We start from the raw sequence: 57,671 nt of genomic DNA on the forward strand, positions 1-57,671 counted from the left end.
GTATATAAAGTAATTTTTGAACCCAGCCGGAATCCTCATCCTACAACCCATCATTATGTTCGACCATTGGAGAGTGCAGTTTTGCATGGACAAGCTGCATTTAAATTGGCTGAACAATTAAAAATAAAAGGCTTTGTACCTGATGTGATTTGTGGCCATTCTGGTTGGGGGCCAACTTTGTATATCAAAGATGCGTTTCCAGATACACCGTTGATTTGTTATTTTGAATGGTTTTATCATGCTCTGGGTTCAGATGCAGATTTTGATCCTACAGACCCTTTAAATGTTGATGATATAGCCCGGATTAGGACAAAAAATGCACCTATATTAATTGATTTATACACCTGCGATCGCGGTTTATCACCGACTAATTGGCAAAGAGCGCAATTTCCCTCAGAATTTCATCAAAAAATCTCTGTTCTGCATGATGGAGTAGATACAGACTACTTTAAACCGCAGCCAGGAGCTAAATTAGTATTGCCTAATCTGGACTTGTCTGGTGTAGATGAAATTGTCACTTATGTAGCACGGGGAATGGAACCTTACCGTGGTTTTCCCCAGTTTATCGAAACTCTTGCTTATGTGCAGGAGCGGCGACCAAATTGTCATGTAGTGATTGTCGGGTCAGAAAGAGTTTGCTACGGTAAATCTTTACCAAACAATCTTACTTACAAAGACTTGATGTTGAAAAAAGTCCCGCTTGATTTATCACGGGTTCACTTTACTGGTTCTTTGCCTTATGGCCAGTATTTGCAAGTCATTCAAGCATCATCGGTACATGTTTATTTAACCAGACCGTTTGTACTTTCTTGGTCGATGATTGAAGCTATGGCTACGGGCTGCTTAGTGCTTGGTTCTGACACAGCGCCTGTGACTGAAGTCATTGAAGATGGGAAAAATGGTCTACTAGTCGATTTCTTCTCCCCCCGAAAGATTGCAGACCGCATTGATGAAGTCTTCAATCATCCGACACGCATGACAGAAATTCGCGCCAATGCTCGGAAAACAGCGTTAGAGCGCTACTCTTTAGCCAATTTACTACCGCAGCACCTCCAACTCATCAAAGATATTGCCTCTTAGCCCCAGATCCCCGACTTCTTGAAGAAGTCGGGGATCTCGCAACCCCGAAATTCCCGGTTATTGCATTAGAATCTGACGGCTTAAAATACTCATTACCTCACCTGGGTTGGCAGTAGGTAGCAGTGGACTCCAGTCCCCGGTGTTGGCGTAACCGATTACTTGCAAATAGTGAATTGTACTAGTAACGGCTTTGGCAGAACCAATTAGTAGATGCTTAATCGGTTCTCTCTGAGGAAATGGCTTAACAGTTGATTGATTGCAGGTGGGTGTATCTAAGTCTTCGCTAGGCAGGTACTGTTCTAATTGTGACTGGGCGGACTTTTGTAATTGTGCCATCATTGTATTTGTACTCCGATATTGGGGTTTAGATAAGGGCGATCGCACACTTCTTCGCGGGACGAGGCGATCGCCTTTATCATGTTTTTATATTAAAGTATAATTTTATACTTGTCAACTATAAAGGCGAAAATTATTATTAATAATTAACCAGTTTTAGCAGAAATCAACTAAGCGTAATTAGAGTAATATGAACCATACAAATTTACAAAATTACCCTTATTTTTTGCGACTATGGCATTAATTTTGATGGGCTAATACATTCACAAACTATTTAATGATGCAGCTAATAAAGAAGAGTCATGCTTATAATTTATCTACCAAATAGATTGTAGAAGACGTAATTAATCGCGTCTTCAAATATCAATACTCCTTAAGAGAACTCCAAAAAATATCCAATTTTTCTTACTCCCCCTGCCTCTCTTCTTCCCCTGCTCCCCCTGCTTGCCTCAACAGATCAGTTTGTTAACCGAACAGTATTGCCCCTTTTCCTCTTCATTGACCGCATATCTACGCAAGGTTGCAAAATGATAAGCCCGATAGTCAGCGCAAAAACTAGTGTATATACTTAAAAATAGATATTTTATATTTATTTGGGCGGATTGTGAGAAACCCTAAACTAATTGCTTTATTTTTAAGCTTATCTCTAGCAATAACACCGCAATTGGCATCTGCACAAACTACTATTGAACAGCTATTTCAACAAGGCAATGCAGCCCAAGATGCGGGGAAATACCCACAAGCTGAAGCAATTTGGCTTAGAGTCTTGCAAATAAACCCTAAAGATGCTAATGCTTACTACAATCTGGGTCGGGCGCTATATGACCAGAAGAAATTGGATCAAGCAGTAGCCACATTGCAAAAAGCGATCCAACTCAACCCCAAATATGTAGATGCTTACATTGGTCTGGGGATTGTACTATCTGATACCAATTCACTAAAAGTATGATACAGATAAATTAGGAATAAATATGAACGGGTAAAAATGGTTGGAGTCACCAAAGTCGAAATAAAAGAATCAGTCCAACAGTTGCATGAACTGCTCGTCAAACAGAAAACAGCATCAAGCCGTGAACGAGTTCAAGCTTTGTATTTACTGAAAATGGGGCAAGTAAGAACGGTACAGGATGCAGCTTTTGTCGTAGGCAGAGAAAGAGTGACAGTGCAAAGATGGTTAAAAACATATACAGAGTCGGGAATAAACGGTCTATTGTCAACAAAAAAAAGTCCAGGGCGACCGCCAATTATTGATGGTTCGACCAAAGAACAACTTTTAAAAGAACTTGAACAGCCATTTGGATTTAAAAGCTATGAAGAAATCCGAACATGGTTGAAAGCGGTTCAAGGTGTGAGAGCGTCGTATAAAGTAGTACATGATACAGTACGCTATCGAATGAAAGCGAAGTTAAAAGTACCAAGAGCAGTAGGGATAAAACACAATGAAGAAGCAGAATTAGAATTTAAAAAAAACTGCCACAATACCTAGAAGTTATAAAAAAACACGTCATAGAGCCAAAAGATAAACATAAAGAAATTAGATACTGGTGTGGTGATGAAAGCCGTGTAGGATTAAAAACAGAATTAGGAAGACTGATCACGCTTTGTGGCATTAAACCTATTGGCATCATGCAATGGAAACGAGAAAATTTCTATTTATATGGTTTAGTAGAGCCGTTAACTGGTGAGTATTATATTTGGGAATTCTCTCATCTCAACACAGCTTGCTTCAATATCTTTTTAGAACAGTTTGCAGCTACGTATCCGGAAGATATACACATACTTCAATTAGACAATGGTGCTTTTCATTTAAGCCAGACTCTTAAAATTCCAGAAAATATTATTTTATTATTTCAACCTCCACATACTCCCCAAGTCAATCCCATTGAACGTTTATGGGAAGAAGTAAAAAGGAATTTAAGTTGGGAATGCTTTGCTAATTTGGACGAGTTAAGAACAGTTATTTGGCAACGTCTTGAGGAATTAAACACATCAATTGTTGCGAATATTACAGGTTGGGGTTTTATTCTGGATGCTTTATTTGTATCAGGCTTTTCGTGAAATGGTATGACCAGGGGAAACTAGAACAAGCGATCGCAAATTACGAAAAAGCGATCCAACTCAACCCCAAATATGCTAATGCTTACTACAATCTGGGCATTGCGCTGTTTGACCAGAAGAAACTGGATGAAGCAGTAGCCGCATACCAAAAAGCGATCCAACTCAACCCCAAAGATGCCATTGCTTACAACAATCTGGGCAATGCGCTGTCTGACCAGAAGAAACTGGATGAAGCAGTAGCCGCATACCAAAAAGCGATCCAACTCAACCCCAAATATGCCATTGCTTACTACAATCTGGGCATTGCGCTGTTTGACCAGAAGAAACTGGATGAAGCAGTAGCCGCATACCAAAAAGCGATCCAACTCAACCCCAAAGATGCAGATGCTTACGTTGGTCTGGGGAATGCGCTGTTTGACCAGAAGAAACTGGATCAAGCAGTAGCCGCATACCAAAAAGCGATCCAACTCAACCCCAAAGGTGACTATGCTTACAACAATCTGGGCAATGCGCTGGGAGAGCAAGGGAAACTAGAACAAGCGATCGCCAACTACCAAAAAGCCATCCAACTCAACCCCAACAATGCTTATGCTTACAACAATCTGGGGAATGCGCTACGTGACCAGAAGAAACTAGAACCAGCGATCGCCAACTACCAAAAAGCTCTTAGCCTACCAGATGATAAAACTGGAACTCCCACAACTGCTCATACGTTGGCTCATAATAATTTAGGATTTGCTTTACAACAGCAAGGGAAGCTAACAGAAGCGATCGCAGAGTTTAAATTAGCAATTGCCTTAGACAAAAATTATGTAACAGCCCAAAACAATCTCAAAGAAGCAGAACGATTGTTAGCATTGCGACGCAATCCACCCTTACCAATAGTAGACGATCGCCAATGGTTGCCTAGTGCCAAAGATGAACCATTAGTTGGGGTCTTGCGTTCTGTGGTGCGGATTGTTGCCGAAATTCCTACTGGCAATAATATTGGTGCTGGTTGGGTAGTCAAACGTGAGGGAAACACAGCTTGGATTCTCACTAATCGTCATGTAATTACAGATACTCAAGGCATAAACCGTCCTAGTGAAAAAATTGAGTTGGAATTTTACAGTCAACCACCTCCTGGTAAATTTCCCCCTCGATACAAAGCCAAAATTGTTCAAATCACCAATGTCAACGATCCCTTAGATTTAGCTTTACTCGAAGTCACAGGTATCCCAGAAGATATCCAGGCATTAACAATGTCTTCTGGAAGTGTGCGGCGTACTGCTGAAGTAATTGTTGTCGGTCATCCCAGCAATGGCGCTGACTGGACTACCGAATCCGGCAGAGTTAGCAATGTCATATCCCAAGAAAACAAACTGCAAATTACAGCCACCCTTGCAGAAGGCAACTCTGGGGGGCCAGTAATAGATACCGAGAAAAATCAAGTTGTCGGTCTTATGGTGCAGATTACTGACTCTAATCCACAACGAGAAGATGCTGCCAAAACTACGTCTCAACCTTCAACCCCAGCTACAGGTGGCTTTGGTTTTGCTTACAGCATGAATGCAGTGACTAAAAAACTTCGTCAATGGGGAATACCCTAACATCTTTGTCTGAAACTTTATAAATGACCAATAACAATTACAACTATGAAATATCAACTTCTATTCACAAGTTTGTTTGTTTTTAGCCTTAGCACTCTTCCAGTTCAAGCTTGTCCCATTGGCAACCCCCAATCAACTAACTATATCCGCCGTGATAATAACCGCTGTGAAGGTATTGAACCAAGAGATGTAGTAGGCGGTATTAACCCTCTTTTATCACTCTCGACAAAGTATAATTAGGAGCGATCGCAAAAACACCAGACAGAGAGTATGGTTGAGCCTCGCCGAAGCGCACCCACAGTAAAATTTGTGGACGAATACTGCCATTTGTATCAAAACCTCTTTCCAGAAGTTAGAAGCTTTGAAGCTTTTAAGTACCTACACATGGGATGTGTTTCTGATATAAAACGTAAAACTTTACCGGAAATAGCGAAAATTGTAGGGCTAGATAATCATCAAGCATTACACCATTTTTTAACAGAATCACCCTGGGATGTACAAGAATTAAGGAGGCAAAGGTTAGAATTAATATTATATATACTTCAAGGTCGCCCAATCATACTAATAATTGATGAGACAGGGGATAAGAAAAAAGGAAATACGACTGATTATGTGAAACGACAGTACATTGGAAATTTAGGTAAAACAGATAACGGTATTGTGGCGGTTACAGCATATGCAGTCTTATCTGGAATGACGTTTCCTCTAATATTTGAAGTATATAAACCGAGGGAAAGACTACAACCAGGAGAGAAATATTTAACCAAACCCGAAATCGCCGGGATAATGATAAGAAAATTGCGGTCGATGGGGTTTAGATTCAATCTGGTGCTGGCGGATAGTTTATATGGTGAAAGTAGTAAAAGTTTTTTAAGCGTACTAAATGAATTAAATCTTAATTTTATTGTAGCGATTCGCTCAAACCATAGAGCATGGGGAATTACAGACTCAAAAGTAAAATACTCAGATTGGCAAAGATTCAAGCGTGTTTTCTCGGATTTAAGTTCAGAGAATAGATATATTAGAGAGATAATATGTGGCAAAAAATCGGAAGTAAGGTATTGGCAAATAACAACGGATATTGAAGTTCTTCCAAAAAACACGACTTGGTATGTCATGAGTAAATATCCAGAGATTACTCCAAGAGATGTGGGCAATTTTTATGGTTTAAGAACTTGGGTAGAATATGGTTTAAAACAAAGTAAAAATGAATTAGGATGGGCAGATTTTCGCCTAACTCATTATTCACAAATAGAGAAGTGGTGGGAAATTGTTTTTAGTGCCTATCTGTTGGTTAGTCTTCATTCCGAACAACTGCTAAAATTACCACCACAATCTGAATCTAGATTTTCATCACATCCTGGGTGGAATCAAGGCAATGGTTGGAATAGTATTCTGAATAACCTCCGTTTGATACTTCAGCCATTTACATTATTTAACTTAATTAAACCTTGGTTAGCGGTCTTTACAGTCCCTAAGCTATCTGAGGGATTTTTTCAACTTCAAATGATTGTTAATAATCTGACTTGCTCAATTTTTCAAAACTTCAATATCTCTTATTTCTATTTTTCCTCTGCCTAGAGTGACAAAAGAGGGTTAACTTGATTTCTATTGTCACTCGTGGCATTATCAACTATCCCAACTTGCTGACTTTGCAAATTCCCCGGTTAGGTAACACTGCCCCAGAGGTCAAAATACAATCTTTGAGCAAAAATTATCTTTTAGATAACCTGGCTTTGCAAACAAGTCAAAGTCGTTTTATCTTTCCCTTAAAACCTAGTATTTTAAATAAAGCCGCAGTTCCCCCTAGTAGTCTACGCGCGATCGCTTCGGTTAATTCAGTTTATCTACCCGTGACTATTGGGCAACCCTCTGGGCAATATGAGTTTGTGTTTTATACTTCTCGTCGGGCAAAATTTCCCGTTTTTGAAGTTTTGCATAATGGCAAAGTTATCTACAAAAATTCTCGGAGGAATGCCCAAAATGGTGAAGTAGTATTTACTTGGAATGGACGCAAAGCCCCTGCTGGTCGCTATCAAGTTCATCTGATAGCCGAACAAGAACGCATTGGCAGACCACCCGATAAATTTGAACGGCGTTATGATTTTGAACACAACCCCAACTGGCTAATATAGATAATGGCACTTAGGCAAAAAACTAGTAACTTATTGCGAGTCATCAAAAATTTAATCATTGTACTGGTGCGTTATATTCATGCAGTTATAGGGTTTATTCGCCACAATTTTGGCCAGTTGAGCAAATACTTAGCTGGCAAAAAATTAATTGTTTTTGTTATATTTTTATTAATAGGTCTTAGTTATATAAGTGTGGTTGCTCTTTTGCCTGGTACACATATCTTTGAAGGTAATCTCGTAGTAGAAGAAATGAGTTTTACCTATAATGGTCAGCAACCAAAACTATTTTTGCAATCAATTCGACAGATCAAAAGTCTAGAAACTGAAGGTATTCAGACGTTAACTTTAACAGGCAAGTTTGAAAGTCAAGCCTTTCCCCAACTTAATAAAATTAAATCCCTGAAAATAAACCTAATTGATAAACAAAGTAAATTAATTATTACTCCGGCAAATCTCCAAACAGCTAGTGAAATAGACTTAAATGAATTAAGACTGCAACAAAATACCAAGGTTAAGGGCTTGCATTATGACTTTTATCGTCAGAGACTTGCCTTTTCTCTCATACCTCAATCCACACCAAAATTAGTTAATCAAACAAATATTTTAAAATTTTATTTAGGAGAACAACCACTTAAAATTAGTTTAGAAGGTCATAAATTATCAGATATAAAATTACCAGAACTTCAAGACTCTCAAACACCGCTGGAATTTACTTTCAATCCCGACAATAAAGAATTTAATTTAAACATTAGTCAAGATAATACTATTTATCTCACTGCTTCCAACCTACCAGAATATAGTGATGAACAATGGTTTCAAAGCAAAATTGTCACTAAGGATGTTATCTTTCAACGCTTAGAAAGAAGTGGTGATATCAGAGATGATTTAGCTATTTCTACCATTATCGAAGGCAAAGTTCGCATGGCAGAACAAGAACGAGAAATTACGCAAAATCAATTTCTCATGGCAGAAAAACCTAATATGCCTTTGAATATAGAATTAATTCGCCATATTCAGATTGTTCCTAAAAAGGGTTTAGAAGTTCGCTTTGCTGGCAAAACACAAGAAATTAAAATTGGGCTAGATAAAGATTTCCCTGTATCCAGTATTAAAGGCAGCCGTTTAGATAGCTTTTTACCGCGTGATGCGGTTATTGCGCTGTTTTCTTTTGCAGCTGGTACAATTACTTCTTTGTTATCTTATGTAATTGAAAATGCTGCAAAACCAGATTCCAAATGAATAGGTTGACCGAAGAGGCAGGGGAGCAGGGAGCAGGGAGCAGGGGGAAAGGAGAAAGATTAAAGATTAGGTACACATCTTTAAATTCAAGGCATTTTCTTACCTCACCTTTGCACCCTGCACCCTGCCCCAATTCCTTTTCTTTCCTCTGCCTCTTGTTAACACACAATTTTGATGTTGATTTTGTAGTAAGGACTTTAGTCCTTTTTACGAGACGCTATGCGTAGCTTGCTTCGACTTAGGAGTATGTTCAACCCAACCTACAAAAAAATGGCGAAGGTATTGCTACAAACCTTTAATTATTTACGCCGTTCTACTTACGGTAATTCTTATTGATGATGCCTACTCAACTTACAATCCAAAGCATATACACCGATGGCGCTTGTACAGGCAATCCTGGGCCTGGCGGTTGGGGTGTCGTCGTCTACTTCAACGATGGCTCAATTCACGAAATGGGCGATGCTGCCTCCCACACCACTAATAATAAAATGGAAATGCAAGCAGCGATCGCCGCTTTACAATTCCTCAATGCATCTAAACAAACTCAACCAATCACTCTACATACCGATAGCGAATACTTAATTAATTGCGTTACCAAATGGGTAAAAGGCTGGAAAAAGAAAGGCTGGAAAAAAGCAGATGGCAAGCCAGTTCAAAATCAAGACCTTTTAGAAATTCTCGATCAGCTTAATACCCAGCAAGTCAATTGGCAACACGTCCGAGGACATTCTGGTAACATAGGTAACGAACGTTGTGATGTGATTGCTAGCTCCTTTGCTAGCGGTCAAATTCCTTATCTGCAACAACTATCAACTGTAAATCATTACAAATCTTTAGCTGATGCCGAAGAATTAAATGTAGCAAAAACATCTGAACATCACGCTAACTCGATAATACTTAATAAAAGTATACAAGAAAACAGTCCTTCTGCATCATACGTAACTGTTATGGAAACATCTACCGCACATACTGCGGCTATAACTGAGGAACAAGCGCCTGAAATGAGAGTTGAAAAACTCCGCACTTTGGTTGAAACTCTGCGTATTGCTGATGAAATAGCTGAAAATGGCTATTTAATCACCAGTTCCGAGCTAGCAGACTTGATGGATGTCCACGCCAGCGCTGTTACTAGTCGAGGAGATCAGTGGCGTTGGCGTAACTGGATCGTGTCCAGAGTTAGACGTGAAGGTAATCAAATTCTCTGGGAATTAGAACGAGGTGATCGCTTGGACACTGAAAATGAAGATTAATAGTTATATTCGCTAAATCTATGCAAAAATCTTAAAACCCTCTTTCCCCCTGGTTACTGAGCGTACTTGTGCTGAGTGCCCTTAGACTTCGCTCAGGAACCATAGTCGAAGTAGCCGAAGTATGCTCCCTGCTTTCTAGTTGTATTTCCTTCCCCGCCACTCCCTCGGTGTACGGAACGCAGATAAGAAAATTCGCAGTACTGCTATGGGGTCAGCCAAGGGGGAAAACCAAAATAACCAGCTTCCTTTAGCGCTGGTGCGATCGTAAGAAGGAGCGATCGCCAACAGCATGGCAAAGCGAATCACTAGCAAGAATATATTCAGCCCCAGTAACAAAAGCAGAGGAGGCAGCACTTCGGCTACTTCGGCTACGCTCAGCACAAGTACGCTCAGTGACCAAGCAGGCAGGGGAAGAAGAGATAAATAACCGAGTATAATCAGAAGGGGTAGGCCTTGAACTGCTGAGAGTAGCCATAAATCTCCCCACACTTGAGCAGATGAAGAAGCGTCTTTAAGATCTAAACTGCGCCCCCATTCCTTCCAAGTTTCTCTAGCTCCCTCATACATCCGCACCTTCAGTACTTTTGCACCATCTAAAAAGCCTACCTTAAACCCTTGGGCTGCAATATACCGTGCTAAGGTGACATCATCACAAAAAGAACCCCTGGCGCTGGTGTAACCACCCACAGCAGCTAAAACAGCACGACGGCACAAAAAACACTGCCCATTTGCCATTACCCTCTCTGGCTGTTCAGCTTTAATCCCAGCGGGGTCAAATCGATAGAGCAAAGTCATTAATAATGCAGGTTGTAACCAAGATTCTCCAGGATACTTGAGAATAAACTGAGGTGAGAGGGAAACCAAATCATACCCTTGCATTTGGGCGGTATTGACCAAACTTGCAACTAATCCTGGATGCGGTTGGGTGTCAGCATCCATACCCAAAAACCACTGACTTTTTTCTGAACTATGTAAAAAGCCACTATGCAATGCCCAAGGACGACCCACCCAGCCATCGGGTAAAGGGTCATCTGTGATTAGGCGAAAGCGGGGATCTTTTTGTTGTGCAGCTTTTACCAAGTCGGGAGTACTATCTTGGGAGTTACTATCTACAACGATAATTTCCCGAACTTCGTAACTTTGCTTACTTAAACCAGCTAATAAAGGACTAATGCGAAGAGCCTCATTGAGCGTAGGTACAACGACACTAACACTACCCAAAAGTTCTGGTGTTGGCTGTTGGGGTTGAATAGGTAGATGCCGTCTTGGTCCTTTAATTAGACGTGAGAGTAGAATTGCCGTTGCTGGTAATTGAATAAGTAGCAGTAGAAGTGACAAGGCACTTTCTACAGTTGAAGCATTGTCCACGGTCAAAATACTTTGCAATTAACTGGATACTGGGGAGTGAAGCAGCAGGGGAGCAGCACTTCGGCTTCGCTCAGTGGACAGGGTGCAGGGGAAAAGAGGATTTTGCATAGATGCCCGCGATAATAACTATCAAGCGGACATAATATAATTCCTGTTTCCTACGCTTTATTTCAAAGCAACTTTAACACTTGCTACTGAGACTTCTTGTGCTACTGGTTCGATATTAACTTGGTCAGAAGTGGTTGAAGCCTTCAACCAAAATCCTACAGCCGGAGCTACACCTAACAACAAGCCAAGCAACACAGGAATGGAAAATCCAGCTGCCAAACTCATTACTGTAGCAAAACCAAAGTTGCTTAAATACACTACTAAGGGTACATTAAGCTGCGATCGCTCTAATTTAATTGGGTTATTTTTCCATAACAATGCTGCCACAGTCATAAAAATTGAGCCTGTACCCAACCAACCTGCAAAATTTTGGTAAGGCATTCCAAAGAAAGCACCCGGTTGTTGCCAATACCAAAACGGTAATGAAGTTTGGCTCATGGCAGGGTCAAGCACAAAATCCCAAGAAGTGAGCAATAAAGCACCAAAACCAATAGCAGCTAGATGACGCAACAAGCTAGGTTTTTGATCTACTTTTAAACCAGTACGCGCCAGCAGGTAAGCAACACATCCCACATAAAACCATGACAAGGGAATTGTAAATGGTACTAAACCAGCAATCTTATAGCCCAAACCACTTAAATAACTGTAGTGACCAAAAGGGAAGCCTGTACTGGTTCCTAGCAATTCACTGGTTAAGGATATTACTACTGCGGGCAGCATAAACGCCAAAATGCGACCCAAACCCAATATCCGCAAACCATACAAAAAAACAGCGGCTGTACCCAAAATCATATAGGCTACACCACCGCCAGCCAGACTCCACTGCATAGCAGTCTGTCCAACCTCAGATAAATGCAAAATTACCTCAGCATTAGGTACAACTAGTAATATTCCTACTAACCCAAATACCATTGATACAATATGACCAGTTAGGAATACACGTTCAGCAATAACAATTTGTCTCATAAGGATTCCTTAATCAAGATGTGATACGTGGCTACTCTGCTGCTAATAGTTTACAAATGTTTATGAAAATTTTTAATAGTTTGTGACGTAATTATCTACGAAGTAGGTTGACTTTCTTGGCAAAAGCATAGCAACTTATTGATTGAATCTAGAGAAAACAGGATGGTAAATTTATAGCCTAAGCCATTGCAATAAATAAGAATCACAATCTGAGTAATCCCTCAAGCAAAGCTTTTATTGGTGCTAAATTCTGTTGAGCAGTAGATTTAACCGTTAACGGCAATACCAATTCATGTCAATTTTGAAAAGACTTCCCTGGGTTTCCTTAGCCTTAGTGCTACTTAGCTATAGTACTCTAGGTTGGGTGTTATCTGAAGCACAAACCTCTTTATCTGTGTGGCTAGTAGTTCTGCTTTCTGTCTTACTTTTGGTAGGAAGCTTAACTGCTCCTTTGTCCTTAATTACTCAGTACTCTACTATTTTATTTAGCTCCAACATCCGATCTTTTGCCGTTGCCGTTTTCGGGGCATTCTTGTTTTTTTTGATGCTGGCTTGGTTCCGCGTATTTTTAGATACTTTGTTGATCATTTCTGCGGCTATATTAGCAAGAATTGACTTTCAAGGAGCTAAGTTTAGTGAAGGGCAAGCCTTTTTGATGACTTCTATCACTTCATTGACAGGCGTTGCTTTAGGTGCAGGTATGCAAACATTATCTTCGCAAAGAATATGGTGGTAGTTAAGGGTGGGTATTTATCCACCCTCAACACTCTAGCTAGCTACTGTCTCAACTGTGGTAGCAACTGGGTAAACACTAATTTTTTTGCGGGTTTTGCCCTTTCTCTCAAACGTAACTACGCCGTCAATTAAGGCAAATAAAGTGTCATCACTACCAATACCGACATTGTTGCCTGGGTGAAATTTCGTACCACGCTGACGCACAAGGATGTTTCCTGCACGCACAACTTCGCTACCATAGCGTTTCACACCCAAGCGTTGGGCGTTAGAATCGCGCCCGTTGCGTGTACTACCTGTTCCTTTCTTGTGAGCCATAATTTCCTCTTGTATTTTTGCGTCTATTATTCAGCAGTCTCTTCCACAGGAAAATCTTCAACGGTAGGAGGTTCTATACTTGCAGTTTCTTCGGCAGCTAGTATTGTACCGTTGAGGTTGATGGAATTAATCATCAGTCTAGTAATTTCTTGACGATGCCCCCGTTTTTTACGGGTTTTCTTTTTCGGCTTCATCTTGTATACCAGGACTTTGCGACCTCTAAGGTTTCGCACCACTGTCCCTTCTACAGTCGCCCCTGAGACTAACGGCTGTCCAATAGTGACTTCACCGTCATGCTGTACTAGTAATACTGATTCAATTGTAACTTTTTCATCTGCTTCAGCAGCAAGCAGTTCAATATCATAAAAGCGGCCTGGCTCAACTCGTATTTGTTTGCCGCCAGTTTCAATAATTGCGTAGGTCATGGAATTGTCCTTGAAGTTGCCGTACAGGTAGCTAGCTTTAATCTCGTATCAAGAGATGCTATTTATCTTGTTTTAATAAATCGCTATTGCTAGCTTTTGTAATATGTCTACCTGATCCGAGCAGGAATGAGACAGACAATCTAAAATTGTATGTGATTATTTAGTATTAAGTCAAGTTAAAAATTTTAGATATTGTGAAATCTTAATAGTCGTTTGTGTAGTTAATGGTGACACAGAACACAACGAGTCTGAGTAATGGATAATTATTACTCAGATTTTTTCTGTGTATAGCTTCATAAGCTGCCAGTTTACAGCGATGCGATCGCCTCCAATAAACAATTAACATAAAATCAGACACTCACAACAAAAGGATAATATGACTGCTCAAGTTGTAGACACTACTTCAGAATTAATTGCCAAGCTGCAAACCTTAGCACCAGAACAGCAACAGCAAGTGCTAGATTTTGTGGAATTTTTAGCACAAAAATATGCTCAACCCGAACAACCACCTCAAAAACGTATCCCAGACTTAAACAAAGGAGAAATTTGGATGAGTGATGATTTTAATGACCCTTTACCGGACGAATTTTGGTTAGGTGAAGGGAAAGTATGAAATTACTGTTAGACACCCACGAACTTATTTGGTGGTCATCAAGTTCAGAAAAACTATCACTCAATGTTTATAACTTAATTGTTGATCCTAGCAATACTCTGATGTTTAGTATTGCTAGTATTTGGGAAATGCAAATTAAACTACAGTCTGGCAAGCTCAATTTAAATTCAGCATTGTCAAACTTGATAGAAAGACAACAGCAGGTTAATAAATTACAAATATTACCCATTGAATTGTCTCATATCTATGCTCTTGAAAGTTTACCAAGCCATCACCGCGATCCATTTGACCGAATTTTAATCGCTCAGTCAATAGTTGAAAACATACCTTTATTAAGTATAGATATGATATTTGATTCATATCCCGTTCAAAAGATTTGGGAGTAAAGCTAACTTAATAGTGGTGAAGTATAAAAGCTAGTCATAACTTTAATTTTTATACATATTTTTAGTTTAGCGATATGAAAAGACTAGAAGTTGAACAAAGAACTATTTTGATTGGTTTAGCTGGTAGCCACGGTTATGGGTTAAATCGTCCTGATTCTGATTTAGATTTTCGGGGAGTCTTTATCGCACCTAAAAGATATTATTTGGGATTTGACCGCGTAGAACAAAAAGATGCAGGTTGGGATGAACTTGGTATATTTCCTTTTATTGATGGTAATAAAGATACAGTTATATATGAACTCAAGAAAATCATTCAGTTATTATCAGGAGCTAATCCCAATGTTTTAGAATTGCTATGGTTAAATAACTATCCTGTTTTAACCTCTGTTGGTCAATATTTAATTAAACACAAAAAACTATTTTTGAGTAAGAAAGTTAAGCATACTTACTCTGGCTATGCATTTGCCCAAATTAAAAAGATGGAAACTCATCGGAAGTGGTTGTTAAATCCACCGCAAAAAAAGCCAATACCATCTGATTTTGGTATAGAAGATGAAGCAGTTTTAATTAAAGATGAGTTAAATGCTTTTTTGGAGTATCTTTATAACTTAATTAGAGGACGGATTGAATTTTTAGAAGAAGCAGAACAATTATATAAATTGCTAACGGCAGATATTGATTTTAAAGGAGTTTTAAAGCAATATACTTTACCTGATGCAACTTTGGAATACACCCAAAAGTTAACCAATAGCCGTAAAGATTTTATTCGCTTATTAAAAAAAAGCCAAAACTATCAAGTGGCTTTGAGAGAATGGAAAGCTTACTTGTCATGGCAGGAGAATAGGAATCCAGCTAGGGCAGAAATGGAAAGAAAATCGGGTTTTGACCTGAAACACGGGATGCACTGCATTAGATTACTCCGCAGTGGATTGGAAATATTACAGCAAGGGCAAGTAATTGTAGATAGAAGAATAGCTGGTGATGTTGATGATTTAAAAGCCATCCTTAAAGGTGAGTATTCTTATGAGGAAGTGATGAAGATGGCGGAGGATTTAGTTGCCCAAATGGAACTGGTTTACGAAGAATCAATTCTGCCTCCCAGACCTGATTTAGAACAAATTAATGAATTATGTATGGAATTAGTAGAAATGCAGGGGTGGGGTTAGTTGTCAGTTGTTAGTTGTGTGGTTAATAAAAACTGACTAGTTTAGAGAGTTTGAAGTAAATCGGCAAAGCCATACAGGCTAATTAGGAGCAATAATAATGCCGTGAATTGGGTAACTCGTGTTTGGGGTGAGGGAGCGATCGCCTCTCGTACTAAAATAGAAATAGATGCTCCAACTACAAGGCTCAAGCCTAGTACCAAATACGGTCTATCCGGTGAAATTGTTGCAATTGCTAACATGGCGATCGCTAGCATCAGCATTAATAATTCTACAAACCTGGGTGGATTGTATTGGCTAGCTAAAATAAAGCTGTTTATCCAGAAGTTCCACAATCTCATATTGGGTACTGAGTTTATTGTCAGTTGTCAGCGATGCACTGAGCTTGTCGAAGTGTTGTCAGTTGTCAGCAATGCACTGAGTGGCTGGTGAGTTTAGCCTGAGCGCAGCCGAAGGGCGCAGTCGAACCATGCCGAAGTGTTGTTTTGTTCTACTGACTACTGACTAAATACCTCACTTTAATTAACGAATACCTGTTTTTATTTGACCTGCACCATTTTTTTGTGCAGCGTCATCTTCTGTGAGTTCCACACCAAAAACACGAGCAAAAGCTTTTTCCACTTTGTAGCCAGAGTCAATAGATTCTAAAGGATCTTTCCGCAGTCTGTGACGCAAAGATAAAGTAATTACGCGCCGAATATCATCAACTGTGACTTCGGTACGTCCTTCATAAGCTGTTAAGGCTTTAGCTGCACGGTTAGTAACAATATCGCCCCGTAAGCCATCTACATCTAGTTCTGAGCAGACTTCAGAAATTTTTACCCGCAGGTCATAATCAAGTTTTACTTCTGGCAATAGCTTTTGGGCGTTGACAATTTTCTGTTGTAGTGATTCTTGCTCAGGTTTATATTTATCTAAGAAAATAGGAGGATTTTGGTCAAAGTCCGCCCGTTGTTCCACAATTTGTACTCTTAAAGCTGGTTCTTTAACCGTGTGAATTTCTGCGTGCATCCCAAAACGGTCAAGTAACTGAGGGCGTAATTCACCTTCTTCTGGGTTTCCAGAACCCACAAGCACAAACCGGGCTGGGTGACGGATAGAAATACCTTCCCGTTCTACGGTGTTCCAGCCACTAGCCGCGGAGTCGAGTAATACGTCTACAAGGTGGTCATCGAGCAAGTTGACTTCATCTACATACAAGATGCCTCTGTTAGCTTTGGCTAACAATCCCGGTTCAAAGGCTTTCACCCCCTCAGATAAAGCTTTTTCAATGTCGATAGTGCCGCAAACCCGGTCTTCTGTGGCTCCCAATGGTAGGTCTACCATTTGAACTTTTTTCAATTCCACGGGTATTTCTAACCCTTGGTCTACCTGTTGACGGACTTCATCGCTCATAACGTCGGGGTCGTTGGGGTCACTGTTGAAGGGATCATTGGCAACTACAGTGATTTCTGGCAATAAGTCAGCCAGTGCCCGAATAGTTGTAGATTTACCAGTACCGCGATCGCCCATAATCATTACACCACCGATTTTGGGATCAATCACGTTCAATAGCAGCGCCAGTTTCATTTCTTCCTGACCTACGATTGCCGTAAATGGAAATACCACGCGACGCGCACTTGCCGTGGATTGAGCAGTTGGAGTCACTAAGCTACCTTAACAATATTTTTTTATTACAATTATTTTATTGTGCCACAGTTGGGGAGCATACCTATTTAAGTTCAAAGATATTAGTTTTAGTAGGCAGGGGAAGCAGGGGAGGCAGAGGAAGCAGGGGAAGCAAGGCAAGTAAAAGAACGAGTAAAACAAGCCAACAACGCGTTCAATTCTTTATGAATGATTACGACGCACTAAGTATAAATCCTGATTCACTTCCTTAAGTATGGGAGTGATAGCATATTGTTATCGGCGCTCCAAATTACACCTGTAGATGAACAAAGCATTAGATGAAACGCTTTCACTTGAAGTTGCTGAAAGCATAAAAAGCAAGCCTAATCAGCCGTTTGTTAATGCTTATAAAGCAGCATTAGCAAAAGAGAAAGCAAAGTACGTCCAGGGTTTTTTAGTTGTTGCCGAGAAACCATACCAACCTATTGAACACAGTTGGATTGAATTAGAGGATGCCTCTGGTAACGAACGAGTTATACGTATCATCGATCCTACATTCCCACACCTGCACAAACAACCCCAATCACTTTGGTATTTTGCAGCCCAAAGCTTGAGTATCAAGCAACTCAAAGCAGTAATAGAAGAATCAAAAGAAGATTATCCAGAAGACGACCCGCTACCAATTTATGGTGGTACACCATACGAATATTATGGCGATGTCATGTTGGGTGGTCAGGAATATTTAGCAGCTTATCAAGCAGCAGAAGCCAAGTGCCGAGAACTTAAAGAATTTAACGCTAACAAAAACTAATGGTTCATCTAATTTTCTTATCCCAAATTAAGACGATTTGCCGTCACTACCAAAATATTCTCGATAACCACAAATTTTGTTTCCATCTACATCAAAGGAAACTGCCACGCGGTTTTTGTAAGACTGTCCAAATAAAACTCCTTGATCTTTGAACTCAAACACTACTGTTGTTGCATTATAAGTAAAACTATCTAAATTTAAGCTGATTCCGTCTGGAAAAGACTTTGATACATATGCAAAAAACTCTTTAGCTTGCTCTTTTCCTACATTCCAACCCTGGAATTTTCCTGTGGGAAACCAAAAGATAAAATTTTCTGTGAGTATTTCTAAAAATGCTTCCCAATCACCTGTTGCTAAACCATGCTTAAAATACTCAAATGCTTGTTGAGCAACTTTTAAAGTATTTTCCGAATTTTGTTTCATTCTGTTAATGACTTACTACAGATAAAGAATATTATCGGTTACAAAAATTATGTATAAATAACGGAAAAATATAGAAAATCAAGTGGCTTGCCGTAGGAAAATACCACAAAGTACGCAGGAAACACAGACAAATAAAAAATAGGACGCAGACACAAGAAAAGTAGGGCAAAGGGAGAAGACCGTACTTTTCTTCTGCCCCATGCCCAATACTTCGGCTTGCTTCGACTACGCTCAGCAACCGACGCTCAGTACAAGTGCCTAATGTCCTTTTAGTTAAGTCTGAATTTGTTCTTCTTGTTCTATCTCAGCTTGAATTTTTGCTAGTTCTTCGGGAGTAAGTTCTTCAAGGCGTTTTTGGAAAAAGGCTTGTTCATACTGTTCCCGCTGTTGATGGTAAGTCATGTTTTTGCCTACAGCGCGGAAAATATAGGTAGCTAACCAGCCAATCAGTCCGCTGACTAGCAAGACTTGGCTCCATACACCAGCCTGTTGAAAGTCTAAACCGACTAGCTGTAATCCTATATATGCCAAGCCGCCAGCAATAAAAACACCCAAGCCAATTCCAATAGCGTCAATGCGTCGCATGAGAGTTATGACCTACCAATCTCATTAAACTTCAATTTGTCGCCGCTTAGGTCGAAAATTCAAAAACGGCGATAGAACTAACAAACCTGGAAAGAAAAAGAACACCAGAAAGTACATAAAGGTGCGTTCAATGGCGCTAACTACATACCAACGCTGCTTGAGGTACAGCAAGATAGCAACAGGCACTACTAACAGGTAAGCTCCAGCCAAAGCCAGATACAACGGGGCGACAATCATAGATTTTTTCTCTAAGTAGACAAGACCATTTGGTGCATCTATATTCCCATCATAGGCTGAATGCCTCAGTTGAGGAAAGGATAGCTGTTGTGCTTTTACAATATCAGGTTCAGGAATTTTTAGTTTAAGTCTTGATTAAAACTCCGATGATGCTACAATATCAAAGCCAGTGGCAAATATACTTTTTTGTCAGGTAAAATTGAGAATAATTATCTAGATTGATTGCGAAGAAACAAGGGAAAATTCCCACTCTGTAATACGATCGCTCATGATAGACAAAATTTTTTCAATTTAGTTGCACAAAAGATACAATTGATGCTGGAATAGATGAGGAGGTATTTGCTGCCTCTATAAATGTCAGTGGCTCCCTAAAATACTAGGGGGTGTGGCGGAATGGTAGACGCTACGGACTTAGATAACTGAGCCTTGAAGGAGAAACCCCTCAAGTGTAAGCTCTCAAACTCAGGGAAACCTAAATCTGGTGACAGATACGGCAATCCTGAGCCAAGCCCAAGAGTTTAAGGTTGTTATTCAACCAAAAATCTAGGGAAGGTGCAGAGACTCGACGGGAGCTACCCTAACGTTAAGTCGAGGGTAAAGGGAGAGTCCAATTCTTAAAGCCAAAGATTGCTAAAGCTTCTAGGCAGTAGTGAAAGCTACGGAAGAATGAAAATCCGTTGACCGTAAAAGGTCGTGAGGGTTCAAGTCCCTCCACCCCCACTACAAAGTTAAACATCATAGACCTGTCTAGCAAGTATAGGCAGGTCTCGTTGTATGTTGAGAGTGATTTCTGGCGTTGCTGAATAAGTGGATGATTTTTATCTCACGCATTCGCCTTTAGGCGTTCCCGCAGGGTAGGCGCAAAGGCGCAAAGAGAAGATGCGTCTAATGATTTTAAAACATAGCGAATTATAATTATCTTTAAAAAATCTTTGCGTTGAAAAAGCTATTATTTGGCGCAGCTTCACAAAGAAACGGTATCAGTAATTTTTCTTAAAGCTTAAACAATTGATAGTTAAGTTTTAATATGTCAACCGTAGGTTTATCAAATGTGCGTCAAAACATTACTGAATCTTTGAAGACAGATATTGATACTACAATTTACCAAGGTTAAGCTGATAACAGTAAAAACCGCAAACTTATTGGCCTTGAGAACTGGCATGATCGCTAAAAGTTTACCAAGTAGTCAAAAATATCAAGATATTGTTAAGCCCAACTCTCAAAAACTAAATCTGCAAATCAGACAAGAAATGATTTTCAGATATTTAGTGGAAATTGTGAACAAATGGCCGCCAGAGGATGTTCTGCGAGAATTTAAACGACTATTTATAGATTGCCTTGATTTTGGCAGTTCGGATATCATCCCAGCAATACATGGAATTAGTTTTATCAATGACGAGCATGAGTTTCGCAATACAATTAAGCGTTGTTGTTACATCTTAGTTAATAACTGGGCATCTAAAAGAAAGCACAAGTACATTCAAGAGTTAATTAATTTATTTGCTGAATATTCTAATATAGAGTTAAATTATCCTCCTGATTTAAATCTTTACAAATGTTGGCTACAAAAATTTGTTATTAGCAATGACTATGAAGAGCTAAAATTATTTGCTTATAAATATGACGATACTAAGAAAGTTCATTGGTCTAATCGCTATAGTGCTTATTTGTTGGTAGCTCAATCTTTTGATGTCAATAATCCCCAAGAGCAACAAGAAGCTGCGGCAAATCTCTCCAAGCAAATGAAAGATACATTTAAATTTGAACTAGCGATGTATATTGCTCGTTCTCAATCAGCGGCTTCAAATGTATCACGCTATAGCAATCCCAGTATTTTGGGAGATGATGTTTTGCGCTTAATCAAGATAATTGTTGTCAAAAAAGGTATATTTAGTTATGAAAATTTAGCAAATATTTTTCTGAAGCAAACTCAAAATCAAACACTAAAAGAGTTTAAAGAAAGTATTCAGAAATATTTGTTTTACTCTATAAATCAAGAGTTAGTAAAAGTTTTTAGGCATAATTTAACAGATAAACTATCATCTTGGAATATTGATCATGATGAAGAACTGATCAATAAACATTTATTATTGAGAAGCTGTAATCGCATTGTTGATTGTCTAACAACAGAAAATGGGCGGGAGCCTTCACTACTATTTGTGGCGTTACTTTCTCAAGGTCATCCTTTAACTTTGGTAATTATCCTCTTAAAGATTATTTTGATTTGTCAAAATTCTCGCAGTCATTTAGAAATTCGGATTGCTAATTTAATTAGTTACTATGAAGCTTATTCAGAAGATGAATGTCAGTGGTTAATTAATTTTATAGAATTTTTTAATATTACATTTGCAATTTACGCAGAAAATATTGAATACAACTTGATTAAAATGAAAGAAAATGATAAAAATTATGATTCACAGTTAAATTTGGATACTTATCGTGTGTTTTCTCAAATTAGAGAAAATACCCAAAAATTATAGCGCTTATCGTTTAAATTCGGGAATCAAACCGGATTACTATGGAGATGATTACCTTATGGTTTGGCAAGGCGTTCGTCAAACCAAGCTAAAACAGCACCCGCAGTTTCAGATATAATGCTAATCAAGCGATATAAAGCGATCGCACTAATTACTAGAGCAGATGGAAAGTGAGATTGCAAAAGTGCGATCGCAGTAGCTTCAAATATGCCTAAACCACCAGGCGCACCAGGAATAACTAATCCTAGCAACCAAGCAGAACTAAAAGCCCCCAGTAATAAAGGAATTTGACTCCACTTCACTACCCCTAAAGCAAATATAGTTAAGATAAATCCAATACTACGCAATCCCAAAAAGATTAGTTCTCCTAATAAAGGTTGCAGAGGGTAGCGTTTGATACCTAAACTGATATTTGACTTTATATTAGTCTCAGATTTTTTTACCTTCAAGCGGGCTAAAAGTCGAATCGCTGGGTTTAAAAACAGAGGATGAACTGCACAAAGCACCACGACTAAAGCCACAAACTGTAGTATTCGTACAATTGCAGTTGTATTAGCTGCTGCCAATTGGCTACCAAATAGGACAGTAAATATTAAAGCTGCCGTCGCCATCAGTAACGGTTCTAGCAAAACACTTAAAGTAGCTGTACCAGCAGAAACATTTGCATTTTTTGCTGCGACAATTCGCCCGTAGTAATGCCAAATATTACCCGGTACATACTTAGCAATATTTGTTTTTAGGTAAACTTGGATAAATTGCGAAGATTGTACAGGTTGATTTAACTCTCGCAAAACCCAAGTCCATATCCAGCCTGCCCAAATATGTGCTAGCAAAGTTACGCCTGTGGCGATCGCTAATATTGCCCATCCGGCTGCATCAATACGGATGGCTGTCACCTCAAACCAGTGATCCTTTAAAGCTTTCGCTAGAAAAAACAGGGTTCCACCCAAAATTATCCAGCGTAAAATTTGCTTCATCTTTTTGGTCATTTAGTAGCTAAAGCACCTAAGCCTAAATATCTCAAGTCTTATAGTACATCAGCTATACACCAAAGCTTGGAAATCGACATGTGAAGATATTAGAAAACGTGATGTATATGTTTTGACAAATTGTCTTGCAGCTATTGCCATTAATTAAATTTCTTGAATAATAAATAAATTTTTATATAGGCATTTAGTTAACTTTAATTTCTTGATGTTGATTGACAATGACAAAATTATATACCAATTAGAAGTTTGATCTCTTTCTTTAGGACGATACTATCTAGCGCCAATTGTTAATTTAACTGATATAGAAATTTATTAAGCACATCAATATAAATAAAAGTGTATTGCAGCAATTTCTCTCTCTCCAGAGTTAGATAAACATAGGATATTCGTAATAAAAATAATGTGACTTGAGCTAGATGTAACGATAACTTTTGATGCGTAATCTTAGTATTTGTTAGTCAATTATTAAGCAACTCAAAAGCAAGAACTCAACATTCTCGCTCGCACATTCAATTCAAAAAGTTGTCAGCGGAAAGTTTTGTTCTTACTATAAAGGAGGACTGAGTGAGAAATTTGATAGATATATGGAAAAAGCTGCGACTACGCCAGATTTTAACCATATTTCTGGCGGGCATATTGTTAATAGTTACTACTGCTTGTAATGGCGGAGCAAATGCTCAGGGCGCAAATCCCCAAAATCCAGCGGTACAAGCTGGTGGAGCTAACAATCCTTACAAGCATGGTGGAGACAACTATACCAAATATAAAATGTCCACCGATCCAAAAGTCACTAACTCAGAAACCAAACAGGGACGCGATCGCGCTAGCCTAGAATTAAATTCACAAATACTAATTGCCACAAACAGAGAGTCTAAGATACTTTACCCAGGTGCAGAAACACCAGCAGGTAGAATCTACAAAGAAGGCGAATTACCGCTAATCAACGAGCAAGACTTTCAACGTCCTAAACCAGGTGGTCTAATTCAAAATGAATCTAATGTAGGAAACCGTGTTAAAGACCGCCTTGAAGCTGTGAAAGAAGAATTTAAAGATGCTTCTAGTTTTGTAAAAGATAAAGCGGGTGAAGCAAATTCTAAATCTGAGTTGCAAAAAAATCCAGCATTAGGCAAGTAAAACTTTTGTCTTGTTGACAAATTTGGGATTTGAAACTTATCTCAAATCATTTTGTGGTGCAGATTTCACTTAGTTACAAAAACACAAGGAGATTACTATGAAAAAAGTCATTAATTGGCTACAGAATATTCGTCCAGTAAAAGTCTTAACTGTTTTTTTGGCAGGATTTTTCCTCATTCTCACACAAGCTTGTTCTTCAGGAATAGCTGCACAACCACCACAACCTAGCGCCCAACCATCTAGTCCTAACTCTTCTGAAGGGTATACTAAGCGATACGATCCTACAAAAAATTATGATCTTAACGAGCCTAAAAGTGGGATGAATAATTTTAGTGACGTAGACTCCAGAGCTAAGGCAGGTGAAAAGTCAGCAGAAGCTAGAGCTAAAGCCCTTCGGGACAATGCTCAAAGAAACGTTGATCAAAAAGGAATCGACAGCCCAGGACAATATGTAGATAATTTCCGCCAAGGTACACCCCTCGGTCAAAGAGTTAAAAACTTGGGTGAAGATATTGGCAGTTCCGCTGGAGAACTCGGAGAAGGTGTAGCTAAAGGTACTAAGCGCGGCATAGAAAACATTAAGGGCAACACTACAAATGCCACCCAAGACCTAACAAAAAATGTCCAACGCGGTGCTGAAAATGCCAAAATCAATGTTCAGCGCGGTGCTGAAGATGCAGCTGATGCAGTGAAGCAGACAGTTAGATAGTCAAAAATAAACAGTCAATTAGTTTTTTTGTTCCCAGGCGATCGCTTGGGAATATTTTTTATTGCTTGCAATTTGATCTGGTTTAATATCCCCAAAGCGCAAGTGACGTGGTCTTTAAATGTCTTCTTAAAAAGTTCTCTGGGAGGAGTATCCCCCCAGCATAATTTTCGCTTTACTACTGAACACTGACAAAACTCCACGCCACTGACGCAATAGAGTTTTTATTTAATGTGAGCAATTGTGACACCACTACCACCATCTGCCTGTTCGGCTGCTTCGTAGTGGCTGACTCTAGAATGCTGTTGTAAAAAAGCGTGAACGCCTTGGCGCAACTTACCAGTACCGTGTCCGTGAATAATCCAGATTGGCCCTGTAGCTTCTGAAATTGCTTTATCTAAAATAAATTCGGCATCAGCTACCCGCTTACCACGCAAATCAATAGTATTTTGCGAGGTGCGAATTGCTGGGACTGGTTGGGGTGGTGGAGTTACTGCGACTGGTGCTGGTTTTGATTTAACAACTTGTTCTGGTTTTTGACCATCTAATGACTCAATATCTGCTAACTTCGCCGTCATTTTCATCACGCCAAAACGCACACTTAACTCACCATCTGCATTGGGGGCAGTTAACACTTCTGCTGTTTGTCCAAATTGAGAAATACGGACACGATCGCCTACTTTGGGCATAAACCCTATTTTAGGTTTGGTTGGGGCTGCTGGCTGATATTTTTGAGCTATTTCATTTAAAGCATTAGTTGCTTGTTGGGCATCTTGGGCTTTCGGTGTACCTTGCTGCAAACGGCGAATGACTTGGGCAATTTCACCTTTGGCTTGGGCGATCGCTTGCTGTACTGCTACTTCTTGAGAAGCCCGCAGTTCACGTTCTCTCTCTTGTAAATTTGCGGCTTTTGCGGATACTTCTTTGTATAAATGTTCCGCTTGTTGTAGTAAATCTTGGGCTTCGCTAGCTTTGGTTTCTTGACGGCGACGTTGTGCTTCTAACCCAGCAATTACTTGATTAACTTCGTCAGTTGCGCCTCCCACTTGAGTTTTTGCTTGTTCTACCACTTCTGATTTCAGCCCTAGGCGCTTGGCAATGGTCAAAGCATTAGAACGTCCGGGTATGCCCCATAACAGACGGTAAGTAGGCGATAAAGTACTTTCGTCAAATTCTACAGAAGCATTTTCAAACCGCTGATCTTCATATTTCAGGGCTTTTAATTCCCCAAAGTGAGTAGTAGCAATAGTTAACTGAGCATGAGCAGCTAAATATTGCAACAAAGCGATCGCCAAAGCACTACCCTCAACCGGATCGGTTCCTGCGCCTACTTCGTCAAGTAAGACTAGGGCATTGGGCATCCCTTCGGCTTCGCTCAAGGCAAGTGGGCATGGGGCACTTGTACTGAGCGTAGTCGAAGTATGGGGCATTGGGGCATTGGCCTCTTTGTGATCTTTGCTGATTGCATTCAAAATTCGACTAATTCGGCGAATGTGACCGGAGAATGTAGACAAACTTTGCTGTAGAGATTGTTCATCACCAATATCGGCTAATACTTGGTCGAACCAAGGCATTTCTACTGGTTCGCGGGCAGGAACAAATAAACCTACCTTAGCCATCAATGCTGCCAATCCTAGAGTTTTTAAGGTGACAGTTTTCCCGCCAGTATTAGGCCCAGTAATTGTCACTACCCGAATATCGGGACTAATTAATAAATCTACAGGAACTACTGGTTGCCCTTGTTCATGGTGTTGCTGCCACACTAACAACGGATGACGCAGTTGCCGCAAGGTAATGAGTTCATTGACTTCGCGGTTAATAAATCGTGGGGGATTGGCTCCTAACCAGAAACTATATCTGGCTCTCGCAGTGGCCAAATCTAAGGTAGTAACAATTGCTAATAACCTTTCCAAATCTGGTTTGACTGCTGCTATTTGCTCCGTCAAAGCCCGGCGAATCGCTTCTTCTTCTGTTTGCTCTCTTTTGATTGTTTGCCGTAGTTGATTGCCTAAAGGAACTACAGAATTAGGCTCTACATAGAGAGTCGCACCACTGGTAGAGGTATCGTGAACAATGCCAGGGATCGCGTCTTTTTGAGGCGCTTTTACAGGGATAACAAAGCGATCGCCCCGTTGAGTAATTAACTGTTCTTGGACTGCCCCAGATTTTGCCTGTAAAATATTTTGCAATTTTTGAGTAATTTGACTGCGTACTCTCCGCAAATCTGTACGAATTTCCCCCATTTTTTGACTAGCGCGGTCAGTTACCTGTCCTCGTTCATCAATGCAGCGGTGAATTTCTTGCTCTAGTTCGGGATAAGTCCGTAAATCAGCAACTAACTCCTTGAGGATGGGTAAGTCTTCTTGATTATCAATTACCCGACGTAAATTTCTCGCACCTGCCAAAGTGGTAGCGATCGCTAAGAGTTCATCTCCTGCCAAAATTCCTTGGAGTTCTGACCGTTCTAGGGAATCCCCAATATCTTGAATGCCCTCAAAGGAAAGTCCTGTAGTAAAATGACTTTCTAATTGATAAATTTCTTTCGTTTGTGCTAGCAACTGCTCACTTGCTATCTGAGATACAGGTATATTCAGATGCAGCGATGCGATCGCCCCTAATTTAGTTGCCGCAAATGTCGCAAGATGCTGGCAAAGGCGATGCCATTCTAGTAGTTCTAAAGTTTCAGATTGGATCAAGGCTTCAATATCTAATCTGAATTTATGGTAACAATTCTGGCTGCCAGAAAGCTTAAACTTAAAAACTCTATTCCGTCGGATCTACTATGTTACTAGTTGGCTGACCATTATTTGCTGCTTCTAGTTTCTGTCGAATTGCTGCTTGAATTTTTTCGTCAAAATCAGGATCGCCTGGGCTGGCGATAACTGATTTTGGACGCTGATTGAACCTATCAAGATACGCTTGAAGAGCAGCCTGATTTTGGCGGTTTGCTAAAAAATACCGTCTCAACTCGGCATCATTCATATTATCAAAGTTAACTTGAGTCATCAGAACACCTCTCCGTTCGGTATAATTTCAGACTCAAGGTCTTAACCGTATCCAGCTAGGACGTACAGGTTTCCAGTCCGATGATCAACACAGACCAGATGAATCGGTTGAAACATGATGAACGTCAACTGATAGCTGACGCGATATAAACTTTCTAATTGAGCAGTAGTAGGCATTCTAATCACTCAACCTGCTCTCCATTTTAACACTCATAAAAGGTTTGCAATTTGGCGATCGCACTTTCAACTAACTCAGTCATAAAAGAGGGCGTACCTACTGGATTATTAGCTTTTTAGCAACGTACTAACCTACCAATTTGCCTTTTCTATCAAGCTTATGGCTTCATCAATGAGTTGTACCTGATGAGGTGGAACTTTACTTTTTTGTTGCTTCAATTTCTCAACTACCTCGAAATCTCCAATTTGTTTAAGCGCACTTATGATTTGATACTTAACTCCTGATTTATTATCTGACAACGAATTGATGAAAAAATTAATTAGTGTTGCAACAGCTTTGGGATTTTTTAGTCGACCAAGTGCCTCAGCAGCAGAAATTTGTACAATATGCGCTTCATCAGCCAGTAAAGTCAAGAGAGGTTGTATCAAAAGCTCATCTTCTGGTGAAGCAATCTCCCTGATTGCACAAGCAGCTAAATTACGTACAACTTGAGCAGGATGGTTGAGTAGTTTGATGAGTTCAGGTACTTTTTCTCGCGCTCTCAATTCACCTAAACCAAATGCTGCTTTACTAACAATCTGCGGATTATTGTCATTCAAAAATTTTGTTAAATAGATGATTGCTCGTTCATCATAAGTCTCATAAAGCCGACTAATGAGTATACTTTTCTGGAAATCCCATTGCTCTTGAGAGCGATCGCGATTTTCCAGTTGGTGTAACTCGTCACAGAGTTTATTCCACTCAGCTTCCCTTTGATTCTGCTGCTCTAGAGAAAGATACTTACTTTCAATTTTTTGCAGAAGAACTGGATTTTTTACGAGTAATCCCTCTTCCATGTAATAAGCTCTACTGAGATATGCATCAACGACAATTTGAAGCATCTGATCAACATTTTCATACCTTTGTAATATGTCGTTGAGTTCAAGAAATAAACAGTAAATACTTGCTTCATAACTCGGATCGCAATCGACTAGAATATATGATTTGTCAGCATATAGTATGGGAAAAAAACTCTCATCAAAAAACTCTTTGTCTTGATACTCCTCTCCTAATGCAATCAAATTCTCATATTCAGCAATTGCATCTGATAAAGGCAAAAGATCATAGCCTGGAATAAATTGCTCTATTCCATCATGCCATTTATAGAGATTTTCAATAATGCTTGGAATTTTGAATGGAAGTCTACCTGCAAGTCGCCGGAATTTTTCATCTGAGATCGGTGGTGCAATGTCCTCTTTTTCAATAACCTCGAAGATGTTGTCTAGTTGCTCTAGTAATTTCTGCATAACCCCCGCATACATTTAATCTAGCTAAACCTGACCAATCAAGAGCGTCATGCATTCCCTAAGTGATCGAAAATCCACGGAAATCTGCAATTCTGACAGATATGCATAAACACAGCTGGTTAACTATTTATACTGCGATCGCTACCTTGCCTTCTGCCATCGACCTCTACCTTTCTCGCTCAGAATTTTCTAGCTTTCTTAAGACCTACTTCCTGACAGTAACTTTTCAAAAAATCGCGCCAACTTCGCCCACAATTTGATACCCTAGCTTAAACAGATTTGAGAAAATTTAAAGCGTGGAAATTCAACTTGGGCGGGGAAAAACAGCTCGCAGAGCTTATGGAATTGATGAAATTGCTCTAGTCCCCGGTAACAGAACACTCGATCCGAGTTTGGCAGATACTAGGTGGCGTATAGGTAATATTGAGCGAGAAATCCCGATAATTGCCAGTGCAATGGATGGGGTAGTAGATGTGCGGATGGCTGTACGTTTATCGCAGTTAGGAGCATTAGGCGTACTTAATTTAGAAGGTATCCAAACTCGTTATGCAGATCCAGAACCGATTTTAGATCGAATTACCTCTGTAGGGAAAGATGAATTTGTTTCCTTAATGCAAGAACTTTATGCCGAACCAATAAAGCCAGAATTAATTGAAAAACGTATTCAGGAAATTAAACAACAAGGCGGCATTGCAGCAGTAAGTTCCACTCCTGCCGGAGCCAGTAAATACGGTGAGGTGGTGGCAAAAGCTGGGGCAGATTTATTTTTTGTGCAAGCTACAGTCGTTTCTACTGCACATTTGTCACCAGAGTCGATAGTGCCATTGGATTTAGCGGAGTTTTGCCGTTCTATGCCCATCCCCGTGATTTTGGGGAATTGTGTCACTTACGAAGTTACTTTGAATTTGTTAAAAGCTGGGGCGGCTGCGGTATTAGTGGGGATTGGTCCTGGTGCAGCTTGTACTTCTCGTGGGGTTTTAGGTGTGGGTGTGCCACAAGCAACAGCGATCGCTGATTGTGCTGCCGCCAGAGATGATTATTATGATGAAACTGGCAATTATATCCCTGTGATTGCTGATGGCGGTTTAATTACTGGCGGAGACATCTGTAAGTGCATTGCCTGTGGTGCTGATGGCGTGATGATTGGTTCTCCCTTTGCGAGAGCCGCCCAAGCCCCAGGACGGGGTTATCATTGGGGAATGGCTACTCCTAGCCCAGTATTGCCCCGTGGCACTCGGATTCGCGTTAGTACCACTGGTAGTCTAGAGCAAATCCTCATCGGTCCTGCCGGGCTAGACGATGGGACTCACAATCTTTTGGGAGCCTTAAAAACTAGTATGGGTACACTAGGAGCTAAAAATATCAAAGAAATGCAGCAAGTTGAAGTTGTGATTGCTCCTTCTCTATTAACCGAAGGCAAAGTTTACCAAAAAGCTCAACAATTAGGTATGGGTAAATAAAGGACTAAGGGCTAGGGGCTAGGGTCTAGGGAGCAGAAGAAGCAAGGGAGCAGGGAGCAGGGAGAAAGGGAGAAATATTAAAGATTAGGTACAAATTCAAGGTATTTTCTTAATTCCCCGGTTGCTGAGTTTCGACTATGCGGTAGTTGAGCGTAGTCGAAACTCAACTGCCGCGTAGCCGAAGTGCTGTACCCTGCCCCATGCCCCATGCCCCATTCCCTACTTCAAATCCTTAAGAAAATTTTTCCAGACTCTTGACCAATCACTGGAAAAATCACATATCTAGCCTACAATAGAATATAGCGGAGACGCATGTTTCCGTTCACTCCTCACACCACACTCCGCCCGGACTACTGTTCGGGCGGTTCCTTATGTTTGTAAATAAAATCTTTAGCTTCTTTGCAAATGTACATCCTTCACTTCTAAGCTGCTGTTTTTGCTATGGTAGAATTTTCACGAAACTCAGAAATATAATTGGCAAAGGTTTTTAGGCATGTCATCAGCCGCACAAGTTACGGATTCTACTTTTAAGCAAGAAGTACTCGACAGCGATGTACCCGTTTTAGTTGACTTTTGGGCCCCCTGGTGTGGTCCCTGCCGGATGGTAGCCCCTGTTGTAGACGAAATTTCCGTTCAATACGAAGGTCAATTAAAAGTTGTCAAAGTCAACACGGATGAGAATCCTAATGTTGCCAGTCAGTATGGTATCCGCAGCATTCCTACTTTAATGATTTTTAAAGGTGGGCAAAGAGTTGATATGGTCGTCGGTGCCGTGCCTAAAACTACATTAGCTAATACTTTGGAAAAGTATCTTTGAAAATCAATCGGCTCTCAAGTCCTTTGTATTCGTCTTTTTGCTTTAGTTTTAGGTAAATATTTGTCAACAAGTTTGCGAGGCGCGAAGTTTCGCGTCTCAACAAAACTTTCTCTTGCGGTAAAAACTATTCAAATTACCACTAAGTAGCCATTATTAACTACTTAGAATAAAACTCATGAAAACTCTTTTTATTTTTGTGTGACGGACACTTTGATGCCAGTTACTTCAACGCGGGGAACCTTTGACAATCAATGACTCGCTAACGCTAATGGCAGTTACTTCTGGGGAGAACTCTCAAGTTTCGGACTGCTTTATGACTCAAATGTCCTCCTTAACCCTGTTCTGTCACTCTCGGAAAACAATAATCGAAGCAATATTCTGAAACTTTGATTGAGCCAAGTTTTGAGGCTTTATTTTCTAACAGTAACTAAAATTTATAGCCAAAACTTAGAAATTCAAGCCTCGAAAGGCTTTCAGCAATTGGGTTCTCCCAAAGTGATAAAAGAGGGTTAATGCCTTAGGGTTTAATATTTGTTTACCAAAAAGACACCAAGTATTTTTAAATCAGCATTAGTGCCTTGGTTAATTTATGAATCATAAATATAGTAATCCGGTTTAATTTGGTGAATCACTCGTAGAGGTAGGGAACACTTCGACAAGCGGCAGTTGAGTTTCGACTACGCGGTAGTTGAGCGTAGTCGAAACTCAGTGCATTGCAGGGAACAGCCAAGAAGGGATAAAGCGAAAAGTCAAGCCAGTCTCGTGGGCGGCTTTGCCGACTTGAGAGAACTGGCGCTGTGCGTCTCGATTTTCGGGCGCAGAACTTTTCAAGACAATGTACTGAATCTTGTTCAAAAATCAAATAGGAATCCTATATTTTTATTTTGATTTTGATTCAAAATAGTTAATAATTGACGATAAAAAACTTACGTCTAAAAACTAAATAAATATGCAAAGTAGTTGTAAATTGCACACTAAAATTAGGTAAAATTTAATGCCATTGTGGCGGCAATTCCCATGACCTCATCTGCGTCGTTTGACACATTAGAGTCTCTCCAAGCGGATATCGCTGAATTAATTGATCGCTTACCGACCTTAAAAAATCGGCAACTTATTCAGCAGGCACTCGCTACTATAGTGCGTCTAGCTGATAATGGTATTGATCGTCTCGATTGGAAGATATTGTCGGCTTCTCTAACAGATATGGAACGAGGCTTTCAACTCTTTTATGACTACCGACATGTCCGTAAAGTGACTATCTTTGGTTCGGCTCGCTTATCATCAGAGACTCCAGAGTACCAGATGGCGCTTGAATTTGCTCGTGCTGTCTGCCAGTTGGGATTCATGGTGATGACAGGGGGAGGTGGCGGCATCATGCAGGCGGGTCATGAAGGTGCTGGGCGAGAAAATTCTTTTGGACTCAATATTCAGTTACCGTTTGAGCAGCAGGCAAACCCAATTATTGAAGGTGATCCTAAGCTAATTCACTTCAAGTATTTCTTTACCCGCAAGCTTTTCCTGCTTAAGGAAAGTGATGCTGTCGCTTTGTTCCCTGGTGGGTTTGGCACTCAAGATGAAGCTTTTGAGTGCATGACATTAAGTCAAACGGGTAAATTTGGCCCTGTGCCAGTAGTTTTAATTGATCATCCTGGTGGTGATTACTGGCAGTCTTGGAGTCAATATATTGATCAACAACTAGTGCAAAAAGGTTTAGTTAGTCCTGAAGACCCTAGCCTTTACACGGTGACAGATAATTTAGAAGTAGCTTGTAATGCCATTACTCGTTTTTATCAGGTTTATCACTCTAGCCGCTACGTAAGTGAACAGTTGGTAATTCGCCTCACTTCCGATTTATCAGACTCGGAATTAGAGCAACTGAATGCTGAATTTAACGACATCTTAGTTAAAGGAAAAATTGAAAAAAGTCTGGCATTGCCTCAAGAAAATCAAGACGAAACAGTGGAACTACCACGTCTAGTTTTGTATTTTAATCAGCGTGATTTGGGGCGTTTATATCAGATGATTGCCACGATTAATCAAATGGGTGTGCCTTCGGTTGAGGAGAAGGCACACCCAGAACGGAAGTAGTACCGCTACGCAAAAGTTAAAAAGCTGATCTTATTACAAAAGAACTCATCAGCTTTTAGATCTTAAATTATAAAAAATACAGATTTGAATTAACTTATGACTTACGCACTGGTAACGAAAACTAATACCAATTTCCGAAAAGAATGCGACAGATACGTAGGTTGGGTTGACGTAAGGAAACCCAACACCTTCATCCATGTTGGGTTGCGCTGCGCTTAACCCAACCTACATGTGTCGCAAAGATTTTTTGAATTGGTATAAGCCTTTACGATTACTACTCTTCTCCTTACAAAGACGCTACGCGTCTCGTTAGAGAAGCTATGCCGCAGGCTTTACAGCAGTCACTCAGGGGGAGCCACTGCGTTGGGCGGGTTCCCCGACGAAGTGCCGCCGACTTACTTGTAGCAAGTGGCGTGGAAACCCCCAAGACCGCGCTGCTTTACCGCTAACGCGTCTACGCTTTGCACCCTGCGGGAACGCTAAGAGCGAACGTAATAACGTAAAATCGTCATGCTTGCGTAAATAATGTTTTAAAATATACAAAATAGTTGCATTGTGAGCTATAAATCTTGTAAAAGAGCGATCGCATCCTATTTTGAACGTAAAAAACACTAGTTATCATGACTCAATGCTGATTAACTAAAAAAAGCGTGTATATTAGCACAGTAAACAACGGATTACGTTTTTAAATAGGGGAACAAAACATGCTGGAATTGTTGGGGTCAGGTTTAGTTTCTCTCTGGCTAGAAATGGCTGGGGTACAAATTAAGCCATCAGATGCTTTAGATGCATTGGCTTGGCAAAGTAGTCCTGGCTTGGTTCTTGCCCCTGATCCAAATCCAACTGGGGTGAATACGGTAACAGCATATCTCAAGGGCTTAATCACATCGAAATTAGTCGCACAGAATCTGACTGAAAGTCAAGGAATTTGGATGCAGTCGGGGCCAATGCTCATGGCGAATCATCAAGGTACGACACCACTACCAGCTGCCTCTTTAACTAAAATTGCAACTTCACTAGTTGCTTTGAAAACTTGGGGTTCAGACCATCAATTTGAGACTTTAGTGAGCGCTACAGGGCCAGTTGTTAATGGTGTATTGCAAGGTGATTTAGTGATTACTGGCGGTGGCGATCCGATGTTTGTCTGGGAGGAAGCGATCGCTCTTGGCAATACTTTAAATAAAATGGGAATCAAGCAGGTAAAAGGAAATTTGGTGATTACTGGCAATTTTGCTATGAATTTCCAACGTCATCCATTTTTGGCGGGTCAAATGCTCAAACAAGCATTGAATCATCAAATTTGGACTCGTCCTGCAAATTATATCTACTCAACTATGCCTAAGGGAACGCCTAAACCTCATGTGGCGATCGCGGGTAAAATCAAAGTCGAAGCGCAACCGAATCCTCAACAAACTTTGTTGGTACGTCACTACTCTTTATCATTGCAGCGATTAATTAAAGAGATGAACGTTTTCAGCAACAATGAGATGGCAGAAATGCTAGCGGAGTCGGTAGGAGGTGCAGGAATTGTGCAATTAAAAGCTGCTAACCTTGCTAGAGTCCCTAATTCAGAAATTCAGTTAATCAATGGTTCAGGACTGGGGCCAGAAAATCGCATTTCGCCTAGAGCTGTTTGTGCAATGTTAATGGCACTACAACGAGAAGCTGCTGCTAATCAGTTAAATTTAGCTGATTTATTTCCTATGTCCGGGTTCGACCACCGAGGGACAATTCATAATAGACATATTCCCGTTGCTACTGTGATCAAAACTGGTACTCTTCGCGATGTCAGTAGTTTAGCAGGCGTAATGCCTACACGTGATCGCGGTTTAGTTTGGTTTGCCATTATTAACCGTGGTACAAATCCATCAGGTTTCCGTATTCAGCAAGACAAGCTTTTGCAAAGTCTTGTACAACAGTTACAATTACCTGCAAACGTTCCGACTGCGCTGACTCCCCACTCAATCAATTCGTTACCAGAACTAGGTGCAACTAGTCGTAATGAAATTTTATTTAACAGTTAGTTAATGGTGTTTAAGAGTTTTTAGCCATTGACTACTGGCGCTTGGGTTTTTCTTGCGGAATAATCTCTGTCACGACTCTACCGCCAGATTGACCACCCTTGACAACAATGTTTTCTGTTTGCAGATTACCAACGGCTGTTTCACCAGTAAAATTTAATGGCGGATCAACTTGCCGATAAACTACATTTCCTTGCCCTTCTAATAACTTCTTGTCGAGATACCAAGTAAGTTTCTGAGATTTAAGGGTCTGACGACGTTGCCCAACAGCGTTAACATTTCCTGTTAAATAAACTATTTTTTGTGGTATCTGCATTTCGCCTTGATTGGCAGTCACATTTACATTTTCTGCACGATGGAATACGCGCACAGGAGAATTTGTAGTCACAGTTTCCGTGTTCATATTCCAAGTCATAGAGTTACTAGCTATTTGCATTGGTGGATCTAGTAAGTCTATTTGGGCATTTTGTTTGATAGTGGCAATTTTAGTTTTTAAATTAACTTCGGCAGAACTTCCTTTGCCACGGTCGGTAATTTGATTATTTTTATAACGGTCAATTTGTACAGGGCGATCGCCAATCAATTTATTTTCTTTAATTTGCCAAATTAAATGTTCAGTTCGCATTTGCATTTGGGGATCAGCGGAATTTGCGACTACTCCTCCAGAAAATTCTACTCTTTGCTCACGAGTTTTGACTCGCGCTTCTTGTGCTACTGCTTTTAATTGTTTATGGCTACCATTGACTTGATTACGCACAATCAATAAATCTTCTTGCGGTCGCCATTCTAACTCATTGCCTTGCAGTATAATACCATTATTTGGGTCTGTAGCAAATATTTTTCCTTTCAAAAACAGTTGTTTCCCATCCTGTTCAATATCTGCCTGCTCTGCTTTTATTTGGTAAACTACTTTGCCATCTTGATACAGTTCACCATAAGGATTTTCTGCCTGACCAATTTGTTTTTCTTTAGTATATTTTGCTTGTTTAGCGTTGACTTTCCAAATAGGTCGCCCTACTTCATCAAACTGTTCAAAAGCAACACCAAAAAAAGTTAACTTACTATCTTGGGAGGATGAACCTGAATCCTTTGATTTAGAAGCCGTGGGGAATTTACTCCCACAAGCAACTAATCCAGTTAATAATAAAAAAGTTAAAGGCAGGTAATACCAATTTTTTTTCATTTGTCAAAAATCTATGGAAATTAATAGAAGTGAAATAATTTTTTTAGTTACTTCCTGTTCGATGAATTTCCTATCTTTTTGTTCCTGCCTTTTTGATGTTTCATGAATCTTGAATTTCTAGTTGTCCCTCACTATCTCGTGGATCGTCTAAGAAACCCATAGCCGATAACGGTCGATATGGATAGCTTTGGCGTGGAGTTTTTTGAATATCTTCTTTAACGGCTTCTAAATCAATGTAGCGATCGCTAACATTGATTAAGCTATCACTAGTCATTGAGCGTAAACTGACCACTTCTACCCGCACACCGCGATAGCTGACTGAATTGACCGCATAAGCTAAATCACCATCACCACTGACTAAAACTGCGGTATCATAAGAGTCTACTAAAGCCATCATATCTACGGCTATTTCTACATCCAGGTTGGCTTTTTTAGAACCATCTGGTAGTTGTACTAAATCTTTAGCAATGACTCTATAACCATTGCGACGCATCCACAGCAAAAACCCTTGTTGTTTCTCGTTTGTCCTGTCTACTCCTGTGTAGAAGAAGGCACGCAGTAATCTAGAACCGCCAGTTAACCGACACAATAACTTCGTGTAATCAATTTCGATTCCTAATTGTAATGCGGCATAAAATAAATTTGAGCCATCAATAAATATGGCGACTCGACCCCGATTCTCTAAAACCTGTTCTGGCGTAAATATTGAATCGTTTTCCAAATTGTTCAACATTGATGTGATACCTCAGTTTTTATTTTTGTTATTTTTGATACAAATTTTCAAGTTTTACATGCTAGAGCTATTTATGATAATGTTTGGGAGCTAATAGATATTTTTTAGTCCCTTTTTTTGAGAAGAAAGTCAGAAATTGAGTAGAAGATTAAAAGAATTAATCGTTTTTAGGGAGATCTATGCGCTTAAAGATAGGCTGAGGCTTACCCAAGTGTTGATTACTGGATAGTACTCCCCACTTCGCATGGGTGCAAAATGGCACAGCCGTTACACTTTCTATTTGATCGTTAAAGTCAATTCCAAAGCCCAGCTGCTGATAAATATCGCTACTGATATTCGGAATAACAGGAGAAAGAAGATAAGCTGCTAGTCTAACAGATTCTAAAACTGCGTAAAGTACTTCTTCCACTTCCTGCTGCTGCCCTTGTTTATATAATGACCAAGGGGCTTGATCGTCAATAAACTTATTGCTGGCTTGTACCAACGAAAGGATAGCCTCACAAGCTTGACTGAAAGCTAGCGCTTGGTATGCTTGCTTTACCTGTTCCCCTAGACGTAAACCAATTGCTTTTAACGGGTTTTCGCTAGGAATGGCTTCATTGGCAATTGGCAGTACATCGCCAGTGCAGTATTTTTTCACCATGTTCAAGCTACGATTTAACAAATTACCTAAATCATTTGCCAAATCTGCATTTAAAACATTAATGAATCTAACTTCATTAAAATCGCCATCTTTGCCAAATTCGATTTCCTTAAGGAAGTAATAACGAACAGCATCACTACCATAGCGCTGAACAAGGGTTACAGGATCAAGGGTGTTACCCAGCGTTTTCCCCATTTTCTGACCATCTTTGGTCAAAAAGCCATGGCCGAATACTTGTTTAGGTAAGGGTAAGTCTGCTGACAACAACATGGCTGGCCAGTAAACTGCATGAAAGCGGAGGATATCTTTACCAATCAGGTGCAAGTTAATCGGCCACCATTTTGCCAAGGCATTTGCTAAGGTTGGTTCTGTATTTGGTTCTAATAATGCGGTGACATAACCTAGTAGTGCATCAAACCACACATAAAGGGTGTGCTGGGGATCAATTGGTACAGGAAAACCCCAATCTAGATTTACTCGCGAAATCGAAAAGTCTTGTAATCCCTGAGCGACAAAGTTTAGGACTTCGTTTCGGCGGCTGGCTGGCTGAATAAAATTAGGTTGCGATTGATAAAACTCTTCTAGTTGAGTTTGATACTTAGATAAGCGAAAAAAGTAGTTTTGCTCGTCTCTCCACTCAACTTCTTTGTTAGTATGAATAGGGCAACGGTGTCCCTCTAACAGTTCTCGTTCTTCCTTAAATTCTTCGCAGGATACGCAGTACCAACCTTTCTGCTGTCCTTGGTAAATATCACCTTTTTCCCAAACTCGCCCAAAAAACTCTTTAACAATTGCCTGGTGACGAACAGCGGTAGTTCGACTAAAGCGATCATATTGAATATTTAATAACTGCCATAAATTGATAAAATTAGGTACAATGTTATCGCAAAATTCTTGGGGTGGTAACCCTTTATTTTCAGCGGCGCGCTGAATTTTCTGCCCGTGTTCATCTGTACCTGTAATTAATATTACCTGCCGTCCCAACAGCCTTTGAAACCTTGCTACAGCGTCCGCTGCCATTGTGGGATAGGCACTACCAAGGTGGGGGATATCGTTGACATAATATAACGGTGTAGTTAGCGCAAATGTTTTTTCTGTTTGATCCACTATATTCATGCAGATAAAAAATAAATTATTAAAACGTTTTATATTTAGTTTTTAACGGCAAAACCACAAAATTGTATAACATTACTATCATTTCTTCAAACTGCACCTTAATAATAGCAAAGTTATGAAACCCAAAATTGTTTTTTATTACATATAATTCTCATGAATTTCTAGCCGAAATACGCAAAATAACTGCTCGTAATTATTTTGAATGCTTTTCATTACATGTATTGTGACTATAAGTACATAAATCAAAAACTCAAAAAATTAACTGTCTAGATGAATAAAACATTTCTATCTTAAGACGGTCATAGTAACAGTAAAGAAATGTAAAACTTAGGTTAAGACCGACTAAGATATTTTCCGAAAAAGCACATTGATTAGATATGAGTCTAAATAGCCCCCTGGATTTTTCTCGTCAGTTCCTGGCGGCATTTTCAACGCAAATGTTTCGCTATTACGAAGATCGCATTCCCCAGGATACAAGTTTATTGGTAGTCAGCAATCACCGTAGTTTTATGGATGCGCTGGTTTTAATGGCAGCGCTATCAAATCCAATTCGCTTTGCTTGCCATCACTATATGGGACAAGTGCCAATCATGCGGGAGATTGTCACAGGACAATTAGGGTGTTTTCCGTTGGAGGAAACCCAAAATCGTCAACAGAACTTTTTTATGCAATCACAGCGACTATTACAGTCAAAACAGTTGGTGGGAGTATTTCCCGAAGGCACTGAACCAATGGTAAAATTTACTCAGCCAAATCAGTTAGGTGAGTTTCAGCGGGGATTTGCTCATTTGGCATTGAAAGCTGATGTGCAGGATTTAGCAATCTTGCCGATCGCGATCGCTTCTTTAGAAGAGATTAATACAAATGGTTTTCCTTTACGAGTATTGAGTTTATTCGATCCTTCAGAACCTTTATTTAATCAATCTGGTTGGCATCCCCTGGTGATATATCGTCGAATTGCTGTGTTAATTGGCCGCCCTTACTGGATTACCCCACAACATCAAAAAAAATATCATGGTAAACAAGCAAAAACTGTTGTGGCTGAACTAACAGAACATTGTCATAGCGAAATTGCTAATTTGCTACATCAAGGTTGTTATTAGAATTTTAAATGTTAATGATATATTTTGTTTATCTATTAAATACCTTGTTTTAATTAACTTTAATTTTACATGCTTATAAGAATATATTCATTACAAATCAAATAAATTATGTGATTTCTTTCCTAAAGTTTACTTATTTCTGTCATCAGCAATCCTAATTGAAGTAAATTGAGTTATTTTTAACTCATCAAATTATATTCAATGTAGTTTTGATCACCACGCTATGATTTTGTGAGATTTTTATGTGCTGTTGGGCTTAAGCTCTTATGTAACACTGATAATTAAAGTATTAGTTTTCATTGGGAAAGCTATATAAAGTCGAGAAGTTGAATTTAAATTTTACAATGCCAGAAGTTGAGCTAAAGCCTTGTTTCCTTACTCCCAAACGAGTACAACCAGATTACCCGCTATTTGTGTATTTGCCAGGAATGGATGGAACTGGTCAATTATTGAGAACGCAAACCGCCGGATTAGAAGCTGGTTTTGATGTCCGTTGTTTGGCGATCCCCCGACAAGACCTCACCACGTGGGATATCCTTGCTAATAACGTTTGGGAATTGATTGGTGAGGAATTAGCAAAAACCTCGCGCAAATCAGTTTATTTATGTGGTGAATCGTTTGGAGGTTGCTTGGCGATGAAAGTAGCCATCCAAGCACCACAGTTATTTAAACGAATTATCCTGATTAATCCAGCCTCAGCTTTTAATCTTCGTCCTTGGTTAAATTGGGCATCTCAACTAACATCATTAGTGCCAGAATCTCTTTATGATATTGGTGCATTAGGATTATTGCCATTTTTAGCATCTTTAGCACGCATAAGTAGAAGCGATCGCCACGAACTACTGAAAACTATGCGTTCTGTACCAGCCGCAACAGTGCTTTGGCGATTATCTTTGTTGCGAGAATTTGATGTGAGTGAAGACCAATTACGTCGTCTTACCCAACCAGTTTTACTGATTGCTGGTGCTAGCGATCGCCTTTTACCTTCTGTGAGTGAAGTTAAGCGGATAGGAGATATATTACCTAACTCCAAGACAATAATCTTACCTGAAAGTGGACATGCGTGTTTGCTAGAAAAGAATATTAATCTCTATGAAATTCTTAAGGATAAAAATTTTTTAGATAGTAAACCTGCAACGGCTAAAGAATTAGAGTTGAGAGGTTAGAGTGAATGAAGAACAACTCAAACAAGTCAGCAATTTTATTGCTTTCTTCAAATTTCGTAGCTGACATCCTAACTGAAAATATAGATACAAACGAAATAACTAATCTCTACAGTGAATTTGGTGAGGAAGATCAAAGGCTTGCTGAAGAACAATTAGATGAATACGCTAAACTGCTTAAGCAAGAAAATCAAGAATGACTAAGTAATTACTATCCTCTTTTTGGTGTTGCATAAATGCGGGATGATTTTTATCACGCAGAGAGAATTAGGAGTATTCCTGTTTCCTATTTCTTTTTAAATTTGTGCTTGTTGGAAGATGTCAAGCCCCTCAAACTTTCGCTAAATATAAAGAGAGGCTTTACAGGATGATGTCAAACAATGGCAGACAAACCCCAACAAAAAATAGAGACGAAGCAATCAACTAATTCAGATCCAGCAGATAAGCCATCTGTGTTAGAGTCTTTTGCCCAAACTGGCAAAATTTTTGTAGATCTAGCCGTTGGGATGGGAACTGCTGCTGCAAAACAAACACACAAATTAATTGAGCAAACAACTCAAACCGCCGGGAATGTAGTCAATGGTTTGAGTGAAAATTGGTTGATTCGTAAACTATCTGGAGTATTAAATCTAAATTGGCTAGTCGGTGCTAGTGATAGCGTTGATTTAGAAAAAGCAACAGTAACAGCGAACAAACTTAAACAAGAACATCCTCATGAATCGCCGAGTCAGATTGCACACCGGATCATGGTTGATAAAGCAACTAAAGCAGGTGGAATTGGTTTAGCAAGTAGTATTTTGCCAGGAGTAGCAGCGGCTTTGTTAGCTATTGATTTAGCAGCCACTACGAAATTGCAGACAGAAATGCTTTATGAGATTGCCGCAGTTTATGGGCTAGATTTAAAAGATTCTGCCCGTAAAGGCGAAGTTTTGGCAATTTTTGGTTTAGCCTTGGGTGGTGGTAGGCTTTTGAAAGTAGCAGGATTAGGCTTGCTGCGAAATGTACCTTTTGCTGGAGCTGCGATCGCCGCTAGTTCAAATGCGACAATGATCTATTCGTTGGGGTATGCTGCTTGTCGATTTTATGAAGCCAAGTTAGATGAATCAACTTCTCTCAATTCCTCACAAACACTGGCAAAATTAAAGCAACAAAGCGAAGATTATCTAGAAACAGCGATTGCTCAAGAAACTGTGATGGATCAGATATTAGTTCACATGATTCTAGCAAGTCATCCCGAAAAAACTTGGGAAGAAATTCTACCAGAATTAAAAACTGTTAATCTCAGTCCTGCCTCGTTGGATGCCATTGCTGCAAATATTAAATCACCCCAGCCTTTAGATACACTGCTCAGTCAACTAAATCGTGATTTTGCCGTACCTTTGTTAGCTCAATGCCGCAAAATTGCTCAACTTGACAATAAAACTACACCCATTGAACAAGAAATTATGACTGCGATCGCTACTAAGTTTAACCTTGATACGAATGGGGAATACTGAAATAACGGCGTTTAGGAATTGCTTTGACTCCAATCTTCAATTTCTAAGCCTTCAATTTTCACGAAATCTCTGTGATTATTAGTCACAATAACCAAATCGTTAATAATAGCAATTCCTGCAATTAGAATATCGATATCGTCTACTGGTGTCCCCTTCTTTCTCAACTGGGTATAAATGTCACCAGAAATCGTTGTAGATTCTGTAGTCAGAGGTAAGACTGTATTGTATGAAACAAATTCTAAAAAAGATGTTAGTTGTTTCTGTGCATCACGGTGCTTCAATCCGCTAACTATTTCGTAATAAGTGATAATACTAATGTTGATTTAGTCATATTCTTTAATATACGCATTAAAGTTTTCAATCACCAGAGGTTGATTGCGGAAAAATAAAGATAAAATATTAGTATCAATCAAAGCTGGTTTCATCGCTTCTTCTCTTTGAAAAAGCCTGTTGGCGACGTGTGATTATTTCTTCATTTAAATCAGCAAATGTTTCATCTGACATACCATTCCAGCAACCAGCAAACTGCATAATTTCTTCTGGTGTACTTTTAGATGCCTCCACACCAACTCGAAAATAATAAATAAAATTATATAGTTCCTCCAGCTTTTCTTCGGGAACGAGATTTATTTCTTTCAAGAGTTTTGTACGTATATTTGATGGTTTCATATAGTGCTTTTAGTGTGGAGTGCAATTAATAGGCGATCGCTATGATTGTTCAGTTAACCAGTTTTCTAATTGTAGCGCTGGAATATTGATAAAGTGACGAGTATTGTTAGTGACTAAAATATCTTCACGAGAACAGACTACCGCTGCGATGACTGCGTCTAACACACCAGTTGGTTTGCCTATTGGCTTTAACTCAGCTTGAATCTTGCCAAACTCCTCAGCCGCATTCTGGTCAAATTTTACTACTGTTAATAAACTACTAAATTGATTAATTCTACTAATATTTTCCTAAACTTTTTGAGAACAGTATGCTCCTTTGTAAAGTTCAGCTATCACTATTGTTGAAATATAACAATGGCTAAATTTTGAGTAAAACTGAGCTAAAATTTGAGGATTTTCATTGATGATGGCAATACAGATGTTGCTATCTAGAAGGTACACTAGCAATCACCCTATTTACGAATGTTGTCCATACAGTCTTTCCCACTCTAAATTCTCTTCTGTTTGTAATTCTTCCATAGTTTTCACAAAATCCTCTCTAGCTTCCCGATTATTTGATAAAAAATCCTGCATTTTTTTCAGTCTTTCTTGGTGGCTAATCGGCTGAATGACTTCAATCTCAATCATTATTTCCGTACCATCGGGTATATTGAGTTCTTCTGAAATCTCTATAATTTTGCCACGTTTGATACCTTTAATTTTCATACGTTGTCTCTTATGTAAATAATTATTTTGAGCTTTTTACATTTTACCCTGAACTTTCATTGGGGCATCTGCTAAATTTTGATATATTACAGATTCTCGACTTCTTTGAAAAGTCAAGGATCTAAATCGTGTGAAGTAAAACTTTTAACTTCCCCAACGGGATGGCCAAATAACAAATTTATGAAGCTCACTATAATTGTGAAAAAAGCGGTTTTAATAAATGTTAATCTTACAAAACCTTAGATGTTAAAGTTTACAAATCTCCACGCGAGAGAAGAACCCCCCTCAAACCAGCCCAACCCCATAACCAGCAGAAGCCACCATCGGGCAAGTGTCCTTCTGGTGCTGAGGTATTAAAGCTGACTTCTTCCGGATAGTTTATCCACCTTCCTTCCACTTTCCATCCCACGCGATCGCAAAACCTATCTTCAGCTTCTTCATGATATTTACCATCTGCCTTGCCACCGACGCTGAGATAAATTTTCTTTTGAACGCTGAAGCCAAAGCGGCCATTGCTATATTTTACCCAAAGTTGGTCAATGGTGCGTAAGTCAGTAGAGGGAAAATTTTGGATGGATTTGATATCAAGACAGCGTTGGTTTTCTCTACCAGATGCTTGGAGCATGACGACAGTGAAAGTTTCCTTATCCGCCTCTTCCCAATTGCCTGCTGCTAGCAAATTCCGCAATTGCCTGTAGTCTACTCCATTCTCAGAACTGAGGTCATCGGCTTGAACTTCTGTGATGGGCTTTTCTTGTGTAATTCCCCAAACTAGGTGATCTAGTGCTTCGTTATCATCTAACCTATTGCTAAAACTGACCCAATTTAGTTGTTTGAGAAAGTCTAAATCATGTGGAATTTCTTCAACTCCCGGTAGCAAGACGGGAATTACAGGAATATCTGCTTCTACAAGTTTACCAATGAGCGATCGCAATTCCATTATCTGCCATCTTCCCAATCCTTGAAGACCAATAAAGATAGCGGCGGATTTAACACTTTGAATCGCTTTTTGGATAACATCCTGAAATGGTTTTCCTGGTGGAATTTGTTCCTCATCTAACCACGGTTTTAGTCCACGCAGTTTTAGTTCACTGGCGATCGCTCTAACTTGTGCTTTATCCTGATTATTATGAGCTAGGAATACATCAAATTGCGATTGATTGGTCATTTACAAGCTTCTCCGGTATTCCTCCACACCCGCAATCATCACCAACGCACAAGCATACTGCTCTAAATTTTGCTTTCATGTTTCTAATAGTTACTAGTATATTCACTTAATGGCAGTGCAAAAGCAGAGATGCTATTTGCAATAACTACATATAGATTGCCGTAAGTTCCTGGTAAAAAGCAACTAAAGTGTTGATTTAAGTACCAAGCTCATGGAATTAGCATGATAAATGTCCCATGCCCCACCAAGACAAAAAATGTAGGTTGGGTTGAGCGCCAGCGAAACCCAACAAATTCTTAATGAATTGGTTCCCTATCTTTTTTTCCCCTACCTCTGCGAGTGAATCGTCAATCAAACCTGATTACTATATACTCAATAATTAATAACCGTAGATAGTTAAGTTTTTCTACATAAAGTTTCATCTGTGGAAATTGACTTTCTTCTGAGAAATACCAATCGGTAAAATAAGCAACATTAAATATATTATTTTTTGTTAGTTTTTTAATTAAATCTTGATAATTTTCTAAGTTATCATTAGCAATTACTTGAGATGCACATCCCTCAATATCAGTTGTAAAAATTTCTATTTCTCCTAATATGCTGAAATTTTTTGATTCTTCCCATAGACTTATTTGCCGTCTTTCTTCGCGTGTATTATTGTAATCAATTAACAACTGTTGCAACAGTTTATTAATGTAGCTTTTAGCAGTTTGAAAATTTAGAGAAATATTTGATGTTGTGAAATTTTGCATACAAATTATTAGTTTTCACCGTATGAAACAATCTTGCCATTTCTTTCAATTATAAATTCATTTCCTTTATTCCATCTATATGCTCCATCGCTAAGTATTTTCTTTCGAGCGCCTTTTTTAGTAAAATTATTTGCTTTTCTTAAATATCTTAAATAATTGTTGTTAAAATCATGTCTGTCAGCATGGTTAACAATGCTATTAGCTAAAGTTGGATAGGTGGCTTTATCCCAATTTTCCATAAGTACCTTCATTTCAGCAATCTCACCATCTGTATATCCGCTAAATAAAGTTTCTTCATAAGGATCTAGTTGTTGAGGCTGATTAGATTCGTCTTGGTTATTGGGATTCATCTCAAAGTGATTATAGTTAGTTTTTCTAAACTAATAACTAGTTTTAATCTACTTGCAGAGTCCCAAAAAACGAATCGCATTTTGTGGTGGAGTTCGCTTGACTTTTAAGACAGTCACTTCTCAATGCCCCATGCCCCATCCCCAATGCCCAATGCCCCATACCCCACACATGAAAAAAGAATTTTGAGCAATACTGGTACAAGCAGGAATACTTACACAAAATCCCAAAATGAAAATTCAACCTAGTGACAAGCCTTTGCTAGAGTGGTCAGGTGACAGCCTAGCAATTGCATTATTTGAAGATGCGGTAGAGTTAACTGGCGAATTGGCAACTTTAGATGAAAAATTTGCCGGAGTCTTAAAAGAACTAATTACCGAAGAGGAATTTAAAGCCAAAGCCAACAGCACTATTTCGACTCGCATAGGTGCTGGTAGTGCTGTTCGCAAAGTGATTATAGTAGGTTTGGGAAAACCAGAAGCTTTAAAACTAGATACGTTGCGACGGGCGGCGGCAGCCGTAGCTAGAGTTGCCAAAAAGCAAAAAAGCAAAACTTTGGGGTTTAATTTCCCATTATGGAACAATGACCCAGCGGCAACAGCCCAAGCGATCGCAGAAGGTGTAGAATTAGCACTTTACCAAGATATTCGCTTTAAGTCAGAACCAGAAGATAAAGGATCACAACTAGAAACCGTAGATTTACTAGGTTTTGCCGGACAAGAAGCAGCTATTACTCGCGCCAATCAAATTGTGTCAGGAGTAATTTTGGCTCGGCAGTTAGTAGCAGCACCAGCCAACGAAGTTACACCCGTTACTTTGGCAGAAACCGCCCAAGCGATCGCTAACGATCACGGTTTGCAAGTAGAAATTCTCGAACGGGAAGAGTGTGAAAAATTGGGTATGGGGGCTTTTTTGGGAGTTGCCCTAGCTTCTGATTTGCCTCCAAAATTTATTCATTTAACTTACAAACCTGATGGCACACCGAAAAAGAAACTAGCAATTATAGGTAAAGGTGTCACCTTCGACTCTGGCGGACTGAATATTAAAGGTGCTGGTAGCGGCATCGAAACCATGAAAATGGACATGGGTGGGGCAGCTGCAACCTTGGGTGCAGCTAAAGTAATTGGACAACTCAAGCCAGATGTAGAGGTTCACTTTATCTCGGCGGCGGCTGAGAACATGATTAGTGGACACGCCATGCACCCAGGCGACATCCTCAAAGCATCTAACGGCAAAACCATCGAAGTTAACAACACCGACGCTGAAGGACGGTTGACTTTAGCAGATGCTTTAGTATTTGCCGACAAAATGGGATTAGATGCGATCGTTGATTTAGCTACCTTGACTGGCGCTAACATCATAGCTCTAGGTGACGATATTGCTGGTTTATACACTCCAGATGATAATGTTGCTTCTCAATTAGAGAAAGCCGCTGAAATATCAGGCGAGAAAATTTGGCGGATGCCAATGGAAGAAAAGTATTTTGAAGGTTTAAAATCTGGCATAGCGGACATGAAAAATACAGGCCCGCGTCCAGGTGGTGCAATTACCGCAGCCCTTTTCCTCAAACAGTTTGTTAAAGAAACCCCTTGGGCGCACTTAGACATTGCCGGGCCAGTTTGGGTAGATAAAGAAAATGGCTACAACACCTCAGGCGCAACTGGCTACGGCGTTCGGACTCTAGTTAGCTGGGTGCTGAATCAAGGAGAGTAGGGGAGCAAGGGAAGAAGAAGCAGAGGGGCAGAGGGCAGTGAACAGTGAACAGTGAACAGTTAACAGTTAACAGTGACCAGTGAAAACTGATAACTGATAACTGATAACTGTCTATGCCCCATGCCCCATGCCCCATGCCCCATGCCCAATGCCCAATGCCCAATGCCCCATGCCCCACTTTTAAAAAGTTCCAGTTTTTCGGCAAAGCCATCTGGTAAAATTTGTAAGGTTTCTAGAAGCTTTAAGCAATGGGATCGACTTGCGTACGGATAGCAATTGACGCAATGGGAGGGGATCACGCACCCGGTGAAATCGTTGCTGGCGCACTGCGAGCAAAGGAAGAATTGGGTGTAAAAGTTTTGTTGGTGGGTGATCCCCAGCAAATTGAAGCTGCCTTGCCGCCAAAAATAAATTTGGAGCAGGTAGAGATCGTTCCTGCTGAGGATGCGATCGCAATGGATGAGGAGCCTTTGAATGCAGTTAGACGCAAACGCAAGGCTTCCATCAATGTGGCAATGGATTTGGTAAAAAATCAAAAAGCGGATGCTGTGTTTTCTGCTGGTCATTCTGGGGCAGCAATGGCATCTGCTTTACTTCGTCTGGGAAGATTGCCAGGAATTGACCGCCCAGCCATTGGCACAGTTTTTCCTACAATCATCGCTGGCAAACCAGTACTGATTCTCGATGTCGGAGCCAATGTAGACTGCCGTCCTAAATTTTTAGAGCAGTTTGCTGTCATGGGATCGATTTACAGTCAGTACGTCTTAGGTACACCTGAACCTAAAGTAGGTTTGTTGAATATTGGGGAAGAAGACACCAAGGGCAATGAGGTAGCACTGCGCGCTCACCAACTGCTGCGGGATAATTCTCAAATTACTTTTACAGGTAATGCCGAAGGGCGTGATGTGCTTTCCGGTCAATTTGATGTGATTGTCTGCGATGGCTTTGTGGGTAATGTGTTACTAAAATTTGCCGAAGCAGTCGGAGAAGTGATTTTGCAAATCTTGCGGGAAGAATTACCACAAGGATTGCGTGGTCAAATTGGTACGGCAATCTTAAAACCCAACCTGAAACGAGTTAAGCAGCGCATGGATCACGCAGAACATGGTGGTGCTTTGCTATTAGGCGTGGATGGAGTTTGTTTTATCGGTCATGGCAGTTCTCAAGCGCCTTCGATTTTTAATGCGATTCGCATGGCCAAAGAATCTGTAGACAATCAAGTACTGCAACGACTTCGTTCCCAATATGAAATCCTAAAGCAGGAAAGTAGTTAGCCATTAGTCATGAGTCATGAGTCATGAGTCATTTGTTAAAGACGAAGGGCAAATGACATAGACGCGCCAAAGGTCACTCCTGGAAAATGCCGAAAGTGAACTGTAGTCAGGACTAATGACAAAAGACAAATGACAAAAAGCTGATAGCTTGGGAGGTTAGGAGTGGAAAAATTAGGTGTAGCAATAACAGGAAGTGGCTCGGCTGTACCAGACACTTACTTAGATAACCAAGCGTTAACCGCATTGGTTGAGACATCAGATGATTGGATAACCACAAGAACAGGGATTCGTCAGCGGCGTTTAGCACTTCCGGTTGAGTCTCTTAGTTCCCTGGCGAGTGCTGCTAGCCATCAGGCGATCGCAGCTGCTGGTATCAAAGCAACTGACCTGGATTTAATTTTACTAGCAACATCCACACCTGACGACTTATTTGGTAGTGCTTGTCAAGTCCAAGCGCAATTAGGAGCAACCAAAGCAGTAGCGTTTGACTTGACCGCTGCCTGCTCAGGGTTCGTATTTGGGTTAGTAACGGCTGCCCAATACATCAGAACTGGAGTTTATCAAAATGTACTGTTGATAGGGGCAGATATCCTCTCCCGTTGGGTAGATTGGCAAGACCGACGTACTTGTGTATTGTTTGGCGATGGTGCGGGAGCAGTAGTACTGCAAGCTGACAAGAGCGATCGCTTGCTAGGATTTGCACTCAAAAGCGATGGTTCTCAAAATCATCAACTTAACCTTGCCTATACACCCTCTTGCCAAGAACTAATTCCAGGCATACATATTACTAAAGGTACTTATCAACCTATTAGCATGAACGGCAAAGAAGTTTACCGTTTTGCTGTCCAAAAAGTACCAGAGATTATTGATAAAGCTTTATTTCAAGCTAACCTCAAGGTTGACAAAATAGATTGGCTATTATTACATCAAGCCAATCAGCGAATTATTGAAGCTGTTGCTCAACGCCTAAATATTCCAGAACATAAAGTTATTAGTAATCTTGCCAATTATGGCAATACCTCTGCCGCTTCTATTCCTCTAGCTTTAGATGAAGCTGTACGGCAAGGTAAAATCAAACCCAATGACATCATTGCTGCATCCGGCTTTGGTGCTGGTTTAACTTGGGGCGCGGCAATTTTTCAATGGGGAAGATAGGAATTTGTCAGTAGTCAGTTGTTAGTTGTTTTTTCCACTGACCACTAACCACTGACCACTGACCACACTTCGACTACGCTCAGTGCATCGCTGACCACTGACCACTGACTACTGACTTTTAACCAATGACTAAAACTGCATGGGTGTTTCCCGGACAAGGTTCCCAAACATTGGGAATGGGAGTAGACTTATTAGATATACCAGTTGTTAAAGATAAGTTTGACCAAGCTGAAGCGATTTTAGGCTGGTCTGTCACAGAAATCTGCCAAAATGAAGAAGAAAAATTATCACAAACGCTCTATACGCAACCTAGTCTTTATGTCGTAGAAAGCATTCTTGCCGATATCATCCGAGAACGAGGATACCAGCCAGATTTAGTTGCTGGTCATAGTTTAGGAGAATATATTGCCCTTTATATTGCAGGTGTATTTGAGTGGTCAGCAGGGTTACACCTAGTTAAGCGCCGTGCTGAACTGATGGATAGCGCCACTGGTGGAATGATGGCGGCTTTAATGAACTTTGATCGTGAACAACTAGAAACAGCCATTACTCAAATACCTGATGTAGTATTGGCAAATGACAACAGTCCAGCTCAAGTCGTTATTTCTGGCACTCCAGAGGCTGTCCAAGAAGTAATGACCCAAGTCAAAGCCAAGCGTGCTATTCCTTTAAAAACATCGGGAGCATTTCATTCACCATTTATGGCAGCTGCTGCCGCAGAGTTTCAAGATATTCTAGAATCTGTGGAATTTCAGCCTGCTATTGTGCCAGTCTTATCTAACGTAGAACCAAGTCCATCCGTTGATGCCAAAATTTTAAAACAGCGCCTGTGTAAACAAATGACTGGTTCGGTACGTTGGCGAGAAATTTCTCTACAATTATCAGCCAGTGGTATTGAGCAAGTAATAGAAATTGGTCCCGGTAATGTGTTAACTGGTTTGATTAAACGTACTACCTCTAATTTAAGTTTAAAAAACGTCCGCAATGCTGCTGAATTACCGATTTAATTGTTTGGATTTTTGTTCTAATGAAGTTTTCGGACATAGGGCATAGGGCATAGGGAATGGGGCATGGGGCATGGGGAAGAAGTTACCAATGCCCAATGCCCCAAGTGGCGGGACGGCTATCCCTCTCTACCTATGAAGGGATGAAGTTTCCCGCCGCTTTCAATGAATTAAGCCATCTTGACTTTACCTTTTCGCAACAAAGTAACGCTCACAGCGCCAGCAAGCGCTAAGAAGCTGAAAGTGGAAGTAGACTCAGGAACAGACTTGGGATTCTCAATTTTAATAACTTGTCCAAGTCCAGGACGATCGCCTCGGTTTGTCACGTAAATAGCACCATCAGCACCAATCGTCAAAGCAGTAGGCGACTCTAATCCATTACCACTGAGGATGTTTGTACGAGTACCATCAGGTGCTATTTTAATTACCGAAGCATCTAGATTACCTTTCCAGAGTGACTGATTAGCATACTGCAAAGCATACAAGTTACCCTCAGTATCAAAAGCTAAGTCGGTAATTTGGGTAAAGCCATCGGCATAGACTGTTGGTTGACCATCAGAACCAACTCGATAGATTTTTGCTTCACCTTCAGGAAAAGGAAAACCAGTTAATTGGCTAATATAGTAAGCACCATCTGAACCTTTGGCAACATTTGTAGGTACTGCTTGGATTTCAAATGGTGATGACGATGCACCAGAGGGGAAGACTGGATTAGTTAATGTCTGCCGAGGAATTGTGGCGATCGCATTTAAATTACTTCCATCAGTACCAAAGCCCAGTAACGCATTCGCACCCGCATCAATTACAACAACTCTATTTCCGTCTAAGAGCAAAGAAAAAGGATTGCTAATTACATCACCTTTGTCTGGATTATTTACAAGTTCATAATTAGCTAAATCAGCGACACTAGTCCAGGAATTTGTATTGAAATTAGCAGTGATGATTTTTCCTAAGTCAGTGTTACCTAATGTGCCACGAAATGTGGGATTTGAACCATATCCAATTGCAATATAAGGCTTGCCACTGGCATCAAATTTAATATCTTGAGGCCCGGAAGTATCAGTACCATCTGGTAACGCTAAAGAAGGAAGTCCTGTAAGTATACGTTCTTGCGTACCATTTCCAATTTTTGTCACTGCACCAGTTGTGCCATAACATAAGGATTGGTCTTGGACACTTGGTGAAGGAACGCAAGCTCCACTTCCCCCTGTTCCTGCTTCTGTAACGTAGAGGCTGCCGTCAGGACCAAAAGTTAGTCCTCGTGCATTATCAAGACCATCGGCAATTACCGAAAACGATGCCGCCTCTGCTGCTTTCGTTCCTGTAAAAGCAGCAATACAAACACTCAAGAATGTAATTCCAAATAATTTTAGTTTCATTACACCTGTCCAAAAATTAAATTTAATCTTTGCAACACATGAATCGGCTGTAGGAACGTAGATATACGCCCCTTGTAGAAATGGATGTCTGATATGGAACTTTGCAAGACATCCGTTTAATGACTCTACTTTGCTTGAATCAAAAGTAAATGATGCATAAGAGTATATCTTAATGGAGGAACAAAATGGTTTATAATGCAGACATAATCAGCTTCATCGCTCTTTTTCTTTGTTAGTACTAAATTTGAGATCTATAAGGATGAGTTTAGATCAAAAAATTGGCGTTGCTGAGTAAGAATATGAATTGATCGGGCTACGCCCCGCTTCGCTAACACGCAGAGCCGCAGGGAATAAGAGTTGAGAAGACTAAATTTTTGAATTTCATATCATAATTTAGCAACGCCAAAAAATTCGACTAGCTGCACTGTTTCGCTGACGATGGCTTCACAAAATCATGTAAGTCTGCATCCCAAATACTGATGTAAATAAAATCACAGTTTTGACGCACAATTTGACCCTTGACTGAACCTTGCGTAAAACTAAAATCTTCTCTCTGGCGCTGTTGTATCTGTTGCAGTCCTTGCTGAATTTCTGGGGTGACTTGGCCATTTAACATTCCATTTAAGGTAGCTTGCATTACCTGTGAATCTACTGTTTGGGCAAAAGCAGCCTCGGTTTGACGTAGCACTCCAGATTGGCGGTCAAACAAGTAACCTAGATCAATTTTGTTGGGAACTAACTGATAAGTGACAGCACGAGTATTGCCCCACAAACCCCTTAAATCTTTCTTTGGCTTACCGAGAACGTCTTCTACTGTGCTTCTTGATGTGCCTGTGGAAAAGGCTGGAACGCTTTGCTTGTTTATTTTTTCTTTTTTTTTCTGTGGCGGCTGATTTTTTGGTGCTGGTTGGGGTACTGAGGTGATTGTAGGCGCGGGATCACCTGAAGTCATAGGTTTTTCGTTAGGCTGTGACGTTGTTATACCTGGGGAATTGGCATCTAATTGAGGGTTGTTGTCTGGTGAAGGGGCAGAAATGACTGGTTGCTGTGGTGATGCAGTAGGTGTAACCGCCATTGATGATGGTTGCGAATCAACAGGGGAATCAGTAGGTGCTGGAGATACTGCGGGAGTATCATCTTTAACGATAGATGTTTCAGACTGCTGTTGGCGAGTAAAGTTAGAAAGCGCTACCCCACCAATCAAACCACCTAATACCAAACCACCGATAATCCAAATTGGTTTTTGCCGATTTTTAGCAGGAGTTATTTGAGTTGGTAGTGTTTGTGCAGTCGCAGCAGGGCTAAGGCTGATTGTCGCAGCCGTGTTAGATGGTTGTTGAGCTATATCATTAGTAAATTTTAAAGCATCAAGCATTTTATTGGCAGTGCTGTAGCGATCGCCTGCTTGGGGTTTAATGGCTTGATTAATTACCATTGCTAGATTAGGGGAAATATAAGGCGCGTCATTCTGCCAAATAATCTCGCCTGTTTGCTGGTTAGTTTGTAATTCTGCTGGATGTTTACCAGTCAGTAAATAAATTGCTGTTAAACCTAAGCTATAAATATCGCTGGCGTAGACTGGTCTTCCTATAGCTTGTTCACTAGGCATATAACCAGGCGTACCAATCACGAGCGATCGCGTGGGATAATATGCAGAGCTGATTACTGAACGTATGGTTTCTTTGACTGCACCAAAATCAATCAAAACTGGCTTTTGATCAAAATCACGGAGAATAATGTTATCCGGCTTGATATCGCGGTGAATAATACCTTTGCTGTGGACATAATCTAATACTGATAGCAGACTCAAGAGAATTTCACGGACAGCAGTTTCGCTTTCATAGCCTTTGGCTGCCACAATCTTTGACAGAGTTTGACCGTGAATCCATTCTTGAACCAGATAAAACTGACCATTTTCCGAAAAGTAGGCATAAAGCTGAGGAATTTGATCGCTACTGTCGCCTAGATATTCTAGAGTTGCAGCTTCCCTTTCAAACCGCTGTTGAATGATTTGGTAAGTTTGAGGATCATCGGCTATGGGTTTGAGTTGCTTGATTACACAGCGACGACGAGAAGGCATGTGAGTATCTTCTGCTAGCAAGGTTTCACCAAACCCACCAGCACCGAGTACCTGAATAACTTGATAGCGATTGTTCAGTAGCGTTGTTGTCATGAAAATCTACAAGCGTGTGCCTTTTCCCAATGTACATCAGATACTTACTCAAACAACGATTCTGTATTGTGCGATCGCGCTATCTTAATAGATCTGTGACTTATTTCATCTTATCCAACAATCTACATTGTTATCTCATAAATATTTGTTCAACGGTCAAATTTAATTCAGGAAATGTTGGAGACTGAATTTTATCACTATCTCTAAACTGAGTCACTTGATATTCGCCATCAATCAGTTGATAAAGTGAAAAAGTAGGCTGTTTCGGATTGCCAATAAATTTTCTTGCCCCCAAGGCTGCATAATCAACCACCCAATATTCAGCAATACCCATTTCCTCATAGTCAGCAAGTTTCAAATAGTAATCATCTCGCCAGTTAGTACTAACAACTTCAACTACTAAAGGTATTGATGCACCATTTGTAAGAGTGGAAGATTTATCCCATAGAGGTTCTAAACTTAAAGCCTGATCATTGACAATCAATACATCTGGGAAATAACCTGATTCTCTTTCAGGTGGTTTAATTATTGCTTGATTGGGGATAAAGTAGGGAAGATTCAATCGGTCAAATTCTACAGATAACTTTCTTACCAAAAATCCTTTTATCTTTTCATGTTTACCTGTAGGCTGTGACATTTCCACAATTTCTCCATTGTACAATTCGTAGCGTATTCCAGAATTTTCAGGATACCAAGTAATAAACTCATCAAAAGTAACTATTTTGGGTAAAGCTTGGGTCATATAGCAATCCTAAATCATTTGTAAAAACCTTTGCTTATTCTTTCTCTGTGTTCTCTGCGTCTCTGCGGTTTGATTCTTATTTTGATTTGCCTTAATTATAGAAGCGTATTTATTCTCTATTTCTTAAAATATCTCAGATTATAAGTATTTTGATATTTAGCAATATCATCAACATTTTTTTGTTCTAGTTTTGAAAGTAACTTAGCAGGAAACTCTTTTGGTGAATATTTAGGGTTATACCAAGGTTGATTGTTAAAGTAATCTTGTAATCCAGGAGTATCAAAACGACGACCATGACGGGCAAAAATTGAGTTTCGCATTATATCCAATGTGAAACCATCTTTTCCATCTAAATCGGTATTTGTAACTCGCCTTGTAGAAAGCCAGAAATAATTATCTGATTGTGTTGAGTTATCAGTAGAAATTGGAGATTGGATAATTGGTTGGGGAGTTTCTATTACCTGAGATGGGACAGTTGGGGATGGAACTGAAGATGGGATAATCAACGGAGTCGTCACAGAAGGCGTGACAGTTGGCAACGCTATTGAAGGTGTGATATTTTGATCTGCTACAGGTTGAGAAGATTTTATTAATACCTGACTAATAATTACAGATGCACCAATTAACCCCCCTGCAATCAAACCGCCAATGAGTAGATTATTGCGATTATGAGCTGTAACATTAGCCGGGGAATTAACCGCAATAGTTGGTGGTGTAGGTACTACAGGTGTTGGGGTGGAAGGCTGCTGAATGTAATGTGGTTGCGTGGGTGGAATGGGATTTGCTATGCTCTGCAAAGCATCAAGCATGGCTCTAGCGCTAGGGTAGCGATCGCGTGGATGATAGGCGATCGCTTTATCGATAATTCCTGCTATCATCGGGTTGACATGACTGGCATACTGTCGCCACATAATTTCAGCAGTCTGCGGATCTGTTTCTAATTGTTGTGGCTGTTTTCCTGTAAGTAAATAAATTGCTGTTACGCCCAAACTATACAAATCACTAGAATAAATTGGTCTACCTGCGGCTTGTTCACTCGGCATATATCCAGGTGTACCAATTACAATCGAACTGGTAGGATTTCCTTGGGAATTGACTACTGTTCCCATAGATTCCCGCACCGCACCAAAATCAATTAATACTGATTTGCGATCGCGATCGCGCACAATAATATTGTCCGGTTTGATATCACGATGAACAATATGCTTTGAGTGGACATACTCCAAAACTGGTAACAAATTCACCAGTAATTCTGTAATTGCACTTTCACTAAATAAACCTTGCTTTTGTAGTTTTGCAGTCAGAGTATCGCCTTCAATCCACTCCTGAACTAAATAAAATTGTCCACCTGATGTAAAATAAGCATACAAGACGGGAATTTGGTCAGTAGATCCACCCAAATCTTCTAAAATTGCGGCTTCTCGTTGAAACCGTTCTTGTACCAGTTGATAAATTTGGGGATTGTTTTGAATTGGTCTGAGTTGTTTAACTACACAACGGCGTTTAGAGGGCATATAAGTATCTTCAGCGAGAAAGGTTTCACCGAATCCCCCAGCGCCTA

At 40.0% G+C, this 57,671-nt stretch carries 59 protein-coding genes and 2 pseudogenes (2 of these 61 cut by a window edge); 31 read left to right on the plus strand and 30 right to left on the minus strand.

The genetic code is table 11. From position 1 onward, the window contains the following. Positions 1–1,080 carry the 3' portion of a glycosyltransferase family 4 protein gene (locus tag QI031_RS10435; RefSeq protein WP_281485100.1) on the plus strand. The gene continues 126 nt to the left of window position 1, outside the view, so the window shows 1,080 of its 1,206 coding nt (coding positions 127–1,206); its start codon lies off the left edge, out of view; its stop codon occupies positions 1,078–1,080. A gap of 57 nt (positions 1,081–1,137) precedes the next feature. Here the strand turns inward: QI031_RS10435 and QI031_RS10440 are convergent, their stop codons facing one another. Further along, the gene (locus QI031_RS10440; RefSeq protein ID WP_281485101.1) at positions 1,138–1,419 is read right to left on the minus strand and encodes a hypothetical protein; all 282 of its coding nucleotides are present in this window, start codon (positions 1,417–1,419) and stop codon (positions 1,138–1,140) included. Between the two features lie 601 nt (positions 1,420–2,020). Here QI031_RS10440 and QI031_RS10445 point away from each other — a divergent pair. From QI031_RS10445 to rnhA, 9 genes are all read left to right on the plus strand, one after another. Beyond that, positions 2,021–2,365: a tetratricopeptide repeat protein gene (locus QI031_RS10445; protein WP_281485102.1), complete on the plus strand. Its 345-nt coding sequence runs from the start codon at positions 2,021–2,023 to the stop codon at positions 2,363–2,365. Positions 2,366–2,401: 36 nt separating this feature from the next. After that, positions 2,402–2,902: a helix-turn-helix domain-containing protein gene (locus QI031_RS10450; RefSeq protein WP_281480997.1), complete on the plus strand. Its 501-nt coding sequence runs from the start codon at positions 2,402–2,404 to the stop codon at positions 2,900–2,902. Between the two features lie 47 nt (positions 2,903–2,949). Then, positions 2,950–3,474, plus strand: coding sequence for an IS630 family transposase (locus QI031_RS10455; RefSeq protein WP_281485908.1), 525 nt, complete (start codon positions 2,950–2,952; stop codon positions 3,472–3,474). After that, positions 3,471–5,063 (plus strand): serine protease, encoded by a 1,593-nt coding sequence (locus QI031_RS10460; RefSeq protein WP_281485103.1) that lies wholly within the window; start codon positions 3,471–3,473, stop codon positions 5,061–5,063. Before QI031_RS10455 ends, QI031_RS10460 begins: the two co-directional genes overlap by 4 nt. Positions 5,064–5,108: 45 nt before the next feature. Continuing rightward, entirely contained in the window at positions 5,109–5,303 is a 195-nt protein-coding gene (locus QI031_RS10465) for a hypothetical protein (RefSeq protein ID WP_281485104.1), read from the plus strand. Between the two features lie 30 nt (positions 5,304–5,333). Then, on the plus strand, positions 5,334–6,644 hold the full coding sequence (locus QI031_RS10470) for an IS701 family transposase (protein ID WP_281481597.1): 1,311 nt from the start codon (positions 5,334–5,336) through the stop codon (positions 6,642–6,644). 20 nt (positions 6,645–6,664) lie between these two features. Then, positions 6,665–7,198, plus strand: a complete 534-nt coding sequence (locus tag QI031_RS10475) for a hypothetical protein (RefSeq protein WP_281485105.1) — start codon at positions 6,665–6,667, stop codon at positions 7,196–7,198. Between the two features lie 3 nt (positions 7,199–7,201). Next, positions 7,202–8,437, plus strand: coding sequence for a hypothetical protein (locus QI031_RS10480; RefSeq protein ID WP_281485106.1), 1,236 nt, complete (start codon positions 7,202–7,204; stop codon positions 8,435–8,437). 338 nt (positions 8,438–8,775) lie between these two features. Continuing rightward, positions 8,776–9,687 (plus strand): ribonuclease HI, encoded by a 912-nt coding sequence (gene rnhA, locus QI031_RS10485; protein ID WP_281485990.1) that lies wholly within the window; start codon positions 8,776–8,778, stop codon positions 9,685–9,687. A 135-nt stretch (positions 9,688–9,822) separates the two neighbouring features. Here rnhA and cruG read toward each other — a convergent pair whose 3' ends face one another. Together cruG and cruF are read right to left on the minus strand one after the other, a co-directional pair. Beyond that, positions 9,823–11,055, minus strand: a complete 1,233-nt coding sequence (gene cruG / locus QI031_RS10490) for a 2'-O-glycosyltransferase CruG (protein ID WP_281485107.1) — start codon at positions 11,053–11,055, stop codon at positions 9,823–9,825. Positions 11,056–11,220: 165 nt separating this feature from the next. Then, positions 11,221–12,129, minus strand: a complete 909-nt coding sequence (gene cruF, locus QI031_RS10495; RefSeq protein WP_281485108.1) for a gamma-carotene 1'-hydroxylase CruF — start codon at positions 12,127–12,129, stop codon at positions 11,221–11,223. A gap of 292 nt (positions 12,130–12,421) precedes the next feature. Between cruF and QI031_RS10500 the strand changes: the two genes are divergently transcribed. Continuing rightward, positions 12,422–12,865, plus strand: coding sequence for a hypothetical protein (locus QI031_RS10500; RefSeq protein ID WP_281485109.1), 444 nt, complete (start codon positions 12,422–12,424; stop codon positions 12,863–12,865). 32 nt (positions 12,866–12,897) lie between these two features. Here the strand turns inward: QI031_RS10500 and rpmA are convergent, their stop codons facing one another. After that, positions 12,898–13,179 (minus strand): 50S ribosomal protein L27, encoded by a 282-nt coding sequence (gene rpmA / locus QI031_RS10505; protein WP_281485110.1) that lies wholly within the window; start codon positions 13,177–13,179, stop codon positions 12,898–12,900. Between the two features lie 26 nt (positions 13,180–13,205). After that, positions 13,206–13,604, minus strand: a complete 399-nt coding sequence (gene rplU / locus QI031_RS10510) for a 50S ribosomal protein L21 (RefSeq protein ID WP_281485111.1) — start codon at positions 13,602–13,604, stop codon at positions 13,206–13,208. Between the two features lie 376 nt (positions 13,605–13,980). Here rplU and QI031_RS10515 point away from each other — a divergent pair, with 376 nt between their 5' ends. The 3 genes from QI031_RS10515 (at position 13,981) to QI031_RS10525 (ending at position 15,769) form a co-directional block, all read left to right on the plus strand. After that, entirely contained in the window at positions 13,981–14,217 is a 237-nt protein-coding gene (locus tag QI031_RS10515) for a DUF2281 domain-containing protein (protein WP_281485112.1), read from the plus strand. Next, complete coding sequence (locus QI031_RS10520; RefSeq protein WP_281485113.1) at positions 14,214–14,603, plus strand: type II toxin-antitoxin system VapC family toxin; 390 nt, start codon at positions 14,214–14,216, stop codon at positions 14,601–14,603. Before QI031_RS10515 ends, QI031_RS10520 begins: the two co-directional genes overlap by 4 nt. Positions 14,604–14,677: 74 nt before the next feature. Beyond that, positions 14,678–15,769, plus strand: coding sequence for a nucleotidyltransferase domain-containing protein (locus tag QI031_RS10525; RefSeq protein ID WP_281485114.1), 1,092 nt, complete (start codon positions 14,678–14,680; stop codon positions 15,767–15,769). Positions 15,770–15,810: 41 nt separating this feature from the next. Here the strand turns inward: QI031_RS10525 and QI031_RS10530 are convergent, their stop codons facing one another. Together QI031_RS10530 and bchI are read right to left on the minus strand one after the other, a co-directional pair. Further along, positions 15,811–16,107 carry a hypothetical protein gene (locus QI031_RS10530; protein ID WP_281485115.1) on the minus strand — a complete coding sequence of 99 codons (297 nt, stop codon included), beginning with the start codon at positions 16,105–16,107 and terminating at the stop codon, positions 15,811–15,813. Between the two features lie 181 nt (positions 16,108–16,288). Then, positions 16,289–17,413, minus strand: coding sequence for a magnesium chelatase ATPase subunit I (bchI, locus tag QI031_RS10535; RefSeq protein ID WP_281485116.1), 1,125 nt, complete (start codon positions 17,411–17,413; stop codon positions 16,289–16,291). 283 nt (positions 17,414–17,696) lie between these two features. Between bchI and QI031_RS10540 the strand changes: the two genes are divergently transcribed. Then, on the plus strand, positions 17,697–18,185 hold the full coding sequence (locus QI031_RS10540) for a hypothetical protein (protein WP_281485117.1): 489 nt from the start codon (positions 17,697–17,699) through the stop codon (positions 18,183–18,185). Between the two features lie 27 nt (positions 18,186–18,212). Here the strand turns inward: QI031_RS10540 and QI031_RS10545 are convergent, their stop codons facing one another. The 3 genes from QI031_RS10545 to ndhL all read right to left on the minus strand — a co-directional run bounded on the left by QI031_RS10545 (position 18,213) and on the right by ndhL (position 19,430). Next, positions 18,213–18,608, minus strand: coding sequence for a nuclear transport factor 2 family protein (locus QI031_RS10545; RefSeq protein ID WP_281485118.1), 396 nt, complete (start codon positions 18,606–18,608; stop codon positions 18,213–18,215). Positions 18,609–18,881: 273 nt separating this feature from the next. Continuing rightward, positions 18,882–19,193, minus strand: a complete 312-nt coding sequence (locus tag QI031_RS10550; RefSeq protein WP_281485119.1) for a DUF3007 family protein — start codon at positions 19,191–19,193, stop codon at positions 18,882–18,884. A 24-nt stretch (positions 19,194–19,217) separates the two neighbouring features. Next, the gene (gene ndhL, locus QI031_RS10555; RefSeq protein ID WP_281485120.1) at positions 19,218–19,430 is read right to left on the minus strand and encodes an NAD(P)H-quinone oxidoreductase subunit L; all 213 of its coding nucleotides are present in this window, start codon (positions 19,428–19,430) and stop codon (positions 19,218–19,220) included. A 1,160-nt stretch (positions 19,431–20,590) separates the two neighbouring features. Here ndhL and QI031_RS10560 point away from each other — a divergent pair. Next, positions 20,591–21,910 (plus strand): hypothetical protein, encoded by a 1,320-nt coding sequence (locus QI031_RS10560; protein WP_281485121.1) that lies wholly within the window; start codon positions 20,591–20,593, stop codon positions 21,908–21,910. Positions 21,911–21,963: 53 nt separating this feature from the next. Here the strand turns inward: QI031_RS10560 and QI031_RS10565 are convergent, their stop codons facing one another. After that, positions 21,964–22,884, minus strand: coding sequence for a lysylphosphatidylglycerol synthase domain-containing protein (locus tag QI031_RS10565; RefSeq protein WP_281485122.1), 921 nt, complete (start codon positions 22,882–22,884; stop codon positions 21,964–21,966). Between the two features lie 576 nt (positions 22,885–23,460). On the opposite strand from QI031_RS10565, the gene QI031_RS10570 reads away from it, so the two are divergent. Together QI031_RS10570 and QI031_RS10575 are read left to right on the plus strand one after the other, a co-directional pair. Further along, the gene (locus QI031_RS10570; RefSeq protein WP_281485123.1) at positions 23,461–24,030 is read left to right on the plus strand and encodes a DUF6658 family protein; all 570 of its coding nucleotides are present in this window, start codon (positions 23,461–23,463) and stop codon (positions 24,028–24,030) included. 97 nt (positions 24,031–24,127) lie between these two features. After that, positions 24,128–24,739 carry a DUF6658 family protein gene (locus QI031_RS10575; protein ID WP_281485124.1) on the plus strand — a complete coding sequence of 204 codons (612 nt, stop codon included), beginning with the start codon at positions 24,128–24,130 and terminating at the stop codon, positions 24,737–24,739. A gap of 221 nt (positions 24,740–24,960) precedes the next feature. Here QI031_RS10575 and QI031_RS10580 read toward each other — a convergent pair whose 3' ends face one another. The 4 genes from QI031_RS10580 to QI031_RS10595 form a co-directional block, all read right to left on the minus strand. After that, complete coding sequence (locus QI031_RS10580) at positions 24,961–27,432, minus strand: endonuclease MutS2 (RefSeq protein WP_281485125.1); 2,472 nt, start codon at positions 27,430–27,432, stop codon at positions 24,961–24,963. Positions 27,433–27,499: 67 nt separating this feature from the next. After that, entirely contained in the window at positions 27,500–27,742 is a 243-nt protein-coding gene (locus QI031_RS10585; protein ID WP_281485126.1) for a DUF6887 family protein, read from the minus strand. Between the two features lie 41 nt (positions 27,743–27,783). Continuing rightward, on the minus strand, positions 27,784–27,918 hold the full coding sequence (locus tag QI031_RS10590) for a DUF6888 family protein (protein WP_281485127.1): 135 nt from the start codon (positions 27,916–27,918) through the stop codon (positions 27,784–27,786). Between the two features lie 132 nt (positions 27,919–28,050). After that, complete coding sequence (locus tag QI031_RS10595; RefSeq protein WP_281485128.1) at positions 28,051–29,205, minus strand: HEAT repeat domain-containing protein; 1,155 nt, start codon at positions 29,203–29,205, stop codon at positions 28,051–28,053. Positions 29,206–29,306: 101 nt separating this feature from the next. Here QI031_RS10595 and QI031_RS10600 point away from each other — a divergent pair, with 101 nt between their 5' ends. The 3 genes and pseudogenes from QI031_RS10600 to trxA form a co-directional block, all read left to right on the plus strand. Then, positions 29,307–29,465 (plus strand): hypothetical protein, encoded by a 159-nt coding sequence (locus tag QI031_RS10600; RefSeq protein ID WP_281485129.1) that lies wholly within the window; start codon positions 29,307–29,309, stop codon positions 29,463–29,465. 36 nt (positions 29,466–29,501) lie between these two features. Then, a complete protein-coding gene (locus QI031_RS10605; RefSeq protein ID WP_281485130.1) occupies positions 29,502–30,665 on the plus strand; it encodes a GuaB3 family IMP dehydrogenase-related protein in 1,164 nt (387 codons plus the stop codon). A 469-nt stretch (positions 30,666–31,134) separates the two neighbouring features. After that, a pseudogene (trxA, locus tag QI031_RS10610) lies at positions 31,135–31,482 on the plus strand (thioredoxin); the annotation flags it as partial. A gap of 705 nt (positions 31,483–32,187) precedes the next feature. On the opposite strand, the gene QI031_RS10615 reads toward trxA, so the two are convergent. Next, positions 32,188–32,313: a hypothetical protein gene (locus QI031_RS10615; RefSeq protein WP_281485131.1), complete on the minus strand. Its 126-nt coding sequence runs from the start codon at positions 32,311–32,313 to the stop codon at positions 32,188–32,190. A gap of 186 nt (positions 32,314–32,499) precedes the next feature. On the opposite strand from QI031_RS10615, the gene QI031_RS10620 reads away from it, so the two are divergent. After that, positions 32,500–33,570 (plus strand): LOG family protein, encoded by a 1,071-nt coding sequence (locus QI031_RS10620; RefSeq protein ID WP_281485132.1) that lies wholly within the window; start codon positions 32,500–32,502, stop codon positions 33,568–33,570. A gap of 704 nt (positions 33,571–34,274) precedes the next feature. Continuing rightward, a complete protein-coding gene (locus QI031_RS10625; protein WP_281485133.1) occupies positions 34,275–35,594 on the plus strand; it encodes a D-alanyl-D-alanine carboxypeptidase in 1,320 nt (439 codons plus the stop codon). Positions 35,595–35,625: 31 nt separating this feature from the next. Here the strand turns inward: QI031_RS10625 and lptC are convergent, their stop codons facing one another. From lptC to metG, 3 genes are all read right to left on the minus strand, one after another. After that, positions 35,626–36,774, minus strand: coding sequence for an LPS export ABC transporter periplasmic protein LptC (gene lptC, locus QI031_RS10630; protein WP_281485134.1), 1,149 nt, complete (start codon positions 36,772–36,774; stop codon positions 35,626–35,628). Between the two features lie 100 nt (positions 36,775–36,874). Beyond that, on the minus strand, positions 36,875–37,507 hold the full coding sequence (locus QI031_RS10635; protein ID WP_281485135.1) for a LabA-like NYN domain-containing protein: 633 nt from the start codon (positions 37,505–37,507) through the stop codon (positions 36,875–36,877). A gap of 157 nt (positions 37,508–37,664) precedes the next feature. Beyond that, positions 37,665–39,266 (minus strand): methionine--tRNA ligase, encoded by a 1,602-nt coding sequence (gene metG, locus QI031_RS10640; protein WP_281485136.1) that lies wholly within the window; start codon positions 39,264–39,266, stop codon positions 37,665–37,667. A 377-nt stretch (positions 39,267–39,643) separates the two neighbouring features. On the opposite strand from metG, the gene QI031_RS10645 reads away from it, so the two are divergent. The 4 genes from QI031_RS10645 to QI031_RS10660 all read left to right on the plus strand — a co-directional run bounded on the left by QI031_RS10645 (position 39,644) and on the right by QI031_RS10660 (position 43,028). Beyond that, the gene (locus QI031_RS10645) at positions 39,644–40,369 is read left to right on the plus strand and encodes a lysophospholipid acyltransferase family protein (RefSeq protein WP_281485137.1); all 726 of its coding nucleotides are present in this window, start codon (positions 39,644–39,646) and stop codon (positions 40,367–40,369) included. Positions 40,370–40,713: 344 nt separating this feature from the next. After that, positions 40,714–41,535 (plus strand): alpha/beta fold hydrolase, encoded by an 822-nt coding sequence (locus QI031_RS10650; RefSeq protein ID WP_281485138.1) that lies wholly within the window; start codon positions 40,714–40,716, stop codon positions 41,533–41,535. Positions 41,536–41,540: 5 nt separating this feature from the next. Beyond that, on the plus strand, positions 41,541–41,732 hold the full coding sequence (locus QI031_RS10655) for a hypothetical protein (protein WP_281485139.1): 192 nt from the start codon (positions 41,541–41,543) through the stop codon (positions 41,730–41,732). Between the two features lie 180 nt (positions 41,733–41,912). Further along, entirely contained in the window at positions 41,913–43,028 is a 1,116-nt protein-coding gene (locus tag QI031_RS10660; protein ID WP_281485140.1) for a hypothetical protein, read from the plus strand. An 11-nt stretch (positions 43,029–43,039) separates the two neighbouring features. Here QI031_RS10660 and QI031_RS10665 read toward each other — a convergent pair whose 3' ends face one another. The 7 genes and pseudogenes from QI031_RS10665 to QI031_RS10695 all read right to left on the minus strand — a co-directional run bounded on the left by QI031_RS10665 (position 43,040) and on the right by QI031_RS10695 (position 46,672). After that, positions 43,040–43,351 (minus strand): type II toxin-antitoxin system VapC family toxin, encoded by a 312-nt coding sequence (locus tag QI031_RS10665; protein WP_343217869.1) that lies wholly within the window; start codon positions 43,349–43,351, stop codon positions 43,040–43,042. A gap of 82 nt (positions 43,352–43,433) precedes the next feature. Beyond that, positions 43,434–43,697: a hypothetical protein gene (locus QI031_RS10670; RefSeq protein ID WP_281485141.1), complete on the minus strand. Its 264-nt coding sequence runs from the start codon at positions 43,695–43,697 to the stop codon at positions 43,434–43,436. Between the two features lie 39 nt (positions 43,698–43,736). Further along, positions 43,737–44,138 (minus strand): annotated as a pseudogene (locus QI031_RS10675) (type II toxin-antitoxin system VapC family toxin). A 15-nt stretch (positions 44,139–44,153) separates the two neighbouring features. Beyond that, positions 44,154–44,402 carry a hypothetical protein gene (locus QI031_RS10680; protein ID WP_281485142.1) on the minus strand — a complete coding sequence of 83 codons (249 nt, stop codon included), beginning with the start codon at positions 44,400–44,402 and terminating at the stop codon, positions 44,154–44,156. Between the two features lie 253 nt (positions 44,403–44,655). Beyond that, positions 44,656–45,570 carry a GUN4 domain-containing protein gene (locus QI031_RS10685; protein ID WP_281485143.1) on the minus strand — a complete coding sequence of 305 codons (915 nt, stop codon included), beginning with the start codon at positions 45,568–45,570 and terminating at the stop codon, positions 44,656–44,658. Positions 45,571–45,917: 347 nt separating this feature from the next. Further along, positions 45,918–46,322 carry a hypothetical protein gene (locus tag QI031_RS10690; protein WP_281485144.1) on the minus strand — a complete coding sequence of 135 codons (405 nt, stop codon included), beginning with the start codon at positions 46,320–46,322 and terminating at the stop codon, positions 45,918–45,920. 8 nt (positions 46,323–46,330) lie between these two features. Then, positions 46,331–46,672 carry a hypothetical protein gene (locus QI031_RS10695; RefSeq protein WP_281485145.1) on the minus strand — a complete coding sequence of 114 codons (342 nt, stop codon included), beginning with the start codon at positions 46,670–46,672 and terminating at the stop codon, positions 46,331–46,333. A 229-nt stretch (positions 46,673–46,901) separates the two neighbouring features. Between QI031_RS10695 and QI031_RS10700 the strand changes: the two genes are divergently transcribed. The 4 genes from QI031_RS10700 (at position 46,902) to fabD (ending at position 51,819) form a co-directional block, all read left to right on the plus strand. Next, positions 46,902–48,383 (plus strand): leucyl aminopeptidase, encoded by a 1,482-nt coding sequence (locus QI031_RS10700; RefSeq protein ID WP_281485146.1) that lies wholly within the window; start codon positions 46,902–46,904, stop codon positions 48,381–48,383. A gap of 248 nt (positions 48,384–48,631) precedes the next feature. After that, entirely contained in the window at positions 48,632–49,657 is a 1,026-nt protein-coding gene (gene plsX / locus QI031_RS10705; protein ID WP_281485147.1) for a phosphate acyltransferase PlsX, read from the plus strand. A gap of 162 nt (positions 49,658–49,819) precedes the next feature. Next, positions 49,820–50,812 (plus strand): beta-ketoacyl-ACP synthase 3, encoded by a 993-nt coding sequence (locus QI031_RS10710; protein ID WP_281485148.1) that lies wholly within the window; start codon positions 49,820–49,822, stop codon positions 50,810–50,812. Between the two features lie 125 nt (positions 50,813–50,937). Then, a complete protein-coding gene (fabD, locus tag QI031_RS10715) occupies positions 50,938–51,819 on the plus strand; it encodes an ACP S-malonyltransferase (protein ID WP_281485149.1) in 882 nt (293 codons plus the stop codon). Between the two features lie 167 nt (positions 51,820–51,986). Here the strand turns inward: fabD and QI031_RS10720 are convergent, their stop codons facing one another. The 4 genes from QI031_RS10720 to QI031_RS10735 form a co-directional block, all read right to left on the minus strand. After that, positions 51,987–53,195, minus strand: coding sequence for a ScyD/ScyE family protein (locus QI031_RS10720; protein WP_281485150.1), 1,209 nt, complete (start codon positions 53,193–53,195; stop codon positions 51,987–51,989). A gap of 415 nt (positions 53,196–53,610) precedes the next feature. Further along, entirely contained in the window at positions 53,611–55,368 is a 1,758-nt protein-coding gene (locus tag QI031_RS10725; protein ID WP_281485151.1) for a serine/threonine protein kinase, read from the minus strand. Between the two features lie 130 nt (positions 55,369–55,498). Beyond that, positions 55,499–56,110, minus strand: coding sequence for a Uma2 family endonuclease (locus tag QI031_RS10730; RefSeq protein WP_281485152.1), 612 nt, complete (start codon positions 56,108–56,110; stop codon positions 55,499–55,501). A gap of 116 nt (positions 56,111–56,226) precedes the next feature. After that, a protein-coding gene (locus QI031_RS10735) for a protein kinase domain-containing protein (RefSeq protein ID WP_281485153.1) crosses the window boundary here: on the minus strand, positions 56,227–57,671 show its 3' portion. It continues 46 nt past the right edge of the window; the window shows 1,445 of its 1,491 coding nt (coding positions 47–1,491); the start codon falls outside the window, past its right edge; it ends in the stop codon at positions 56,227–56,229.

The sequence above is a fragment of the Halotia branconii CENA392 genome (assembly GCF_029953635.1).
In the GTDB taxonomy this organism is placed as follows: Bacteria; Cyanobacteriota; Cyanobacteriia; order Cyanobacteriales; family Nostocaceae; genus Halotia; species Halotia branconii.

Bases quoted from the DNA above. Each gene is read 5' to 3' on its own strand.
- fabD (WP_281485149.1), top strand. From the start codon at position 50,938: ATGACTAAAACTGCATGGGTGTTTCCCGGACAAGGTTCCCAAACATTG.
- rpmA (WP_281485110.1), bottom strand. From the start codon at position 13,179: ATGGCTCACAAGAAAGGAACAGGTAGTACACGCAACGGGCGCGATTCT.
- QI031_RS10655 (WP_281485139.1), top strand. From the start codon at position 41,541: ATGAAGAACAACTCAAACAAGTCAGCAATTTTATTGCTTTCTTCAAAT.
- QI031_RS10500 (WP_281485109.1), top strand. From the start codon at position 12,422: ATGTCAATTTTGAAAAGACTTCCCTGGGTTTCCTTAGCCTTAGTGCTA.
- QI031_RS10590 (WP_281485127.1), bottom strand. From the start codon at position 27,918: ATGCCTACTACTGCTCAATTAGAAAGTTTATATCGCGTCAGCTATCAG.
- lptC (WP_281485134.1), bottom strand. From the start codon at position 36,774: ATGAAAAAAAATTGGTATTACCTGCCTTTAACTTTTTTATTATTAACT.
- QI031_RS10660 (WP_281485140.1), top strand. From the start codon at position 41,913: ATGGCAGACAAACCCCAACAAAAAATAGAGACGAAGCAATCAACTAAT.
- QI031_RS10700 (WP_281485146.1), top strand. From the start codon at position 46,902: ATGAAAATTCAACCTAGTGACAAGCCTTTGCTAGAGTGGTCAGGTGAC.
- QI031_RS10470 (WP_281481597.1), top strand. From the start codon at position 5,334: ATGGTTGAGCCTCGCCGAAGCGCACCCACAGTAAAATTTGTGGACGAA.
- QI031_RS10650 (WP_281485138.1), top strand. From the start codon at position 40,714: ATGCCAGAAGTTGAGCTAAAGCCTTGTTTCCTTACTCCCAAACGAGTA.
- QI031_RS10550 (WP_281485119.1), bottom strand. From the start codon at position 19,193: ATGCGACGCATTGACGCTATTGGAATTGGCTTGGGTGTTTTTATTGCT.
- QI031_RS10695 (WP_281485145.1), bottom strand. From the start codon at position 46,672: ATGAATCCCAATAACCAAGACGAATCTAATCAGCCTCAACAACTAGAT.
- QI031_RS10450 (WP_281480997.1), top strand. From the start codon at position 2,402: ATGGTTGGAGTCACCAAAGTCGAAATAAAAGAATCAGTCCAACAGTTG.
- QI031_RS10690 (WP_281485144.1), bottom strand. From the start codon at position 46,322: ATGCAAAATTTCACAACATCAAATATTTCTCTAAATTTTCAAACTGCT.
- plsX (WP_281485147.1), top strand. From the start codon at position 48,632: ATGGGATCGACTTGCGTACGGATAGCAATTGACGCAATGGGAGGGGAT.
- rplU (WP_281485111.1), bottom strand. From the start codon at position 13,604: ATGACCTACGCAATTATTGAAACTGGCGGCAAACAAATACGAGTTGAG.
- QI031_RS10585 (WP_281485126.1), bottom strand. From the start codon at position 27,742: ATGACTCAAGTTAACTTTGATAATATGAATGATGCCGAGTTGAGACGG.
- QI031_RS10730 (WP_281485152.1), bottom strand. From the start codon at position 56,110: ATGACCCAAGCTTTACCCAAAATAGTTACTTTTGATGAGTTTATTACT.
- QI031_RS10465 (WP_281485104.1), top strand. From the start codon at position 5,109: ATGAAATATCAACTTCTATTCACAAGTTTGTTTGTTTTTAGCCTTAGC.
- QI031_RS10680 (WP_281485142.1), bottom strand. From the start codon at position 44,402: ATGAAAATTAAAGGTATCAAACGTGGCAAAATTATAGAGATTTCAGAA.
- cruF (WP_281485108.1), bottom strand. From the start codon at position 12,129: ATGAGACAAATTGTTATTGCTGAACGTGTATTCCTAACTGGTCATATT.
- QI031_RS10635 (WP_281485135.1), bottom strand. From the start codon at position 37,507: ATGTTGAACAATTTGGAAAACGATTCAATATTTACGCCAGAACAGGTT.
- QI031_RS10515 (WP_281485112.1), top strand. From the start codon at position 13,981: ATGACTGCTCAAGTTGTAGACACTACTTCAGAATTAATTGCCAAGCTG.
- QI031_RS10625 (WP_281485133.1), top strand. From the start codon at position 34,275: ATGCTGGAATTGTTGGGGTCAGGTTTAGTTTCTCTCTGGCTAGAAATG.
- rnhA (WP_281485990.1), top strand. From the start codon at position 8,776: ATGCCTACTCAACTTACAATCCAAAGCATATACACCGATGGCGCTTGT.
- QI031_RS10520 (WP_281485113.1), top strand. From the start codon at position 14,214: ATGAAATTACTGTTAGACACCCACGAACTTATTTGGTGGTCATCAAGT.
- QI031_RS10560 (WP_281485121.1), top strand. From the start codon at position 20,591: ATGATCGCTAAAAGTTTACCAAGTAGTCAAAAATATCAAGATATTGTT.
- QI031_RS10670 (WP_281485141.1), bottom strand. From the start codon at position 43,697: ATGAAACCATCAAATATACGTACAAAACTCTTGAAAGAAATAAATCTC.
- QI031_RS10545 (WP_281485118.1), bottom strand. From the start codon at position 18,608: ATGAAACAAAATTCGGAAAATACTTTAAAAGTTGCTCAACAAGCATTT.
- QI031_RS10645 (WP_281485137.1), top strand. From the start codon at position 39,644: ATGAGTCTAAATAGCCCCCTGGATTTTTCTCGTCAGTTCCTGGCGGCA.
- QI031_RS10525 (WP_281485114.1), top strand. From the start codon at position 14,678: ATGAAAAGACTAGAAGTTGAACAAAGAACTATTTTGATTGGTTTAGCT.
- QI031_RS10565 (WP_281485122.1), bottom strand. From the start codon at position 22,884: ATGAAGCAAATTTTACGCTGGATAATTTTGGGTGGAACCCTGTTTTTT.
- QI031_RS10595 (WP_281485128.1), bottom strand. From the start codon at position 29,205: ATGCAGAAATTACTAGAGCAACTAGACAACATCTTCGAGGTTATTGAA.
- QI031_RS10540 (WP_281485117.1), top strand. From the start codon at position 17,697: ATGAACAAAGCATTAGATGAAACGCTTTCACTTGAAGTTGCTGAAAGC.
- QI031_RS10530 (WP_281485115.1), bottom strand. From the start codon at position 16,107: ATGAGATTGTGGAACTTCTGGATAAACAGCTTTATTTTAGCTAGCCAA.
- metG (WP_281485136.1), bottom strand. From the start codon at position 39,266: ATGAATATAGTGGATCAAACAGAAAAAACATTTGCGCTAACTACACCG.
- ndhL (WP_281485120.1), bottom strand. From the start codon at position 19,430: ATGATTGTCGCCCCGTTGTATCTGGCTTTGGCTGGAGCTTACCTGTTA.
- QI031_RS10480 (WP_281485106.1), top strand. From the start codon at position 7,202: ATGGCACTTAGGCAAAAAACTAGTAACTTATTGCGAGTCATCAAAAAT.
- QI031_RS10620 (WP_281485132.1), top strand. From the start codon at position 32,500: ATGACCTCATCTGCGTCGTTTGACACATTAGAGTCTCTCCAAGCGGAT.
- QI031_RS10725 (WP_281485151.1), bottom strand. From the start codon at position 55,368: ATGACAACAACGCTACTGAACAATCGCTATCAAGTTATTCAGGTACTC.
- QI031_RS10575 (WP_281485124.1), top strand. From the start codon at position 24,128: ATGAAAAAAGTCATTAATTGGCTACAGAATATTCGTCCAGTAAAAGTC.
- QI031_RS10600 (WP_281485129.1), top strand. From the start codon at position 29,307: ATGCATAAACACAGCTGGTTAACTATTTATACTGCGATCGCTACCTTG.
- QI031_RS10720 (WP_281485150.1), bottom strand. From the start codon at position 53,195: ATGAAACTAAAATTATTTGGAATTACATTCTTGAGTGTTTGTATTGCT.
- QI031_RS10440 (WP_281485101.1), bottom strand. From the start codon at position 1,419: ATGATGGCACAATTACAAAAGTCCGCCCAGTCACAATTAGAACAGTAC.
- QI031_RS10685 (WP_281485143.1), bottom strand. From the start codon at position 45,570: ATGACCAATCAATCGCAATTTGATGTATTCCTAGCTCATAATAATCAG.